The 46,568-nt window shown below is 55.5% G+C and carries 29 protein-coding genes (1 of these 29 only partly in view); 15 read left to right on the top strand and 14 right to left on the bottom strand.

The genetic code is table 11. The features are described 5' to 3' along the window. Positions 1-184: 184 nt before the first annotated feature. Genes AB8996_RS02180 through AB8996_RS02170 form a run of 3 tightly spaced genes read right to left on the bottom strand, consistent with a single transcriptional unit; the run spans position 185 to position 1,382 of the window. Positions 185-592: a hypothetical protein gene (locus tag AB8996_RS02180; RefSeq protein ID WP_369297336.1), complete on the bottom strand. Its 408-nt coding sequence runs from the start codon at positions 590-592 to the stop codon at positions 185-187. 20 nt (positions 593-612) lie between these two features. Continuing rightward, on the bottom strand, positions 613-1,095 hold the full coding sequence (locus AB8996_RS02175) for a hypothetical protein (RefSeq protein WP_369297335.1): 483 nt from the start codon (positions 1,093-1,095) through the stop codon (positions 613-615). A 35-nt stretch (positions 1,096-1,130) separates the two neighbouring features. Further along, entirely contained in the window at positions 1,131-1,382 is a 252-nt protein-coding gene (locus tag AB8996_RS02170; protein ID WP_369297334.1) for a hypothetical protein, read from the bottom strand. A gap of 91 nt (positions 1,383-1,473) precedes the next feature. On the opposite strand from AB8996_RS02170, the gene AB8996_RS02165 reads away from it, so the two are divergent. From AB8996_RS02165 to AB8996_RS02150, 4 genes are all read left to right on the top strand, one after another. After that, a complete protein-coding gene (locus tag AB8996_RS02165) occupies positions 1,474-1,953 on the top strand; it encodes a metallophosphoesterase (protein ID WP_369297333.1) in 480 nt (159 codons plus the stop codon). Between the two features lie 405 nt (positions 1,954-2,358). Beyond that, positions 2,359-4,053 (top strand): phospho-sugar mutase, encoded by a 1,695-nt coding sequence (locus AB8996_RS02160; RefSeq protein WP_369297332.1) that lies wholly within the window; start codon positions 2,359-2,361, stop codon positions 4,051-4,053. Between the two features lie 403 nt (positions 4,054-4,456). Next, positions 4,457-4,942 carry an RNA polymerase sigma factor gene (locus AB8996_RS02155; protein ID WP_369297331.1) on the top strand — a complete coding sequence of 162 codons (486 nt, stop codon included), beginning with the start codon at positions 4,457-4,459 and terminating at the stop codon, positions 4,940-4,942. After that, positions 4,939-5,667, top strand: a complete 729-nt coding sequence (locus AB8996_RS02150; RefSeq protein ID WP_369297330.1) for a hypothetical protein — start codon at positions 4,939-4,941, stop codon at positions 5,665-5,667. The genes AB8996_RS02155 and AB8996_RS02150 overlap by 4 nt, the downstream gene beginning before the upstream one ends. 185 nt (positions 5,668-5,852) lie before the next feature. Here the strand turns inward: AB8996_RS02150 and AB8996_RS02145 are convergent, their stop codons facing one another. Beyond that, the gene (locus AB8996_RS02145) at positions 5,853-6,080 is read right to left on the bottom strand and encodes a hypothetical protein (protein ID WP_369297329.1); all 228 of its coding nucleotides are present in this window, start codon (positions 6,078-6,080) and stop codon (positions 5,853-5,855) included. Between the two features lie 267 nt (positions 6,081-6,347). Here AB8996_RS02145 and AB8996_RS02140 point away from each other — a divergent pair, with 267 nt between their 5' ends. Then, the gene (locus tag AB8996_RS02140) at positions 6,348-7,178 is read left to right on the top strand and encodes a hypothetical protein (RefSeq protein WP_369297328.1); all 831 of its coding nucleotides are present in this window, start codon (positions 6,348-6,350) and stop codon (positions 7,176-7,178) included. Positions 7,179-7,223: 45 nt separating this feature from the next. Here AB8996_RS02140 and AB8996_RS02135 read toward each other — a convergent pair whose 3' ends face one another. The 4 genes from AB8996_RS02135 to AB8996_RS02120 all read right to left on the bottom strand — a co-directional run bounded on the left by AB8996_RS02135 (position 7,224) and on the right by AB8996_RS02120 (position 13,557). Then, positions 7,224-7,907 (bottom strand): YitT family protein, encoded by a 684-nt coding sequence (locus AB8996_RS02135; RefSeq protein WP_369297327.1) that lies wholly within the window; start codon positions 7,905-7,907, stop codon positions 7,224-7,226. Positions 7,908-7,943: 36 nt separating this feature from the next. Further along, the gene (locus tag AB8996_RS02130; protein WP_369297326.1) at positions 7,944-8,804 is read right to left on the bottom strand and encodes a DegV family protein; all 861 of its coding nucleotides are present in this window, start codon (positions 8,802-8,804) and stop codon (positions 7,944-7,946) included. A 58-nt stretch (positions 8,805-8,862) separates the two neighbouring features. Next, on the bottom strand, positions 8,863-10,161 hold the full coding sequence (locus AB8996_RS02125; RefSeq protein WP_369297325.1) for a 2-hydroxyglutaryl-CoA dehydratase: 1,299 nt from the start codon (positions 10,159-10,161) through the stop codon (positions 8,863-8,865). Positions 10,162-10,650: 489 nt separating this feature from the next. Next, positions 10,651-13,557: an acyl-CoA dehydratase activase-related protein gene (locus AB8996_RS02120; protein ID WP_369297324.1), complete on the bottom strand. Its 2,907-nt coding sequence runs from the start codon at positions 13,555-13,557 to the stop codon at positions 10,651-10,653. Positions 13,558-13,879: 322 nt separating this feature from the next. Between AB8996_RS02120 and AB8996_RS02115 the strand changes: the two genes are divergently transcribed. The 8 genes from AB8996_RS02115 (at position 13,880) to AB8996_RS02080 (ending at position 22,080) form a co-directional block, all read left to right on the top strand. Continuing rightward, a complete protein-coding gene (locus AB8996_RS02115) occupies positions 13,880-14,296 on the top strand; it encodes an acyl-CoA thioesterase (protein WP_369297323.1) in 417 nt (138 codons plus the stop codon). Between the two features lie 119 nt (positions 14,297-14,415). Next, a complete protein-coding gene (locus AB8996_RS02110; RefSeq protein ID WP_369297322.1) occupies positions 14,416-14,847 on the top strand; it encodes an NUDIX domain-containing protein in 432 nt (143 codons plus the stop codon). 39 nt (positions 14,848-14,886) lie between these two features. Next, positions 14,887-16,419, top strand: a complete 1,533-nt coding sequence (locus AB8996_RS02105) for a hypothetical protein (RefSeq protein ID WP_369297321.1) — start codon at positions 14,887-14,889, stop codon at positions 16,417-16,419. Positions 16,420-16,464: 45 nt separating this feature from the next. Further along, positions 16,465-17,349, top strand: coding sequence for a diacylglycerol kinase family protein (locus AB8996_RS02100; protein ID WP_369297320.1), 885 nt, complete (start codon positions 16,465-16,467; stop codon positions 17,347-17,349). Positions 17,350-17,425: 76 nt separating this feature from the next. Beyond that, positions 17,426-17,662 carry a hypothetical protein gene (locus AB8996_RS02095; RefSeq protein ID WP_369297319.1) on the top strand — a complete coding sequence of 79 codons (237 nt, stop codon included), beginning with the start codon at positions 17,426-17,428 and terminating at the stop codon, positions 17,660-17,662. A 297-nt stretch (positions 17,663-17,959) separates the two neighbouring features. Beyond that, positions 17,960-18,655 (top strand): response regulator transcription factor, encoded by a 696-nt coding sequence (locus AB8996_RS02090; protein WP_369297318.1) that lies wholly within the window; start codon positions 17,960-17,962, stop codon positions 18,653-18,655. Positions 18,656-18,703: 48 nt separating this feature from the next. Beyond that, positions 18,704-20,230, top strand: a complete 1,527-nt coding sequence (locus tag AB8996_RS02085) for an ATP-binding protein (protein WP_369297317.1) — start codon at positions 18,704-18,706, stop codon at positions 20,228-20,230. Beyond that, positions 20,227-22,080, top strand: a complete 1,854-nt coding sequence (locus AB8996_RS02080) for a trypsin-like peptidase domain-containing protein (protein WP_369297316.1) — start codon at positions 20,227-20,229, stop codon at positions 22,078-22,080. Before AB8996_RS02085 ends, AB8996_RS02080 begins: the two co-directional genes overlap by 4 nt. A gap of 90 nt (positions 22,081-22,170) precedes the next feature. On the opposite strand, the gene AB8996_RS02075 is transcribed toward AB8996_RS02080, so the two are convergent. The 6 genes from AB8996_RS02075 to AB8996_RS02050 form a co-directional block, all read right to left on the bottom strand. Next, positions 22,171-23,694, bottom strand: a complete 1,524-nt coding sequence (locus tag AB8996_RS02075; RefSeq protein ID WP_369297315.1) for a hypothetical protein — start codon at positions 23,692-23,694, stop codon at positions 22,171-22,173. A gap of 267 nt (positions 23,695-23,961) precedes the next feature. Next, positions 23,962-24,603: a flavin reductase family protein gene (locus tag AB8996_RS02070; protein WP_369297314.1), complete on the bottom strand. Its 642-nt coding sequence runs from the start codon at positions 24,601-24,603 to the stop codon at positions 23,962-23,964. Between the two features lie 5 nt (positions 24,604-24,608). Continuing rightward, on the bottom strand, positions 24,609-24,935 hold the full coding sequence (locus tag AB8996_RS02065; protein WP_369297313.1) for a DUF3795 domain-containing protein: 327 nt from the start codon (positions 24,933-24,935) through the stop codon (positions 24,609-24,611). A gap of 69 nt (positions 24,936-25,004) precedes the next feature. Further along, positions 25,005-25,910 carry a helix-turn-helix transcriptional regulator gene (locus AB8996_RS02060; protein WP_369297312.1) on the bottom strand — a complete coding sequence of 302 codons (906 nt, stop codon included), beginning with the start codon at positions 25,908-25,910 and terminating at the stop codon, positions 25,005-25,007. Between the two features lie 61 nt (positions 25,911-25,971). Continuing rightward, entirely contained in the window at positions 25,972-27,369 is a 1,398-nt protein-coding gene (locus tag AB8996_RS02055; RefSeq protein ID WP_369297311.1) for a glycine--tRNA ligase, read from the bottom strand. A 205-nt stretch (positions 27,370-27,574) separates the two neighbouring features. After that, positions 27,575-29,449 (bottom strand): S-layer homology domain-containing protein, encoded by a 1,875-nt coding sequence (locus AB8996_RS02050; RefSeq protein ID WP_369297310.1) that lies wholly within the window; start codon positions 29,447-29,449, stop codon positions 27,575-27,577. 564 nt (positions 29,450-30,013) lie between these two features. Here AB8996_RS02050 and AB8996_RS02045 point away from each other — a divergent pair. Together AB8996_RS02045 and AB8996_RS02040 are read left to right on the top strand one after the other, a co-directional pair. Next, complete coding sequence (locus AB8996_RS02045) at positions 30,014-37,156, top strand: S-layer homology domain-containing protein (protein WP_369297309.1); 7,143 nt, start codon at positions 30,014-30,016, stop codon at positions 37,154-37,156. A gap of 112 nt (positions 37,157-37,268) precedes the next feature. Further along, on the top strand, positions 37,269-46,568 hold the 5' portion of the coding sequence (locus AB8996_RS02040; RefSeq protein WP_369297308.1) for a dockerin type I domain-containing protein. It continues 4,491 nt past the right edge of the window; only the first 9,300 of its 13,791 coding nucleotides appear in the window; the start codon lies at positions 37,269-37,271; the stop codon falls past the right edge of the window.

The raw sequence follows: 46,568 nt of genomic DNA, 5'->3' as shown, positions 1-46,568 counted from the left end.
CCGCTTTTTTCATAGTCTCTGGGGTACGCCGATCTATAGATTATAGTGTTCTAAAATTCAGAAAATGGGCGGAAAAATATTCCACCGTCTTTTTGTTGCCTTGCTCATTGCTAATTTCTAATTTCTAATTCCTAATTCCCTCGTTCTCTTCTCTTTCTAACAACTAACTGCTAACAGCTAACAACTACATGAGCAGGAACATCAGGGCGAACATCAAATCGTGATGGCTGTCGTCCTCGCTGAGCAGGATCAGCAGCGCCAAAATCACCGTGCGCTCCTTGTCCTGAAACAGGGATTCCAGCAATCCGGGGGATTGCATTTGCCCCTGGGACCGTTCCTCTATGGGCTGGCGGGTTTCGGGGGGCTGTGTATGTTCTCTCGGGGATTCTGTATGTTCTGCCGGGGGCTCCGGCGGGTGTCTCTGGGCAGGCTGGGACGGGGAAGAGCTCCGCTGGGCGGGACTGCGCTGCTGGGAGCCGCGCCGCTGCTGAGGAGCTTCCTGTCTGGGCGGAAGATGGGCGCGGGACTGCATTTCCCTTGCCCGGCGCACAGCGTCCTCCCGCATTTGATCCATGTCGTATTCGTTTGGCATATGCGCTCCTTTCTCCGGCGTTACAGCAGCCCGGAGAGCAGCCCGGAAAATAGACCGCTGTCCTTGAGCAGGGGCATCAGCCGCATCATTTGCAGGATTTTTATGGCTTCGTCCAGCTTTTTCCGGCGCTTTTCACTGAGCAGCGGGCGCAGGGCGTGCAGCAGCCGGGTGGAATCGTCCTCCCGGTTGACCTGACTGAGCAGCGGCGCCAGCCGCGTGACGGTTTGCAGCAGCTCCGGCGTTACGCCGCCCAGTGGGTTTTGGGGCGGCGGGGCAGAGGCGCTGCTGCCAGAGCCTCCCCCCAAAGCGCTGAGCATTCCTGCCAGCGCGGAGGGGTCAAAGCCCGGCTCTGCCGGGGGAGGTTCCGGTGGCGGAGCCGCAGGGGAGGTGCTGCCGGAGGACGTGTTGTTCCCCAGCCCAAGGGCGCTCATCATGCCCTGGATCTGCTGCATGCTTTGGGGGTCGGACAAAATCTGGTTCAGCTGTTGGCTCAGGTCGTCCATGGCGCGCCTCCTCACGGAAAAAATTCAAAATCCGCTTATTTCTTCCCCTTTTGCAGCATTTGGAACAGCCGCTGCGCCTGGGGCGAGGACAATAATTTTTTAGCGGCTTCCGGGTCGCTGAGCACTTTTTTCATGGCATTGGATTCGTTTTGTCCCATCATATGGGAAAGGTCGCCGTTCTGCGCCGCCTGCTTCAGCGCCTCCGGGGTAGTCCCAAGACGCTGGGAAGTCAGCTTCAGCAGCGCTTCCAGCTGAGATTCGTTCAAATTTGGCTCGTTCTGGCTCATAAAACACATTCCTCCATTTATTTTCCCTTATACCTTTATGGTATGCAGGAGGGGCGGGAATGATGAAAAGATTCCAAAAAGGAGAGGTCGTATGCGTATTCTGGTAGTTTCCGATACCCACAGGAATGTGGGGAACCTGCGCGCCGCCCTGCTTGCCCAGCCCCAGGCGGAGCTTGTGATCCACCTGGGAGACGGGGAAGACGATGTGGCGCTGTTAAAGCCCAGCTTCCCGGAAAAAACATTTTTGCAGGTGCGGGGCAATTGCGATTGGGGCTCCAACCTGCCCTATACCGGCGTGTACACAGTGGAGGGGGTAACGATTTTTTACACCCACGGGCATTTGTACAATGTGAAAAGCGGCTTGTACCAGGCTGAGTGCGCCGCCAGGGAGCAGAAAGCGCAGGTGCTGCTGTTTGGGCACACCCACCACGCCCTGACCGATTATGATGACGGGCTGTACCTGATGAACCCCGGCTCCGCAGGGCATTATGCCCCGTCGGAACCGCCCAGCTACGGCACCCTGGATATCACCCCCCAGGGCATTGTGACCAATATTATTTCGATTCAGTAGACCGTTGAAAAGCGACTTTTGCGGAGGGTGTGTAGGGGACGGTGCCCACATCGTCCCGCTTTCTCTCGTTCATTTGTAGGAAACACCATCTCACCGCCGATTGGGAGAAAATCGTCCTTATGGCAGTGCACCTGTGAGGCAGTGAAAAAAGGCGGTTTTGCTCCGCAAAAGAAAGGCTATGCCTTTCTTCTTGGGAATTGCGGTATTTCATACCGCAAAGCATTTTTTCCGCCCATTGATGGCGGTGTACCTGAGAGACTATGAAAAAGAATGTTCGGCGCTTTTTGTCGAACATTCTTTTTCCGTCCATTGTTGACACAGCGCACAAAAAATGGTAATCTAAAAGCAGAAAATTCAGGGAAATACCGAACGCCGGCGATCTCTGAGGAAGAAAGGGCGATAAGCATGACTGAGTATGAAAGATGGCTACAGCAGGAATTAGACGATAAGGATCTGACCGAGGAGCTTCTCTCGGTGAAGGATCAGCCGGAGGAAATCAACGACCGTTTCTATCGGGACCTGGAGTTCGGCACCGGCGGCCTGCGCGGTGTGATCGGCGCGGGCACCAACCGCATGAACGTGTACACGGTGCGGAAAGCCACCCAGGGGCTTGCCAATTATCTGTTAAAGCACGGGGACGGAAAGCCCCAGTCTGTGGCAATTGCCCACGACAGCCGGAATAAGGGCGTGCTGTTCTCCCAGCAGTCCGCGGCGGTGCTTGCCGCCAACGGCATCAAGGCGTACCTCTATCCCCAGCTGATGCCCACCCCGTCCCTGTCCTACGCGGTGCGGCATTTACAGTGCAACGCCGGTATCTGTGTCACCGCCAGCCACAACCCTGCCAAGTATAACGGCTATAAAGCATATGGCAGCGACGGCTGCCAGGTCACTGCCGACATGGCGGACGGTATCATGAACGAGATCAATTCCCTGGATATTTTCTCCGATGTGAAAAAGATGGATTTTGAAGAAGGGGTCAAGTCCGGCATGATCGAATATATCGGCGAGGAGACCGTCAGCGCTTTCCTGGACGACGTATATCAGGAGAGCCTGATCGGCGACGCCAGCAATTTGAAGCTGGTATACACCCCCTTAAACGGCAGCGGCAAAATGTGCGTCACCAGGATTTTGGACCGTATCGGCGTCAAGGACATCACCATCGTGCCGGAGCAGAGCGAGCCGGACGGCAATTTCCCCACCTGCCCCTATCCGAACCCGGAAATCCGGGAAGCGCTGCAAAAGGGCCTGGAGCTTTGTGAAAAGGTGAAGCCCGACCTGCTGCTTGCCACCGACCCGGACTGTGACCGTGTGGGCATTGCCGTGAACCAGAACGACGCCTATGTGCTGATGACCGGCAACGAAGTGGGCGTTCTCCTGATGGACTTTATTGCCAGGGTGAAAAAGGAGCAGGGCAGGCTGCCCGCCCGCCCGGTTGCCGTGACCACCATCGTCAGCACCGACATGGTGGACCCCGTGGCAAAGGATTACGGTGTGGAGCTGCGCCGCTGCCTTACCGGCTTTAAGTATATCGGCGACATTATTGCCGAGCTGGAGGAAAAAGGCGAGGAAGACCGTTACCTGCTGGGCTTTGAGGAGAGCTACGGCTACCTCTCCGGCGGCTATGTCCGGGATAAGGACGCCGTGGACGGCAGTATGCTCATCTGCGAAATGGCTTCCTATTACAAGAAAAAGGGCATGACCCTGGTGGACGCCATGAACGCCCTGTATGAGAAATACGGGTACTATGTCAACGACGTGTGCAGCTACGGCTTTGAGGGCGAGGACGGCATGAAGACCATGAACGGCATTATGGACACCCTGCGGAAAAATCCGCCCGCCGAGATCGCCGGGGCAAAGGTCACCGGGCGCAGCGATTATCTGGAGTCCGTGTCCTATGGCGATAAAGAGGGGAAAATCGACCTGCCCAAGTCCAACGTGCTGGAGTACCGCATGGAGACGGGCTGCAAGCTGATCGTCCGCCCCTCCGGCACCGAGCCGAAGATCAAGATTTACCTGTCCGGCAAGGGCGCTACCAGAGCGGAAAGCGAAGCCGTCGTTGCCAAGATGAAGGAGGCTGTTCCCGCCCTGCTGGGAATTTAGCGGTTAGTTATTAGTTATTAGAAAAGGACCCAGCCGTTCGGCTGGGTCTCAGACTGTCGATAAGCTCTCTAACTGTAAGAAACGGAAAGGGGAAGAAGTGTGGAGAAGCTGCTTCGCAGCTTCAGGGAACCGTTAGGGGCGCTGGTCTCCGGTGGAGACCGTTCAGCGCTGACCGAGCCGACAGGCAAGACCCCTCTCTCGCGTTTCAATCACAACAGGTTGAGGAAATCGTAGGTTTCCTCAACCTGTTTACGCGTGTCGAAAAAATTTTTTCCGACACGCGTAAACCCAGCCGTATGGCTGGGTCTGTTTTTTGCGGCTGCGGCGGTTCTGAAAAAAATTTCAGGGAAAATGAAAAAATAGGGGAAGCTGAAACGTGTTAAGGGTGAAGGGAGATGAAAAGATGGTTTCGTCAGGTACCGATGAAATGATCGAGAGGATCGTTGCGGAATACAGCCCCATGCTTCTGCGCCTTGCCTGTACCCGCCTGCGTTCCGCCGCAGACGCGGAGGACGCGGTGCAGGAGGTATTTTTGAAGCTGCTGTCCTCGCCTGTCAGGTTTCGGGACGCCGAACATGAAAAGGCGTGGCTGATCCGCGCCACCCTTCACCGCGCCGGCGACATACGCCGCCGGGCGGAGCGGAAAAACCTTTCTTTAGAGGAGGCGGACGGTCTGCAGTCTGCCGGTTGGAGTGGGACGGACTACATTTTGGACGCGGTGCGGGCACTGCCGAAAAAATATGGAGCGGTCCTGTACCTCCATTACTATGAAGGGTATTCCGCGAAAGAAATCGGAAAGCTGCTGGGGCTGCCCGCCGCCACGGTGGGGACCCGGCTGGCACGTGGTCGGGAACGGCTGCGCAAAAGCCTGAAGGAGGATTCTTTATGAACTGGAACAACTATCGGAAGGCCATAGACAGCATAACCTTTTCTCCTGATTTTCAGGAGCGCACGCTGGCTCTGCTGCGGCAGACCCGCCACGAAACGCAAAAAAAGGAGATGCATACGATGAAGCACAAGAAAATATGGAAAGCGGCAGTGGCTGTGGCGTGTACCCTGCTGCTCAGCATTTCGGCATATGCTGCCGTACAGTGGCTCAGCCCGTCCCAGGTGGCGGATATCATGCAGGAGCCGAAAATCGCCCAGGCATTTGCCGGGGAGGAAGCGGTGCCTATGAACGAAACCCAGGAAACGGGAGACTACCTGATCCATCTGGCAGGCACTACATCGGGGAAAGGGCTTTCCGTGCTGAACCCCGACGTGGAGCAGTCCCACACCTATGCGGTGCTGCTTGCGGAGCGCAAGGACGGCGCCCCCATTGGCGCGGAGGACTTCAATGCCTCCAGTTTCCACCCCCTGCCGCTGGTAAAGGGGCACGACCCCCTGAAGGAAGACGGTCTGTTCAGCGGGACCAGCACCTTCAGCTTTGTGCAGGACGGTATAGCCTATTGGCTGGTGGACATGGAAGATCTGGAGCAGTATGCCGGGGAGACCGTCTATCTGGCGGTGTATGACGGCATTGCCCCTACCATGTTCCAAATGGCGGAGGACGGAAGCTTTTCTTTCCGGGAAGATTACACAAAGCTCGGCGCCCTGTTTCCCCTCTCTGAGTAAACTCAATTCCCCTAATTTCCCTGAAAACCCAAAAGGAAGAGCATGGATCATTCCATGCTCTTTCCGCGTTTTCCAGAGAAAACGACCCGGCGAATGGACGGAACTGTTTCGCTTATAACGACAGCCCCCTCGGAGCTCCAAGGGGGCTGAAAATAAGGACGATAGTAGAAAATGCGTTCAATCCGTCAGCGCACGCCGGTCCTGCCGCCGCCACCGCCGCCGGTGTTCTGGTGACCTTTCATAAAAGCCATGGGGCGAAGAACGCGGTCGAGAGAATCCTCTCCGCCCTTCTTGTTCCGCCCGGAAACAAGCCAGAGGACCAGCATTGCCACGGCGACCACCACGATCAGGACAAGAGCACCCTTGATCCAGGGCCAGGCTGCTGTGAAAAACGCGCCGATATTGAATGACATACGCTTCGCTCCTTTCGGGAAATTTTGTTAATATATTGACGAGCTTTGTGGTAATTTCAGTCTAGCTTGAAACATGGGCTTTGTCAAGTGACAGTTCCTACAAACATCTCCCATTTGAATTAGATATTTTCACGGGAATCATGGGAAATATCTGCATTTTTTGTGTAAATGCACAAAACTGTTTTTGCCCCACTATTGACAACCGGGTAGATGGAGAGGAAAATAGAAAGTAGAAATTTCAACGCTGTTTTGCAGAAGGAAGAAAAAATGATTCAAATTACCGACACTTATGAGGAAATCAAGCGGCTTTTTGAAAAGGGAAGCTTTCAGAGAGAAGCCTATCAAGCCTATGCCGCGGGGATTTCCAAAGCCCTGCCGGAAATGCTGTGGGAGGATATCCGGGAATATGACTTTGAAAGGGACGTGCTCCCCGTATTGGAAAGCCTGTTTGCCCATCGGCACGAGGCGGAGGCTGCCCATGAATCTTTTTTGAAAGCAGCCCGTGCAATTGAGGAAAAATGCGCTGCCCTGCCCTGTGGAAAAATAGACAGCAGCGTGGTCTTTTATCTGGGGCTGTGCAATGGGGCGGGCTGGGCAACGGAGCTTGACGGGAGACCCGCCGTCCTTTTGGGGCTGGAAAAAATCGTGGAGCTGGGGTGGACCGGCGAGCGGGATATGATAGGGCTGCTCTATCACGAATTAGGGCACCAGTGGCATTTCCAAAACAGAATGGCGGAAAGCAGGGAGGAAACGGCTGAGGAAAAAGCTATGTGGCAGCTCTATACGGAGGGGGTCGCCATGCGTTTTGAGCAAATGATGTGCGGTGACCCCCGCTTTTACCACCAGGATACGAACGGCTGGCTGGATTGGTGTGAGGAAAACCGGGGGCGGCTTGCCCTGGAATACTTGAAAAGAGTGGAAAACGGCGAAAGTATCCAGGGCTTTTTCGGCGACTGGTGCGCCTTTGAGGGACATTCGGACGTGGGCTACTATCTGGGGGCGGAAGCGATCCGGCTTGCGCAGGAGGAAAACGATTTGCAGGAAGTGCTGGATTTTTCCCCAAAACAGGTGCTGAACTATCTGAAGCGGCTTTCATGAGCCGTGCTTTCAAAAAAGGAGCTGGCCGATTGGTCAGCTCCTTTTTTACGAAAGCGTTTCATTCTTCTTGATTTCCGAAATTTTCAGCACCGGCGCGGCAAGGTATTTGTTGCACAGCGGCAATAGGGGTCCTGTGCCGAACGCCATGATGAGCGTGCCCACCCCTACCGGCGCGCCGCAGAAAAAGCCGATGACCACGCAGGTCACGTCGCAGAGGATACGCCACCAGCGGAAGGGGATTTTCGTCTTGTTGGGCACAATGAAGGAAAGGCAGTCATAGGGCGCCATGCCCAAATTAGAGGTGACGTAAAAGGAGCAGGCGACCAGCATCAGCGCCACACCCACCAGCGTAAGCAGCAGCCGCGCCCACAGGGACAGCGCCTGGGCGTCCACCAGCCTGTTCCAGATGGGGCTGAAAAAGTCGGCGGAAAAGCCCACCAGGAACATATTGCCCAGGGTGCCCAGCCCCAGCATGGAACGGTCCAGAAAGAGAATGACGATCAGCAGCAGGATATTCAAAATAGCCTGCCATGTGCCGAAGCTCATTCCGATCCGGGAGGAGATCCCCTGATTCAAGGTGGAAAAGGGATCGCAGCCCATGGAAGCCAGCATGAAAAGGGATACCCCCAGCCCCATGACCGTAACAGCCACCAGCATGGCAATGATCCGCCGGGGCAAATGCTGCCCGGCATATTTCCCCGTATAGGGTTTTAATTGAAATTTGCCCATTTTCTCAGCCCCTCACGGCAAAGCTCCGCAAAATAATCAGGAAAGGGTCTCAAATAAAATACCCAGCGTGTTGGGACCGCAGTGGGACGCGATGGTGCAGCTGGCGTGGGTGGCATGGATCTCCTTGAAATCCATGGTTTCCTGAATGGTCTTGCGCACCAGCTCCTCCAGCTCCGGCGCAATGGAGGAATAGGTGATGAAAATATGGTCCCTTTTGATGTCCGGGTACTGGGCAAGCTTTTCCTTCACGTACTGCACCAGCACCTTTTCCAGGGAGCCGCGGTACTTTTTGCCCACGTGCATACTGCCGTCGGAATTGTCCACCTCAATGCAGGGCTTCAGGCTCAAAAGGTTCGCCCCCACCGCCGCCACGGTGGAGCACCGCCCGCCTGCCCGCATGAAGTCCAGCGTGTCCAGAATAAAGCTGGCGTGGGTCTTTGCCCGCAGGGCGCTGACCTCCTCGGCGATCTGCCGGGCAGGCATTCCCGCCCGGATACGTTCCCCTGCTTCAATGACCTGCAGGGAAATGCCCGTGGACAGGCTGAAGCTGTCGATGGGGAACACGTGCCCGCCCAGCTCCTGCGCCGCCAGGACGCAGTTTTTGTGGGCGCTGGAAATTGCCCCGCCCAAATTCAGGTGAATGACGTCATATCCCTCGTCCACCCACGGCTTGAAGTATTCCACATACTCCTCCATGTTGATGGCGGCGGTCCGGGGCAGGGCTTTCCGGGCATAGTACGCCTCAAAAATCTCCTTTACCGTGATGTCCACATTGTCCTGATAATCCTTCTCCTCCAAAATGATGTGGAAGGGATAATAATGCACATCGTACCGGGCTTTCAGCTCATCGCCCAGGTCACAGGTGCTGTCCGCGCTGAGAATGATCTTGTTTGCCATAAATAGGACCACTTTCCTTTCCTTGCTCTGGTCATTTCCTGCAAAAAAGCCTTGCCTGTTAAGCTTCGCCGGCGGCAGGCACAGCGGGGGAAGCGGCGGGGGTGCTGTTTTCCTGCTCTCTTGCCACTGCCAGCATCAGCTTGATGCGGTTTTCCTGATTGACCTTGGTGGCGCTGGGGTCATAGTCGATAGGCACGATATTTGCTTCGGGATAAACGCTTTTTACCTTGCGGATCATGCCCTTGCCCACGATGTGGTTAGGCAGGCAGCCAAAGGGCTGGGTGCATACCACATTGCCGTAGCCGCTTTCGATCAGCTCCATGACCTCTGCGGTCAAAAGCCAGCCCTCGCCCATCTTGCAGCCGTAGCCGATCACCTGCCCCGCCAGCTTTTTCAAATGGGAATAGGGGGCGGGGGGCGTGAATTGGGGGAATTTCTTCACAGCGTCGATCAGGTCCGTTTCATATTTGGTAAAATACCATTTCAGCATAGTGCAAAGCTGCTTTTTGGCAGGATTCCCGCCGTACAGGGCAATGTCCTCCAGGCGGTTGTCCACCTTGAAGATCATAAAGCCCAGAATGCCGGGCACCATGACCTCGCACCCCTGCTCGAAAAGGAAATCCTCCAGATGGTTGTTGGCAAGGGGCGAATATTTGACATAGATCTCGCCCACCACGCCGACCCTGGTCTTCTTCACGTCCCGGCGCTCGATATCCGCAAAGGATTTTGTAATGCTGTCGAAATACTGGTGCATTTCCCGCTGGGAAAAGGCCTTCCCCTGCTCAAAGAGCTTGGTCAGCGTCAGCGTCCAATGCTCTACCAGCGCGTCGCTTGCGCCCTCCAAGACCTCATAGGGCTTGGTCTGGTTCTTTAAGAGCATCAGCAGGTCGCCGTAGGTCAGGGCGGCGATCGCCCGGCGCAGCAGGGGCAGGGTGATCTGGAACCCGGAATTGGATTCCAGCCCGGAAAGGTTCAGGGAGATCACGGGGATATAGTCCAGCCCGTCCTTTTTCAGCGCCTTTCTCAGCAGATGAATGTAGTTTGACGCCCGGCAGCCGCCGCCTGTCTGGGTCATGATGAGCGCTACCTTGTGCAGGTCGTACTTGCCGCTGTGCAGGGCGTGCATCATCTGCCCAATGGAAAGCAGCGCGGGGTAGCAGGTGTCGTTATGTACATACTTCAAGCCCTCGTCCACGATCTCCCTGCCAGTGGTCCGCAGCAGGTCAATGTGGTAGCCAAAGCTTTCCAGCACGTTTTTGATCAGCTCGAAGTGGATCGGCGCCATATTGGGCGTGATAATGGTGTAATCCTTCTTCATTTCCCTGGTAAATTCAACTCTTGCGGTTTCGTCAGCCATATTTTTATCACCTACTTAATTTGTTGTCAGTTGTGAGTTTTCGGTTGTTAGAAAAGGACTTTCGCGGGGTGCCCCCGCGGGCAAGTCGGGAAGATAGCGGGTACTGCTTTCAAGCGCGTCTCCCGACCGAAAATTGTGTAGATAAATTGGAGTTTAGCAGTTGTCGGAAAACCGTTTTCCAAAGCCTCTGCTTTCGCACATTTAGGTTCCTGCCTTTTCGATCATGCTGCCGTGTGCGATTTTTTCTTTCTTCGGCGGGGGGCTTCGCCCCCCGCCTACCCCCTGATAAAAGGCAGATAGCTTGCGGTTTTCCCAATGGGAGTGAATAAAACTTTTTTCTCCCCCGTTATTTAGATTTCACGAGATAGAGGAACGAGAGTTCTGCAATAATTGCTCGTTGCTCATTTCTCATTTCATGCGTGCTAAACTATCATTTACCCGCTTTGCCCTTGTTCTTTTTCTAACAACTAATTACTAAATATCTAACGACTAGAACCCCAGCGCGGCAAACAGGCTCCGTAGCCGGATCTTCACAGCGCCCAGGTTAGTGATCTCGTCAATTTTGATCTGGGTGTAGATCCTGCCGCCGTCCTCCAGAATGGAGCGCACCTCGTCGCCGGTGATGGCGTCCACGCCGCAGCCGAAGGATACCAGCTGCACCAGATTGACGCGCTTGTCGCCGCTGTCCGCCACATATTTGGCGGCGCAGTACAGGCGGGAGTGGTAAGTCCACTGGTTCAGGACCCTGGTGGGGAATTTCTCCACCATGTCGCTGACGGAATCCTCCGTTACCACCACCGCGCCGCACTCGCAGATCAGCTTGTCGATGCCATGGTTGATTTCGTTGTCCAGATGGTAGGGGCGCCCGGACAGGATAATGACGGGCAGGTTCTGGTCCTTTGCCAAAGCCAGGTATTCCTTTCCCTTTTTGCGAATGCGCGCCATATGGGCTTCGTATTCGGCATAGGCGGCGTCGGAGGCTTCCTTTACCTCGCGCTCGGAAATGCCGGGAAAATATTTTTCCAGGATATGGAACATTTTGCCCGGAAAATCCTTCCGCCGGTGAAGCCCCACATAGTCGTAAATAAATTTCGTGTGTTCCAGCGCCTCGATATTGGCGTCCAGCACCTCGGGGTAATAGGCGACAACCGGGCAGTTATAGTGGTTGTCGCCCTTGTGCTCGTCCAGATTATAGCTCATGCAGGGGTAGAAGATGGCGTCGGGGTGAGCTTCCAGCAGCGCCTCGATGTGCCCGTGAATCAGCTTTGCCGGATAGCACACGGTATCGGAGGGAATGGTGTGCTGTCCCCGGAAGTACAGCTCCCGGTCGGAATCCGGGGAATGGATCACTCCAAAGCCCAGCTTCGTAAAGAAGGCGTACCAGAAGGGGTACAGCTCAAACATATTCAGCCCCATGGGAATGCCGATGGTCCCCCGCTTCCCGGTGCAGGGCGCATAGGAAGCAAGCAGCTCCCGCTTATAGTCGTACAGGTTGTACTGGGAGGTGCGGCTGTGCTTTTGTAGAGGTCTGTCGCAGCGGTTGCCCGCGATGTAGCGGGAGCCGTTCTGGAAGGTGTTCACCGTCAGGCGGCAGTGGTTCTGGCAGCCGTTGCAGGTGATGGAGCGCACCTCGTGGGTAAAGTTTTTCAAAGCTTCCGGCGTAAGAATAGTGCTTTTTTCCGCTTCCTGGTGCTGCTTTGCGTACAGCGCCGCGCCGTAAGCGCCCATCAGCCCGGAAACGGAGGGGCGGGTCACGTTCTTGCCGATCTCCTTTTCAAACGCCCGGAGCACGGCGTCGTTTAGGAACGTGCCGCCCTGCACCACGATGTGGTCGCCCAGGCTTTTGGCGTCGGTCACGCGAATGACCTTGTACAGCGCGTTTTTCACCACGCTCATGGAAAGCCCGGCGGAAATATTTTCAATGGAAGCGCCGTCCTTCTGCGCCTGCTTTACGGAGGAATTCATGAACACCGTGCAGCGGGAGCCCAGGTCCACCGGGCTGTCGGCAAAGAGACCGCATTTCGCGAAGTCGCTCATTTGATAGCCCAGCGCCCCGGCGAAGGTCTGCAAAAAGGAGCCGCAGCCGGAGGAGCAGGCTTCGTTCAGGAAGATATTGTCGATGGTGCCGTTCTTGATTTTGAAGCACTTGATGTCCTGCCCGCCGATGTCGATAATGAAGTCCACCTCAGGCTCGAACTTCCGGGCGGCGGTGAAGTGGGCAATGGTTTCCACCACGCCCATGTCCAGGGAAAAGGCGTTTTTGATGATCTCCTCGCCGTACCCGGTGGAAGCGGCGGAGCGGATCACAATGCCGGGGAATTTTTCGTACAGCGCCTGCAAAAATTCCTTTACCAGCGGCACGGGATTGCCGGAATTGGGCAGGTACTGGGAGAAAATGATCTCCTCCTGCTCATTGATCGCCGTTGCCTTCAGCGTGGTGGAGCCGGCGTCAATGCCCACATAGGCGATATTTCCCGGCAGCAGGGGCGCGTCGGTGCGAATGCTGTCTTTGGCGTGGCGGGCGGCAAACTCGTGGTATTCCGCCTGGCTCTGGAACAGCGCCTCGCTGCTCTGGTACTGGTGGCTGGAGCTGTAGGTGCGAATGCGCTCCGTCACCTCAGAGAGGTCAAATTCCTCGCTGGTCTCGGACATGGCGGCGCCGGCAGCCACATAGTAAAGGGAATTTTCCGGGCAGGTGCCCTTGACGCCCAAGATCCTGTCAAAAGCAGCCCGCAGCTGGGAAAGGAAGGTGAGCGGACCGCCCAGATAGATGACGTTCCCCCGGATCTCCCGCCCCTGCGCCAGCCCGGCGATGGTCTGGTTCACCACGGCGTTCAGAATGCTCAGGGCAATGTCGTTTTTCTGGGCGCCCTGATTGAGCAGCGCCTGGATATCCGATTTGGCGAACACGCCGCAGCGGGAAGCGATGCTGTAGGTGCGTTCGCTGGTTTTTGCGATCTCGTTCAGCTCGTCCGGGGTGATGTTCAGCAGGGTCGCCATCTGGTCGATGAACGCCCCGGTGCCCCCGGCGCAGGAGCCGTTCATGCGCACCTCCATAGAGCCGGTCAGGAACAGGATCTTCGCGTCCTCGCCGCCCAGCTCGATCACCACGTCGGCTTGGGGCAGATATGCTTTTGTTGCCGTGCGGGTGGCATATACCTCCTGCACGAAGGGTATCTTCAAATCCTCTGCAAGCCCCATGCCTGCGGAGCCGGAAATGCAAAGCCCGGCCCGGGTGGCTTCGGGAAACTGTTCCCGAATGCGGGAAAGCATACCCGACGCCTTTTCCGCGATCTGGGAAAAGTGCCGTTCATATTCCCGGAACACAGGCGCTCCGCTGTCGTCAAATACCACGCATTTTAAGGTGGTAGAGCCTACATCCATGCCAATTTTCATGCTTACAACGCAGTCCTTTCTTCTTCGGCGCGGCGCGCCGGACGGTCCTTGGGTAAAAGCCGGGAACAGCGCCGCAAAACCGCAGGTTTCGCAGGTTTTCCACAGGCTGCCCGAAAAAATCGGAATATACTACATCTTATCATTTTTCGACGGGAAAATCAACAGCCCGACTATGAACAAATCGCAAACAATCCCTGTCAGTTCAGGAAGAAATTCCCTGTGTTTCATGCTTATGTCCCCACCCTGTCCGGCTATGTCAACACTTGAAAAACCCTGCGGGTTATACTATACTTTAAGAAAAATACCAGGTGGGGGAGAGCCTATGAAAACGGCGGTTTACCAGCGGCAGGTCTATTATTACGAGACGGACAGAATGGACTGCGTGCACCATTCCAATTATATCCGCTGGTTCGAGGAAGCCCGCATTCATTTTATGCGGGTGTGGGGCTTCAGCTATGAGGAGCTGGAAGCCGGGGGGATCGTCAGCCCGGTGCTCCGCGCGGAAGCGGAGTATAAAACCATGACGCGCTTTGGGGACACGGTGCTGATCGAAGCCGGGGTGGAAAGCTATACCGGCACGCGGATCGCCTTTTGCTATACCGTGCGGGACAAGGCGACGGGGGAAGTCCGCTGTCAGGGGAAAACCTCCCATTGCTTCTTAAAGGAAAGCCGCCCTGTTTCCCTGAAAAAAGCCAACCCCGCCTACGACGGCGCCGTCCGCCGGGTGATGGAGGACTGACGCTTTTGCGGGAACGCCTTTGTGAACAGCCTGTAAATTTCCGGGCTGGGCGGTTGACGGCGAACAAAACCGGGTACTAAAATGATTTTCGGAAGCATTTGCAGGGAAGGGGAAAGAATATGGCAGGGAAAAACAGCAGCCTTTGCAGAACATTTGACATGGAGGAACACAAAACCTATCAATATGTGGTGATATTCTCCAAATTCCAGGGGAAGCTCATGCTCAGCCGCCACAAATCTCGGGACACCTGGGAGACCCAGGGCGGGCACATCGAGCCGGGAGAGACCCCGGAGCAGGCTGCCCGGCGGGAGCTTTGGGAGGAATCCGGCGCGGAGGAATTTACCCTGACGCCGGTTTGCGGTTATCTTGCCGCGGACGAAAGCAGCGAAGCTGCCGGCGCGGTATTTTTTGCCGAAATCTCCAAAATGAGCAACTTGCCGGAAAGCGAAATGGCTGAAACCCGGCTGTTTCCCACCCTGCCGGAAAACGTGACCTATCCCGGCATCACCCCGCTGCTGTTCCGGCGGGTGGAGGACTATTTTCAGGAATAAGAGCGGTTGTTCAGAACAGAGTGGAAGGAGGGAACCGCCGTGAAGCTGTGGGAAAAACGGAAAAGCTCCATGGGAGCGCTGCTGCTTATCTGCCTGCTGCTGCTCGGTCAGGCTGCGTGCGCCCTGACCCTGCCCCACCTTTTGAGCGATATTGTGGGAAACGGGTTCCGCCGGGGCGGCATGGAGGAAGGCGTGCCCGAGGCAATGAGCCTGCAGGGCATGACGCTGCTGCAATGCTTTATGACGGAGGAGGACCGTGAGCAGATCGCGGAAACCTATTTGACCTTTGAGCCGGAAAGCAGCGAAGCCCAGCGGCTTTCCGCCCGGTATCCCTATGCCAGGGAAGAAAGCATCTGCGCCCTGCGGGAGGGGCTGCCGGAGGACCGGCTGACCGCCGCCAATACGGTGTATGAGCGCGCCTGCGCCGCCTTGCTGCGCTATTTGCGACAAAACGAAAAAACCGGGGAGCTGGAGGAAATTTCCCAGATATTCTCCGACGCGCAGAAACAGCAGAAAGAAATCGGGAAATTCGGGGACAACCTCCGGGATTTGACCGGGCAGGAAAGCTCGCTGCCGGAGGGCGTGCTGGGCTCCATGCCGGAGGGGGCTTTATTCACCTTGCCGGAGCCTGCCGCGCCGGAATCCTCCAATTCGGAAGGGAGTTCTTCCGGGGAAGCTTCCGCTGCGGACGACGGTGTAGTCATGCGGGATTCCCCGCAAAAAACCTTTGGAGAGGACAAAACGGAAAGCACGCCCGCCGGCAGCGCCCCGGAAAGCGGCGCGGAGACGGACGGTTCCCCAACCGAAGAAAAGCAGGATTTTACGCTGGAGGATCTCACAAGAACGGACATAGAGGTGCTTTATTCCCTGCTGCCGCTGCTGGCAAGAGTGCCAAAGGACAGCATTTCCGAGATTATTTCCGCCGCGGAAGCCGCCCCCGCTATTGAAAAGAATCAGGCGGGCGGCGCGCTGAAAAGGCTGCTGTACCGGGAAGTGGGCATTGACGTGGAGAAAATCCAGTCCGATTATGTGCTGCACGGCAGCCTGCTGCTGTTGGGCGTTGCCCTGCTGGGGCTGGCAGCCGCCGTGGGGGCGGTGCTGCTGGCGGTAAAGCAGAGGGTATCTCCCGGCTTTTGCACCTTGTGCACCTTGCCCGTTTTGCTGGTGGGCGGCACAGCGCTGGCACTGGTGCAGCCCGTTTCCATTGCAGGGCGCATAGTATTCGCCCTGATTCTCCTGCTGGGTCTGCTCATGCCGGCATACAAAAGGCTCCCGGCGCTGCAAAAGCTTTCGGGGCAGTGGGAAAAGCCCTTTGCCCAGGCGGCGGGGCTGGTTTCCCGGAACGGGATATTCAGATGGCTGTTCCCGTTCACAGTGACGATTCTCACGTGGGTGATGGTCCTGCTCTGTGCCTTAGTGCTGGCGCTGGGCGGGGCAGCCGGAGAAACGGGAGCCGCCATGGCGTGCACGCTGTACGCTGTCCAGGCGATTTCCGCGCTGGGACAGATGGGCGTTTTGCGGGCGGGACAGGAAAGAAAAATTACATTTCCTGGAAGCGCCGGCACATACTAACGGGGAAAAGAAAGGCAAACGGATACGAAAAAGCGGAGTGAGAATATGAAAACGGTTATTTTGGTCAACCCCCACGCCGGGCGGCAAAATATCCTCAAGGAAATAGACGGGGTAAAGGCAGTGCTGGAGGAAAGCGGCAGGGAGGTTGCAGTGGTTCAGACGGAAAGCGCCGAACAGGCGGCGGAGGCGATTGCCTCTTTCCTGAAAGAACCCCTGGAAACGCTGATCTGCTGCGGCGGCGACGGTACCCTGAGCCAGACGGTCAGCGAGGTGCTGAAACATGGAGGAGCTGTGCCGCTGGGGTATATTCCCGCAGGCTCCACCAACGATTTTGCCAGCTCCCTCGGGATCGCGAAAGAACCTGTAAAAGCGGCAAGGCAAATCGCGGAGGGCAGCCCCAAGGCGCTGGACGTGGGCAGCTTTGGGGAAAGAAATTTCATCTATGTGGCGTCTTTCGGCGCTTTTACCCAGACCTCTTATACCACCACCCAGAGCCTGAAAAACTCCCTGGGACACCTCGCCTATGTGCTGGAAGGGATCAAGGAGCTGCCCGCCATCAAGTCCTATCCTGTCCGGGCGGAAACGGCAGAGGGCGGCGTATATGAGGGGAGCTACATTTTCGGCTCTTTGAGCAACTCCACCTCCTTTGGCGGCATTGTCAAGCTGGACCCCGGAAAAGTGGACCTGTCCGATGGAAAATTCGAGCTGACCCTTGTGAAAACACCCCGGAACCTGCTGGAGTTGAACCGTATCATCTTCTCCCTGCTGGGCGGGAAATACGATGAGGAGCTGATCACCTTTGTCCATACCGCAGGGGCGAAATTCACCTGCGCGGAGCCCATGCCGTGGTCGCTGGACGGCGAATATGCTTCCGGCGGTTTTGAGGTGGAAACAGCGGTACTGCCCCAGGCGGTGCGGCTGCATTACTAGATGTTAGTTGTTAGAAAAGGGCGGGGAATGAGGGAATGAGAAATTAGGAATTAGCAATTAGCAATGTAACAAAAAGATGGTGGAATATGGTTTTGACCAGCAAAAGAACTCTGGCTGCGGTGCAGCCGGAGTTCTTTTGCTTTCTAAAATGCAGGGAAGAGCTTTTTCTGACCTTTTTGTAAAGTTTAGAATGCCAGCGTCCAGAAGAAAGTGTACCCCCAGCGCAGTGGAAAAATATGGTTTTGCGAAGCAAAAGAAAGGCTGCGCCTTTCTTCCTGGAAAAGGCTTCGTCTGCACCGCAGCCGATTTTTGAAACAAAAACCGCCTTTTCTACTTTCCAAATATGCCGGGAAGACTTTTTCCCGCCCCTTCTATGAACGATAGAACACCATAATCAATAGAACAGTGTACCTGTGAGGCAGTGAAAAAAGACGGTTCTCCGCAGGAGAATTGTGGTATTTCATACCACAAAGTCTTTTTTCCGCCCATTCCCTTCACAAAAAATTCATGTTCTTTTCTTGATTTTGCCACATAGAGCAGGTAGAATGAACTTATTCTGGGAGAAAATGGGTCTCAGAGGAAAGAAATCTTTGGAGAAGGAGCGAAAAGGATGGCTTCTGAAAAAATACTGATCGTAGACGATGATACCAATATCTGTGAATTGCTGCGCTTATATATCGAAAAAGAGGGCTTTACGGCATTTCTTGCCCACGATGGCGAAGCGGCGCTGAAAATGTTCGATTCCGTCAACCCGGATCTGATTTTGCTGGACATCATGCTGCCCGGTCTGGACGGCTGGCAGGTCTGCCGGGAGATCCGGAAAAAATCAGACTGCCCCATTATCATGCTGACCGCCAAGGGCGAGGTCTTCGACCGTGTGCTGGGGCTTGATCTGGGCGCGGACGATTACGTGGTAAAGCCCTTTGAGACAAAAGAGGTGGTTGCCCGGATCAAGGCGGTCCTGCGCCGCAGCGCCCAAAGCGAGGACAAGCAAAGCGAAAAGAAAGAGGTCAGCTATGAAAATCTGACCATCAACCTGACAAACTATGAATTAAAGGTAAAGGGCGTCCAGGTGGACACGCCCCCCAAGGAAATGGAGCTGATCTACCATCTGGCGTCCAATCCCAACCGCGTGTTCACCAGAGATCAGCTGCTGGACGAGGTCTGGGGCTTTGACTATTATGGGGACAGCCGCACGGTGGACGTGCACGTAAAGCGCCTGCGGGAAAAGCTGGAGGGCGTTTCCGATAAGTGGGCGCTGAAAACCGTGTGGGGCGTGGGCTACAAATTTGAAGTAAAAGAATAGTTTCTCTACAGGCGGCGCAATTTTCATACAGGGGGCACGCGGACAGGAATGCAGAAAAGTATTTTCAAGCGGTATCTCAGCATTACCATGGTGATCATCACGCTCAGCTTTGCCATGCTGGGCAGCATGATGATGCTGTTCTTTTCCCAATACTGGCGGGGGGAGAAAAAAGAGCTTCTCACCCAGAACGCCGCTTCTGTTGCCGGGCTGACAGGCAGGCTTTTGGACGCGGAAAACAGCCGCCAGCTGCCCCAGGAGATGGTAAACGGGTTCCTTTCCAGCTTTTCCACCAGTATCGACGCCGATATTTTCATCACCGATCTGGATGGGAAAATTTTGGCGGGGCAGTATTCCAACAGCAAGCTGGAAGCTCCCACTCAGGTGCCCATGCAGGCGGTGCAGGCTGCGGCAAAGGGCTTGTACGAGGGCAATAATACCATGGAGGGCTTTTATCGCAGCCGCCATTATATCATCGGCGTCCCGGTGTATTCCGGGCAGGAGGGCGCTTGTGTGGGGGCGGTGTTTGCCGCGACCAGCGTGGCGTCCGTCAATGTGTTCCGGGGAGAGTTGATTAAAATTTTCCTGGTTGCAGCGCTGGTAGCGCTGGCAGTGACCTTCTGTGTGGTCGGGGCGTTTGCCTATCGGCTGGTAAAGCCCCTGCGGCAGATGTCGGCGGCGGCGCACAGCTTCGGCGCGGGCGATTTTTCCGTCCGCGTGCCCGTTACCAGCGAGGACGAGATCGGTCAGCTGGCGGCGTCCTTTAACAATATGGCAAATTCCCTTTCCATTTCCGAGGGGACCCGCCGGAGCTTTATCGCCAATGTTTCCCATGAGCTGAAGACCCCGATGACCACCATTGCCGGGTTTATCGACGGCATTTTGGACGGCACCATCCCCAGAGAGGAGCAGGACAAATACCTCCAGATCGTGTCCAGCGAGGTAAAGCGGCTGTCCCGCCTGGTGCGCTCCATGCTGGACCTGTCCCGGATCGACAACGGCGAAATGAAGATGAACCCGGCAAATTTCAATATTACCCGCACGATCGTGGACACGCTGCTGACCTTTGAGCAGCGGATCGACGAAAAGCAGATCGAAATTCGCGGTTTGGAGGACGCCAGACCGCAAACCGTTTACGGCGACCAGGACCTGCTGCATCAGGTGGTGTACAACCTGATAGAAAACGCGGTAAAATTTACCAATACCGGCGGCTATATTGCCGTGCAGGTCATTGACGGCATCGACCGCACCACCGTGGTGATAGAAAACAGCGGGCAGGGCATTGCCGCCGAGGAGCTGCCCCGGATTTTCGAGAGGTTCTATAAAACGGACCGCTCCCGCAGCCAGGATAAAAACGGCATGGGGCTGGGATTGTACATTGTAAAAACGGTGCTGAAGCTTCACGGGGGCGATATCGCCGTCAGCTCCAGGGCAGGGGAATACTGCCGGTTCGAGTTTTATATCCCCAAGCCCCCGGAAACGCCCAAGCTAAAGGAAAATAACACCCCAAAGCTGAAAGAACCAAAAGCCAAAGGGAAAGATAATAAGAGCGATGCGGAAAGGAGCAGGAAATCATGATCGACAATCAGGAAAACAACATGCAGCCGGAGGGTGTCCCCACCGGGGAAGCCCCCGCAGAAAGCAGACCTGCGGAGGAGACAGCGCCCTTGGCGGAAAGTGCTTTGCAAACCGAAGCGGAGGAGCAGGCGGCTTCCGAAAATGCGGTCCCGGAGACGGCAGTAGAGGACGGCTTCAGCCAGCCAGCCCCCAGCGTTTCCCCGGAACCGGCTGAGCCGGAGGTCCCCACCGTGGAGGAGGTGCCCTATCAAGCGCAGGAAGCCCCTGTCATGCCGGAGGTGCCGTCTGAACAACAGGCTCCCGTGCAGGAGACCGTACCGCAAGGAGTTCCCACACAGGAAATTCCCCCGGTGCAGGCGGCGTATGGGACGCCGCAGCAGCCTGGATATGCCCAGCCCGTGCAGCAGCCCTTTTACGGCTGGCAGCCCGCTGCGCCCCAGCAGCCCTACTATGGGCAGCCGGTCCCGCCCCAGCAGCCTGTGCCGCAGCCCGGCTACTACGGCGGCTATTACGGGCAGCAGCCGGTGGCACAGCCCCCTGTTCCGCCCGTTGTCCAGCCCGGGTATCCCGTGTACCAGGAGCCGCCCCGTCCCCCGAAAAAGAAGATGTCCACCGGGTTAAAGGTTTTCATCTGGATCGCGTCCCTGCTGGCAGGGGCGGCTATTCTCGGCTCTGTCGGCTACCTGACCTACACCGCTGTGAACGCCCCGAAAACGAACTTCCCCTTCGGCGGAGGTCTTCCCTACAGCACCCCTGCGCCCCAGTTCCCCTTTGGCGGCGGTGACGAGGACGATGATATCCCCGATTTTGACGACGGCGTAGTGCCCCCGGACGCGGATAAGGACGACCATGCCCCCGATGTGGACGTGACCCCCAATACGGAGGGGATCATGATCCACAAACAGCCCGGCGGCGCGGAAAAAACCGCACAGGAGGTCTACCAGAAGGTGGTCAAGTCCACTGTCACCGTGGCGTCCACCTACAATCAGAACGGCAGCGAGAGAAACAGTACGGGCACAGGGATCATTGCCACCTCGGACGGCTATATCATTACCAACTCCCATGTGGTGATGAATTCCAAAAGCAGCGTGGTGGAGATCACCACCTATGACGGCAACAAGTACGAAGCCGTTGTGGTAGGTGTGGACCGCACCACCGACCTGGCAATTTTGAAGACCAACGACCACGATTTTACCCCCGCGGAGTTCGGCGACGCGGAGGAGCTGGAAATCGGCGATTCCGTGGTGGCGATCGGCAACCCCGGCGGCGCGGCTTTCTCCGGCTCCATGACCGGCGGGTATATTTCCGGTTTGAACCGTTCCGTTGGGCGTTACAGCGAAAACGGCATGACTTATATCCAGACCGACGCAGCCATCAATCCCGGCAATTCCGGCGGACCGCTGGTGAATATGTACGGGCAGGTCGTGGGGATCAATTCCTCCAAGATCATCACGGACGGCTACGAGGGCATGGGCTTTGCCATTCCCGTCAGCAAGGCGCAGTCCATTATCAATGAGCTGCTTTCCGGCGGCTATGTTAAAGGGCGCACCCGGCTGGGCATTGTAGGCTCCGACGTGACCAGCTCCATGGCAATGCTGTACAATGTCCCCCAGGGCTTTGTGATCTCCGAAATCGCGGAGGAAAGCGCCTTTACCGGCACGGAAGCACGGGCGGGAGATATCATCATCGCCATTGACGGGGAAGCTGTCTCCGGGTTGACCGACATTTCCAACCTGCTGCTGAAATACGCCCCCGGCGACCAGCCCACCATTACGCTGTACCGCCAGAACGGCACGGAGCTGGACGTGACCGTCACCCTGCTGGAGGACAAGGGCGAGACCCAAAAATAAGCTGAGATAAGCGTGAAAATTATACAGGAAGCCCCTGCCGAATCCAATCGGCAGGGGCTTTTTGCGGCTGTTTTACAAAGAAAGGGACCGTTATAAAAAGCTGATCTGTCCAGGCAGCTGATCGCCGGAGGAGGAATCCTTTTCCGGCTTCTTTTCTGCCGCCGCTTCGGGCTGCGCTTCTTTCTCAGGTTGCTGGAAGGTCAATTGCTCCGGCGGCTCCTCCGATATCTTTGTGTTTGCCGGGACTTTATCCGCAGGCGGTTCCGCCTTCTGCTCTGCCGGCTTCTGTTCCGGCTCTGAAGGAGCATGTGTTACAGGGAGCTGCTGCACAGGCTGTTCCTGTGCTTTCTCCGGCACTTGCGGTGCTGCTGGCGGCTCTATGGGGCGCTCCTCTTTTGCAGGCTCAGGCTGCGCAGGCTCCCGGTTCAATCGCTCTGCCAGCGGCTTGCCGATGGGGCGAAGCTCCGGGCGGGAAGCTGCGTCCAGATGGTCGTTTTGCACGACCCGGGCAGCCCGCTGCGCCCGCAGGCGGGAAGCCAAAGAGGGAACGGCAGCGGCAGGGGCAGCCGGGGGGCTGCCTGCGGCACTGGCATTTTGTTCCTCCTCCAGAGAAAATTCCTCCGTGTAGTAAGAAGCGTGCACGGGAACGATAGGCGCGGCTGCCCCCGTCCGGGGACGATGGGAGGGCAGGTCGCCATGAGAAAGAGTCTCTCCGTGAGAATGGGACGGAACAGGACCCTCTTCGCCATGGGAGGGCGGACGGGAGGGGTGCGTCTGTGGGGCGGTCTGGCGTGCTGCCGGCGTTTGATGGGGGTGGGCATAAGGCTGTGCGGGGTGGGGTGGTCGAGAAGCGTGCCCCGAAGAAGCCCCCGGAGGGGAAGTCATCAGCTCCGGCGTGCTGCTGGGAATCCTGACAGGGTGCTGGCGGTTTTCCGCTTCTTCAATTTCCTGGAAGATCGCGGCTTTTTCGTCTTTCCGGCGATTTTTTAAGGCACGCACCAACAGGAAAACAAGCCCCGCGCCACCCAAAACAGCACAGGCAAGCCCGCCGTAAAACAGAGCCACTGCCAGGGAATTGTTTTTTACATTCAGCTGGGCAAAGGTCACGTAATTCGTGCCATCGTCAGGCGCTGTGGTCTGAGAAGGGTCCGTCGGGATTTGGGGCTTCGGCGTGACCTTTGGGCGGTTCACGGAAGGCTGCTCTGTCGGAACAGGACGGTTGGAGGGGTGGGGCGTAGGCGCGGGAGTGACTGTGCCAGCCCCGTTGGGTCTGGGCGTGGCGTAGTTATTGTTATCGCCGCCATGATTGTTGTTATTATTGTTATCGTTATTGTTATTGTCGTCCGGGTTATCGTCGGGAGTGTCCGTAGGAGAAGAGGTAGGGGTCGGCGTCGGCGTGGGAGGCGGAGTGGGCTCCGGCGTAGGGGTGGGAGTAGGCTCCGGGGTGGGGGTAGGCGGAGCGACAGGAGTGGGAAAAAAGATGGGACCGTCGCCATTTTGGGAATAGGGAACCAGCCCGCTGTCCTCCTCGGCGAGGGCGGGAACGGTTATGATAGATGCTGCGAGAAGCAGCGAGCCCAGCAGCACAGCAAAGCGTCGCCGTTTTGGGGCCATGATGATCCCTCCTGCCAAAAGAGCACACGTCTACTTATACTGTTTCATTCTACCACATATAGTGCCGCGATTCAATATTTTTTCTAAGTAAAGTCACAAAATTTAGGGGGATTTTTCGATTTTTGTCGAAAAATCCCCCTAAATATAGTTTTTTCAGGCTTTTCTCAGAATTTCTGCCCGCTTCTATTTGTTGATACTGCCCGGAAGGTGCTCAGAAAAATATTTGCCAGGGTCTGGACATATCTCATCTGGGGCAGTGCCTGTATTTCAATAGGGCGGCAGGGCATGGAGGAACCCCAAAGCAGCTCCCTGTCTGGCGCCGGTTTCGGGGTCCATGGGAGAACGGATATTGTAAAGATAGCCGTCTTCTCCATACCGATTGGTGCCGGAGGGCGCATAATGGTCCTTATCCATGGAAAAACCCAGCACTTTCGCGCAGAAAACCATAAAATTGCCGTCAGAAGAAAGCTCTTTCTCCCAGAGAAGCTCACATTCCAGATTGAGAAAGCATTCCCTGATCTGCGGGGCGTTTACAGTGACCGCCGGTTCGGCGGTCAGGCCGGACGCAGCGATCTCATCGGTATCGTCCCCTTTGTTTTGAATCGAGCTCATACAGGCGGCAAAGCAGCCCTGTGAAGGGAAATTTACTACCATGCAGCCTGTTTCCTTCACAGAAGCGTACATATGCTGGTGCCGGTTCACCGCCCCAAATAGCGCATAAAATCCACTTGAATCGCTGGTAAAGGTACACCAGGACTGCATTGCTACATTGGGCTTCCCATTGCTTTTGTAGCTGGTTAAAGCTACCAGCGGAGAGGGGATCGCAGTGGCGTATTCCATCCAGGAAAAGCCATATAAAGAGGACGGATCAACAGCTTCCGGGCAGGAAAAAAAGTGCTTCTTTATCACGGGGCTTATTTTCCCTCCTTGTCCAGGGCTTCTCTTATATGCCGGCAGCGCTCAATTCGCGCGCCTTTGGGCTTATCGCCGTACTCCGGGTCATTGGAAAAGCTTTGGAGCAGCCCGCAGGGAAATTCCCCGCAGTCGCCGCAGAATACTACTCCCTTTTCCATGGCGCATTTTGCCACAGCGCAGGCTTCCTGCTCCGCAGACACGTGAAAAGGGCGCCCCTTTGTGGCAATGCAGCCACCGCAATGGCAGCTTTCCACAAATTCGCAGCCGTTGCATTCCAGCCCGCAATAGCAGGTGATCTCTTCCCTTGTTTTTGGCAGTTGATTCATTTCTTACCACTCCTTTTTTGCGGAGATATTTCTCCGTCTGACAAAAGGATACAAGAAAAAACAGGACAGCTAACTGTCCTGTTTTCCGTAACGCTCTAAAAATTCTTCCCCCTGGCGGCGCAGGTCTTCCCGCAATTCCTGAGGGGAAAGCACGGTGACGCCGCTGCCGAAGGAAAGGACCCAGGAACGCATGGTTTCGTAAAAGGTAAAATCACAGGAGAACAGCAAGCTCCCGTCCTCTTGTACAGTGAAGCAATTTGGACCGTACTCCTCTACCAGCCGATACTTTACGCTGGGTTCAAACAGGGCGGTAAGCCGGTAATTTTCCTTCCACACCGCGTTGCTGTTCAGCTTTTCCTGAGGGATATCCCGCGGCGAAAACGTTTCCGCCGTTTGGGAAAGCTCCCAAAGCCGGGACAATTTGAAGGTACGGAACTCCTGCTTCTCCGTGCACCGGGCAAGCAGGTACCAGTCGTTCCACTGGAAGGTCACTACATAGGGTTCCACGCGCCGCAGGGATTCCCCTTTGGGAGAGTAGTAAGTAAATTTCACAATATTGTGCTGCTCGATCGCGCCCCGCAGCAGGGAGATTTTTTCCGTCAGGCTGCCTTTGTAATGGGAAGCCAGGTCAATGGCAAAGGGAGAGGAAAAATCCGCCGGCAGCGGCAGCTTTTCCTGCAGTGCCGCCATGGGGACAGGGGAGGATACACTGCCGACCCCCTGCAAGCCGGAAAGAATGATCTGCAGCTCCCCCTGGGTGAACAGCTGCTTATCCATGGTGTAGCCCGGGGCGATGGAAATGCCGCCGCCCCGTCCCTGTTCGGTGACAATGGGAATGCCCGCCATGCACAGAGCCTCGATATCCCGGCTGATGGTACGGCGGGACACTTCAAACTTTTCCGCCAGAAAGGGAGCAGTCACCTTTTCCCGGCGGAGCAGTGTTGCCAGCACGCCGAGCAATCTGTCTATTTTCAAGGTCTGTTCCCCTTTCCGGGCAGAAATTTTTCACGGTAAAATGACGTCAGGAAAATCCGGCTCAAAACCCCAGCTTTTCGCTGATGTAACTCTCCAGCTTGTCAATGGGCAGGCGCACCTGCTCCATGGTGTCGCGGTCGCGGACGGTGACGCAGTTGTCGGCGGGGGAGTTTTCGTCGCCCACGGTCTGGAAATCCACCGTGACGCAGAACGGCGTGCCGATCTCGTCCTCCCGGCGGTAGCGCTTGCCGATGGAGCCGGTCTCGTCGTAATCGGTCATAAAGTGCCTGGAAAGGATATCCCGCACCTCCATCGCCTTGCCGCCCAGCTTCTTGGACAGGGGCAGCACCGCCGCCTTATAGGGGGCGATGGCAGGATTCAGGTGCAGCACCACGCGCATATCGTTCTTTTCCTCGTCCAGCATTTCCTCATCGTAAGCCTCGCACAGCAGCGCCAGCACGGTCCTGTCCAGCCCATAGGTGGACTCGATGATGAACGGGATAAATTTCTCGTTGGTTTCCGGGTCAAGATATTCCTGCTTCTGCCCGCTGTATTCCTGGTGGCGGGAAAGGTCAAAATTGGTGCGGTTATGGGTGCCGTTGATCTCTCCCCAGCCGAAGGGGAACAGGAACTCGATATCGCAGGCTGCCTTGGCATAGTGCGCCAGCTTTTCGTGGTCGTGGAAGCGCAGGCGCTCTGCGGGCAGACCCAAGTCCTCAAAATACTGTTTGCCGTAATTTTTGAAATACTCATACAGCTCTTCGTCGGAACCCTCCCTGCAGAAGGTCTGGAACTCCATCTGCTCAAATTCGATGGTTCGGAAAGTGAAATTCCCGGGAGTGATCTCGTTGCGGAAGGCTTTGCCGATCTGCCCGATGGAGAAGGGCAGCTTCGCCCGCATGGTGCGCTGGACATTCAGGAAATTTACATACTCGCCCTGGGCGTTTTCCGGGCGCAGGTAAATGATGCTTTTGCTGTCGTTTGTCACGCCGCGGTAGGTCTGGAACATCAGGTTGAATTCCCGGATATCCGTGAAATTGTGCTTGCCGCAGTTGGGGCAGGGAATGTGGTGGTCCTTGATATACTGGAACATTTCCTCTTTCGTCATGCCGTCCGCGTGGGCGTCCGGGTCAAAATCGTCGATCAGGTTATCCGCCCGGTGGCGCATTTTGCATTCCTTGCAGTCCAGCAGGGGATCGGAGAAGGACGCCACATGACCGCTGGCCTCCCATACTCTGGGGTGCATGAGGATATCCGCGTCCACCTCAAAGCTGTTGTGGCGTTCCTGAATGAAGCGTTTCCGCCAGGTGTCTTTCACGTTATTTTTCAGCCTTGCGCCCAAAGGACCGTAGTCCCATGTGTTGGCAAGCCCGCCGTAAATGTCGCTGCCGGGAAAAATGAAGCCCCTGGTTTTGCAGAGGTTCACGATTTTTTCCATGGTCTTTTCCGATTGGTTCATCTGTTTTCGCTCCTTCGCTTTCGGGAAGAAAAACAACCTGCCGCTTTTTTGCCCGAAATTATCTGTGTTCCAGTATAGCATTTTCTGCCGCACAATGCAACGGCGGCGGGAAAATCTCTTGGTTTCCGGGAAATCTTCTGAAAAAAGCCCCGCGGCATCTGGCAAGATGCCGCGGGGCTCATTTATCTTATCTCACGAAATTTTTTTATTCTTCTGTTTCAGGCATATCCACATACCCCACGCTGCGGAGAATGTAGACATAGCTCCAATCCTTGCTGGAAACGTCCCGGAAGGGGCTCTGGGAGAACTGACCGGCCAGTTCCCTGGCCAGCGTATCGTCCGGCTTAAATCCAGCGGCGGAGGAGATCATCTTGACCGCCTCGCTTCTGGACAGGCGGGCGGTGGGACGGAAATGCCCCTTGCCATCGCCGTTCAAAACCCCTTCATTAGCCAGGGCATTGATGAAATCGGTTTCCCAGCTGTTCTGAGCTACGTCCTCAAAATTGGCGGAAGGAGCATTCTCCACGTCCAGACCCATGGCAACGGCAGTCATCTTGCTGGCTTCCGCACGGGAAATACTATCGTTGGGGTGGAACGTGCCGTCCTGATAACCGGTGACGATACCGCGCTGCTCGGCATAGGCAACGTAATTTTCATACCAGCCGCCCAGGTGGACGTCGGAGAAGGAACAGGTGCCGTAATTCTTTTCGGGGTCAAAGTCTTCGCCCAAAGCAGCCACCAGCATTTTTACAAATTCCGCCCTGCTCACGCTCCTGTCAGGCTGGAAGGTGCCGTCGGTGTATCCGTTGACAAACGGCGTGCAGACGATAACAGGCTCGTCGGTCACGGGCTCGTCGGAAACGTCCGGCGTGGTCACAGGAGGTACGTCTGCGCCGTGGTGGTGGTCGTCATTGTCCACGGGTTCGTCTGTATAGACCCAGGTCATGTTCTGATCCAGGATCCGAACGGGCAGATTAGAGTCGGACCCGTTTGACTTGCCCAGGCGGTAGTTGGTGTTGTCGCCAAAGGAATAAATGTCGCCGTTGGTGTCAATGCCAAAGGTGTTGTCGTTACAGGCAAAGACCTGCACATACGGGAAAGAAGTGACTGTGGGGGCCGCGATCTGCTCGTCCCCGCCGTTGCCCAGCTGCCCGGAAATGCCGTAGCCCCAGGCATATACAGTGCCGTCAGTGGACACAGCGAAGTTATGATAGGAGCCGGCAGATACGCTGCGCACCCCGGTCATGACCTGTGTCAGGGGATCCTGCAGGGTATCGCCTGTGCCGGTCTGGCTCAGGGAATTGTCGCCGCAGGTCCACAGGGAACCGTTCTTTTTCAGCAGGCAGCTGTGAAACGCGCCCGCACTGATATCCTTTACGTCTTCGGCGATCTTTACCGGGGCGCTCACAACGCTCACGTCCTTATCGCTGTCGGAATAGCCCAGCTGCAGCCTGTTGTTGTTGCCCCAGCCGTACACAGAGCCGTCCTCCATCAGCGCCAGACCAAAGGAAGCGCCCAGGCTCACCTTTTTCACGCCGCTTTCCAAAATCTGCACCGGCTCGCTGGAAGCCTCGGCAGAACCGTTGCCCAATTGAGAGAACTCGTTTTTCCCCCAGGTATACAGCGCCCCGGACTTTGTGACGTAAGCGGCAAAGGAATCACTGGCGGCTACCAGCGCGGCGTCTTTTGCTACGACCCTGCCGTTCTTTGGCTCGTGGAGATCCGTAGCAGGCTCGACCCCATAAGAGCGCAACTCTCCCCTGGTGGAAACCGTAAGGGTACGGTTAGCAGAAACAGCGGCGTCGGCGATCCCGCTCTGTACCTGAATGGGTTCGGGAGAATAAGAGAGAGAAGAACCGGGGAATTGACCGTCGCTGTTGACGCCCCAAACATACAGGCTGTCGCCGGAAAGAGCCGCAGTATGGGACGACGAGCTCCACACGGAGACGTCATACTGCATTGATTTGACCGTTGCGGCGGTGCTGTTCAAGGCGATCCCGGCGGCCAGTACAGCAGTCAGCCCCATGCAAAACAGAGCACGAAACTTTCCGCCGGACGGATGATTGGTTTTCTGTTTCAAATCAGATTCCCTCCTTATAAAATTTTCAGCATTCCTGCGGGAAAAGTCTTCCCCCAGGCTGAAAGCAATTCCGAAAATCATACTGTAAAAAGAAGATACTTACAGCATTATCCAAGGTTATTATAGGAGATAAAATTTCGGCTGTCAATGGAGGAATCCCCAAAAAGAGCAAATTTTTTTGAAAAAATACCGCTTGTATAACGCTTTTTTCGGGGAAAACGAGGTGTGTCAAACACAGCCCGCAGGGGTGTCAAAAGCCAAAATATCTACATTTTGTATAATTTCAAAAAAGTGGCAGGAAAAACAGCGAAATTTCTTTGGTTTTCTCAGAAGTTTCCGAATTTTTTCACAAAGAAAAATCGGGCAAATTCGTGGAAAAACCTTGACATTTTGTACGTTTTGGATAGAATAATAGTATATAGTATTATAGATGATGGGGGTAGTGCCCCCCTTTGGGGAAACGAGATCGGAATTTCTTGTGAATTTGAAGCGAAAATTTACTACATGTTGATTTCTAAGCGGAGGAATTTTTGCATGAGGAAATCTTTGGAAGGCGGGAATACGATGAAACAGTGGGAAAGAGTGATCGCATTCATCCTGACATTGCTTCTGACAGTTTACGGACTGCCGGTGGTTCCTGCTGCGCATGCAGCAAGCACAATAGCGGAAGGAGGCGCTCTGCAGTCCGACACGGACGAACCGATGGAGCTGTCCATGCCGGATTCCAGAATGCGGCTGGTACAGACGGGCTTTGACGAGGATACCGGGATACTTACCATGACCCTCCAGGTAAAGCCTGACCCGATAGAGCACCCCAGTGTGGAAATCATTGATGGAAATATCGTCAACACCACCACCACGGAAACGGTGCGCGAGGGCGTGTTCGTATTTCAGACCGATGCCCAGCGCATCACGCCTATTACCAACCCCAGCGCCGACCCCCAGCCCCCGTACAACACGGAGGAACGCAGGAACATTCGGGCGTACAACAGGAAAATTGCTACCGTATCTTCTACCGGCGTCACAATGCCGGCGGCATTCCAGGATTTTCTGGCACACGATGAAAAATGCCAGCTGATTTCCGATACCGGCTCTTTTGAGCGGGCAATGAGCTCTCAGAACCTGTTCTCACGGTATACCGGGTATCTGGTTTCCGGCGCGCGGGCAGACAATGAAAGCACAGGCCTGCTGGATTGTTACGTGCAGTTCTATTTTAATGATAACTACTTCCCGGAGCCGAACGAAGAGGGATATGTCGATGTTATAAACCTGGACTTCCGCTGCTATGGCACGGGAGAGCGCCTTACCGCAGAGAATGTGCTGTTTGCCGGTTCTATCCGGGTTCCCGAAAATGCGCAGGAAGCACAGGAGATCGTAGATCAGTTCCGCTACACCAATTCTGACGGCGAGGATACCGCCGTCGCGATGGGCGGCGCGGGATTTATTCAGAAATACAGGGACGAGACTTATACGGTCCGCGAGGGCGGCGCATATTACTACTTTGACGAGCCTGTCCTTTCCCCGTGGAGGAAGAACGGCAGCTCCCGCGTTTCCTGGAGCTCCTCTCCCGCTTCGCCAATTATGGGAGAAATCAGCCCCGGGCTCTGGTATGAAAATATGCACAGCCTGTATCTGGTACAGAACCTTTCCCTGCGGTCCGCAAACAGCATGACAGGAGACATGATGCCCGACCCGAACAATCCCGGGGAGGAGATACCCATTCCCGATTCGGAGCTGGATTTCAAGGTGCCCGCCAGCGCTTCCGGCGCGCCTTTGGAAACCGGGCTGTACCCCCGGTACAGTGTTCCGACCTACAAGCAGTCTCTGGAAAATGAAAAGCAGGGGAACTGGATCCCCGAGTCCTATTTGGGAGAAGGAAAGCGTCCTGCGCTGAAATACTATATCACTACCGACGTTTCCAGCTCGTCCTTGTCCTCCCCCGAGCATGAGAACGTGGAGCAGTTTGTAAGCGACCTGAAGTGGGAATTCCTGCTGGGAACCACCACATCGCTGGTAAGTCTGGAAGAATATGATATTACCGAGGACGAGGGGGAAGGAAAGCTGATCCCCACCTCTTATGGAGAGCAGTACCGTGTCAAGGAGGCGACCTTGACAGACGCTGCCTTCACAGGGACAAAGCTGGAGGGGACAAAGCTGTGGGTCGTATATAAAGCCCCCGTTCCCGAAGACCCCAGCCAGGACGAGTATTTTATGAGAACGCCCGTAGGCGTAACGCTGGACATGGTGGAAAGCGAGGTAAACTACCGGGATACCTTCCTGGAGGAGCCAACCATACTCACTCGCAACGATATCCCGGCGCCCCAGCTTCACGTGACCTATGAAGCCGCGCGCCCGGACAGCTTCATCTGGAAAACCAGCGATGCCGGTCCCGTGCTGAACGGCACGAAGACGTTGATCTCCCTCCATGCGGTATATGACCCGGAAGGGAAAGAACTCGCCAGCAACTATCTGGATATCGGTCTGTACCAGGACACTCTGGTGCCGAAAGAGACTGATGTCAGAACGGAAGGCACGGTAAGCACGGTAAAGAATTCTGCCGGGGAATCGGTAGAGGGCTTTTGCGTTGGCAATGCGGCATTGGACGGCTCCGGCGAGGAAGTGATCGATGACGCCGTCACCGGGAAAAAGGCAAAGGTACGTTCCTCCCTGTACGACCAGTACCATATGCCTTACACCGACAGGCTGACCGAGCTGGAGCTTGTTCCCACGGAGGAGACCCAGAAGGCTTATGACGCGGCTGGAAAAAGCTGCCCCTTCCAGGTGACCTATCAGAGCGGAGATTCGTATACTATTATATATAAGGCTGGAACGACCGTGAATGATGTGGTGGAAGGCGAGCATATCCTGCGGGCGACCTATGCCCAGTTCAACAAGCCCAGCATCACCGCGAAGCAGACGGTGTACGTGAGCAAGCCCAAGGATAGGCTGAGCTATCTCCGCACCACCCTGAATACCAGCGCCCAGCTTTTGAACACGGAGGAAGTGGAACGGGACGGCGTGCCCGGAACCGTACTGACCGTGAGCTACAATGTTCCTGCCCGCGGCACGGACAACAAGCTGGTCACCGCCTCTGAGCAGGTTTCCATTGCTGAGATTGCCAACCAATGGAGAGATAAGAACCTGACCATAGAAGACCCTTCTCAGTACGATCTGGTTCCCGGCATTCGCAATGCCAGCGGCAGTGCGATCGATCTGGAAAAGGCGCGGGAAAAGGGATACCGTATCTCTTATGAGCTGTCCTATCCCGACGGCGCGGTCCCGCAGGGCTTGTCTTTGCAGAATATCAGCAGCGGACGCTTTACCTATAACAGCTATGTGCTGGACGGCGCCCGGTTCAATCTGAAAATTACCGCGACCTATGAGGGCGTGTCCCGGTTTGTGGAGTACCAGTTCCAGTTTGTCAGACAGCCGCGCAGCTTGCAGCAGATCGGCATTTATGCCCCGCCTAACCAGACCAGCTATACCATTACAGTGCCGCTGCGGGCGGTCGGGTCCGTAGAGCAGATGCTGGACGTGGTGCCGATCGACCAGTATGGCAGCCAGTGGGACTGGATTGCTGTGGAAGAGGCTTATGCGCCCGGCGGCAGACTGAACCAGGAAAACATCGCCTATGACCCGTGGTCCGTATATGTGGACGGCGAGCTGCCCGAAGGCGTTTCTCTGGGTGGAAAGGGCAATCTTTATGTCACTGTGACAACAGAGGCGAAGACCTCGCAGTTTAAGATATACGCCAGGTTCGCTTCCTGCCGCTCCAACACGATGACGGTGAATATCGTGCGGGAGCCCAGCAAGCCCACGGTGATGCGGAACTTCTATTATAATGGAAACAACATTATCGTTTCCCCGAACAAGAACAGTGCAGACGCAGTGGTCGTTCCGTCAGTGCAGGTCTATGACCAGTACGATGAGCTGATGACGGAGTATACCACCAGATGGCGGTACACAGTTTCCCCGTCTTCTGCTGCCGGCTATGTGACCATGGATACCACTACCGGCACTCTGACAGTAAAAAGCTGTGCGCCGGATTGTTCCGTGTCAGTCACAGCGATCGCAGCAAAGAACGGGACCAGCCGTTCCCTTACGGTCCCGGTGGAAATCAGGCGGGAATCCCCTCGCCCGGATTCTGTGGATATTCTGGAAACAAGCGTTCCGTTCCCGTCCAGCGCGGATACCGACACGGTCCAGCGGAACCTGACCGCCGTGGGGACTACCCAATACGGCGAAGATCAGGAATTCCGTACCGGCGACGTTTCCTGGCGGCTGGAGGCTGTCAAATTCCCCGATGGCACCCTGTATCGGACCAGAAAGGAATCCAGCCCCGATGGAAGCGGGACCATGATAGATCAGGAAACGGGGGATATTCCCTTCAATCCCGGCACCAACACCTACAGCGCCAGGGGAACGGTCTATCTCACTGCCGGAGGCGGTCTGCGGTTTGCCGCCACAACACTGGCAAACAACATTCCCCAGGAGATCACGGTGACTGCTGTCTGCTTGAACGGCGTCAGGACACAGAAGACCATCACCGTTACCAAAGAAGCTTCCGTGCCGGATGTGCTTTATTTCCCGCAGGATAAAGACGAATATGTCAATGGGGTGCAGATCCCTGAAAGCGGGAGCACTGTTACCGTGCCGCTGATCGTTTATGTGCGCGACCAGTACGGCGTGGTGCTTGACGACGCTCCAATCAAATGGTCGTACACCACACCGCTGCCCAAGGGCGTTACCGTGAACACCACAGCGAAGACGGTCACCATCGACCATACCGCCACGGCAGGCTCGATCCCCATAACGGCAAGCTGCGGCACGCTGCAGAACACGCTGTATCTTGCGCTGCAGCAGAACGAAAAGCTGGTGCCCAAGTCCATTGATTTTACCGGGTATCGGAAAAGTTCAGGCGCGACCCAGCCCATTCCCGCCAGCGGAGAGATCACTCTGCCCCTGCCCGCGGAGACCGGAGCAGGATACGAGACCTATACCATGGCGTGGGTGGTCAGGGACCAGTTTACGAACCCCATTTCCAAAAGTGTGGAATGGGCAGTGGAAAATATCAGCCCGGGCGTACTGGTGCAGATATATGATAAGAATTCCGGCATGGTGCGGCTGCGCTATTCGGACGAAGCCCTTCAGGATATGCGGGCAGGTCGGGACGTAGGATTTACCCTGCGGGTCACTGCCATGGAGGATAGCACGGTTACCAACACCATTCGGGTCAGGCTGGATCTGGACGACGCCAAGCCCGCCTACGCGGTGCCGGTGATGACAGACGCCGGAGAAGGCGCAGTGCCGGAGGGCGGCGTACTCAAGCCCGTTGTTCCCGCTAAGGGACAGCCGGCAAAGGAAGTCACCGTTGAAGCTACGGTGTACGACCAGTACGGAAGAGAAATGCCCGGTGAAATGGCGGATCTGAAGCTGGCTACGGTGAGCTCCGGGCTGCGGTTCAGCCAGTCTCCCAACACCAACCGCGGCACGCTGTATATTGATTCAACCGTACCGGGTCTGCTGGTGACCATGCAGGCAGTGCCTCATGGAAAGCCCGAAGACCTTCGCCCCGAAAGCTCTCAGATAATTATTTTGAGCAAGGGCACAGCATATGCTTATGAGTTGAAGCTGGCAGACGCCAACAATTATCAATTTGACATTCCCTATTGGGGCAGTACGCAGACGGCAAACGCGCCCGATCCCGATTATGCGGATCAGCTCTCCCTGAGAGCAGAGGTCGTTGACCAGTATGACGCGTGGATGCGTTCCGACTCCGCCCTGTACCACCCTGTTTGGGAATTTGTGGGGGACCACACCGGCGTAGAGTTTGCGGCGGTCAGTGATGGAGACGGCGATGGAACTGCCGAAGGCGAGGATATCGTATTGGATATCACCAACCGTGCCGTGCCTGCCGGGCAGCTGACCCACACGGTAACGCTGCGGCTGCATACCAGCAATCAGCCGGAAGACAGCTATTTTACCAAAACCATTACGCTGAAGCTGGACCGGGAAGAGCCGGAGGATACGTACCTGTATATCACAGGCGCAAATGCCGGCGGCGTTCAGACGCCCCCGCTGCAAAGACCCTATGCCAAGGATAAAAAGCTGGTCTATCAGTTTGACCCGGTGGTTTATGACCAATACGGCGCGCCCATAGAGGACGCGGAAATCGAAATCAACATGGATAAATCCGTGTTGGAGGGACAGGACGGCATCCTGGTAGACGAAACCTACAAGGGCGGCGAAAGCGAAGAAAAGGGCAATCTGCCCATTTCCTACAAAATTTATCGTGTAGTCTATCGTGACGAGGAAGATGAAAAGGGCGTTCGGACGCTGCTGGCGGAGTTTAACCGTCTGACAGGGGAACTAACCGTCTATACTGCCTGCGATTGTATCGAAAAGCTGGCGTTTACGGCAAAATATGAGCCATTAGGCGAAGTGGGGTATAAGACCCTGTCGGTGCCTATCGTTCAGGAGGACCTTCGCCCCTATTCCATACAGCTTACCCGCACGCACAGAGACTTCGTGATGACCGGCAGCAAGGAGCCTATCGAGGATTACGTCTATCCCACAGTGTATGACCAGTACGGTAACGTGTACACCGGCGGCATAGCGATCCAGTGGAACCTGGTGCTGCCCCAGAAGGACGAAAGCGGACACTATCTCCCCTATGACAGCGAGCTGGACAGCGAGGGCAACGAGAGACCGCCCAGCCAGTTCCTGGTCCTGAAGACAGATGGCAGCGATAACAGCACCACGGTTACCGTGCAGCCGGAAAGCTTTTATACGAATAAGCTGGTTCTGCTGGAATGCCTGGTGATCGACACCCGCTATACCATGGACCCGACCCGCTGGGTGTACGAATACGCGCAGGTCAATGTCCACCGCCCCTACAATACCGGGGTGACGGTGTATTTTGACGCCGGCGAGTACGGCAAGCTGGTGGGAGAAAGCGCAATTCCCATCGTGTCCGGCAGTGCGCCGGAGAATCCCCCCGGCGTCAAGACAGTGGAAGGATACGGCTTTGTGGGCTGGACTTCCGACGGCGTGATGGTGGTAGACGCTTCTAAGATCGCTGTGTTCAGTGACGTTACCTACACGGCGGTGTATAAGGATATTACGGACACCAGGTTCCTGGAGGGTTACGGAGACAAGACGGTCCGCCCCAACCAGAATGTGACCAGAGCAGAGTTTGTTTCCATGGTGGTCCGGGCGCTGGGCGGCTTTGATGCCAATAAGAACTACGGCAGATCCTTTGCCGATGTGCCTGGGAACCAGTGGTACAGCAATACCATCGCTTATGCAAAGCAGCTTAAGATCGTAAATGGCTATCCCGATGGCAGCTTCCGCCCCAATAGACCCATCACCAGAGCGGAAGCGGCAAAAATACTGGCGGAAGCGACCCATCTCCGCGCAACCAAGTGGGACACTTTCCGGGACGTGAAGTCAGGCACCTGGTATGCCGGCTATGTAGAAGCACTGGCGGAAGCAGGCGTAGTCAATGGCTATCCTGACGGGACCTTCCGTCCCGGCAGGAACATTTCCAGAGCCGAAGCGATCAAGCTGATCGTAATGATCACCAAAAACGCTTTGAATGAGCTGGAACGCACCAACATTCAGAAGTATGCCTACTGTCCTTTTGCGGATATCAAGAAAGAACATTGGGCTTATGCATATATCCTGCGTGCAGCAGGCGTCGCGTAAGCGGCAAACGGAACGAAAAGGAGGTATAGTTTTCATGGGTAAGATGAAAGCTAAATTCAGGAAAGGAAGCCGTCGAAGCAGGACCATTATCATTTCACTGTTACTGGCAATTTTGTTTGCAACAGTTGGCAGCGTTACCGCATTTGCTGCCAGTGCAAGATTTTCCATAAAGGTTGCCGGGAAGGATCAGCGGAACGGTATGGTGACCGCTTCACTGTCTGAAACCATAAACTTCCAGTCAGACAAGGTGTTTGTGGGTGGAAATGATATGTCCCAGGTCTATGCGCTGATCATTTCCTCTACAAATATTGGCAGTGAACAGGGAGACTCACCCGTTCAACTGCTTTTGAATGATCCTGACCCCAAGCGCTGGAGATGGCTTGAGGATACGGGCAGCAGCCTGAGATTGAAGTACACAGTTCCTACAGGCACTCCTCTGGATGCGTCGACCTTTAACAGCATTATGTCTTCGCTGAGTGCAGTGTACAACCCCAATAAGAATCAGTCTTACGCGGAAGGCACCATTACGATCGAGGCATATACCCGGTCATACTGGGGATGGCAGGAAACTCTGATTACGAAGCCTTACAAAAATTACAGCTGTAAGCTGCTGTTCTATAACTATGCCGAAGGCAGGACTGATGAAGACAGCGCTGTCATGGACTACAAGTCCGACTACGCTGCCAGCTATGACAGCAAATATGAAGACGATGTGCCGGACGACACTGAGGCGGCCGGTCTTCTGGTCGAGTCTCCCGATACGGCGAACGGCAAGGCGGAGTTTGACCTGTACCTGACCCAAAAGGCCACTACGCTGGATCCCAAGGATGACAAAAATTATGCCAATATCGGCAAGCAGGTCGATGTGGGCTATCAGGTCAAGGAGAGCACCGAGGTGTGGACCTCCTCTGTCGCCACAACTTATACGAACCATTATGAGCTGGCGGACGTGGACATCTCCCAGCCCATACATATGACCATTGATGAGCTGAAATCCGGCGTGACCTATAACGTTCGCGGCGTTATAGCAACGGACGGTAAGAAAAGCACGCCCAAATACACCTCCGAATTGACCTTTACCTATCGGAAGCCGATCATAAACTCATTCAATATCGGCGGCGTGACAAAGGTCTATCAGGGCGGCAAGGATAAGATGAATCTGTCCATGCGGTCGACCTTCAACGATGCCAATGCTGTAGGAGAGACCTATACTGGCATTGACGGAATGGAATATACAGGTCCCGCTATGAAAGCGGAGATTTACTTCACAAACAACCGCGTGTTCCAGGAGGTTCAGCCTGCCAATAGCGAGGAGGTCGTGTTGGAGGATCACTCCAAGTGGTACCGTATCCAGAAAAACAGCGATGGCACCAACGCCTCCATTACAAAGACGATGACGAATCAGGAAACGGGCGAGGTTTCCAACGCGTTCACCAATAACTGGCTGAACTTTACGGTGCCCAGCTCGTTGCATGATATCAACGATTATGCCAGCACCAATGAAATCAACAGCACGACCTGCGCGTTCAAGCTGGTGATAACCGACCTTTACACAGGATACACCTCTGTGATGTATTCCGACTGCTTTACCATTGACGCCGGCGCGCCCTCTGCCCCTACAGTCAAGGCGACCAGCGGCGGTGTGGAAAAGAATCTGGATCTGGGGTCCGCCACTGTGGTTGGCGGCACCTCCGATGACGGCAGCGCACAGGTAAAGATCGAGATCGGCGGTTCCGATGACCATGGCGGTTCCGGCATCAAACAGTACAGCTACAGCATGTACTACCTGCCCACCGACAAGGTTCCCAATACGATGCATACCACCGCAGAAGTGCTGAATATGCTGCAGGGCTACACGCCCGAGACTCACGGATTCTGCGATTACAAGTCCTGGGCGCCGCTGTCCGCGAAGCTGAATGAGGACGGCAGTGAGGTGGAGAACGTCAGCGAGCTGGTAGTGTCCAAGGACGGCTACTACCGCATTATTGCCCGCGCCGAGGACGAGGCTGGTTTCACCTCTGAAACGGTAGAGGGTTACTTCCGTGTGGACTTGACGCCTCCCACCACGCCTGTGGTCCGCCTGGCAAAGAAAGAGGGCGGTACCTACAAGCCTTACGATAACAGGACCTATACCGACAGCAATGTGTGGCTGTTTGCGTGGTCCGAGCCTCAAACGGGTAAATCCCTCAGCACCTTCAAATATTCCACCGACGGCGGTCTGACCTGGAAGGACGTGCGGGATATTACCAACACTGCCAACAAAATTGTCGTACTGGGCAACACCAGTTCGGCTGTCTCCACTTACCCTGAAGGCAGCTATACCGGCTCTCAGAACTTTGTGTACCAGGTAGGCATCGGTTTGAGCAGCGAGGGCTTGAATGACTATGTCTCCGTTCTGGTAAAAGCAGTGGATAATCTGGGCAACGAATCCATGGTGTCAAACCCCGTGGTTATGCGTACCATTGCCGATGCTCCCAAGGCAACCTCCGTTTTGGAGCACGAAGGAATTGAAGTGGCGCTTGCCCTGGGCAACACGGAAATGATCACCTCCAGGCTGACCCAGGATCTGAAGAACCAGGCGGCTTATAAGATCAATGAAAAATATTACGGTACCAGCGGCAGCGCCACAGTGGGCGCCGCGAACTTCAACCCCTGGAAATATCTGCTCACCCTGAGCCACGGCAGCGGTCGGGCGGGCTGGAAGTGCACCTGGGGCACGGATTCCTCCTGTACGGGAGCCTGCCACAGCGGCACAAACTGCCCCTATGCCAAGCTGCAGGCAATGGGCTATGAAATGTTCACCCCAGAGGTAGTGAACGTGCAGGGTATGTCCGGCGCAAACGCCAACAATAACAGCCTGTTCCAGTGGGTACGGTACGACCACACCATGCACGCGGAATATGCCACTGCGGGCTACACCTCCTCCACCGTAAACAGGCAGGCTGTTACCGCGGCAAAGCCCACCAACATGGAGGGCAACGCCAAGAACCCCAAGGACGGTCTGTATATCTCCTCCAAGGATCGCGTTATTGCAATAAACCAAATCGGGCCAGCTACCGGGTCAAAGAGCGCGGGAACGCTGAGCTTTGCCTCAAAAGAGGATAACAACGGCGGAACAGACAGCTATACGGATATTTACAATAGATACGGTGGCTATCCCGGAAGGATTTTTGCCTGGGGCAGCGCCGGCGGATATTCTGATGATAAGGCAAACTATCCCAGCGTGACCAGTATCTGGGCGGCCGGAAACCAGATCCGCCGTATCTATCACGTAATGGATCTGTCTTATCCTTCCAGTACTCCTGCCAGCGGTTATAAAACTTACAACCAGAGCTCGTCCATCAGCAATCCTCTTACCACCATCGGAAACGCGGGCTACACCACCAGCGCTTTTAGAGACTGGCTGTTCCTGTATAACGACCAGCCCGCCAGAAAAACCATTTTCTTCACGGTGGACGACAGCACCCTGGTGCCTCACGCCAGCGACGGCTACGGTTTCCTGTTCAATACCACCATCCGGCAAAGCAAGTCCGGCAGAGGCAGCGCCACCACCGGTGTTTCCGACGGTTCCTGGAGAATCTCCGGCTACCTGTTCTATATCGGCAACCAGTATATTGACCGGTATACTGCCGAAGCGGCCGGAACAGGCTCCCAGCACACAGAGGGCGGCGCGGGACTTTCCGGCTACCGTTGGTATGTGATGAAGATCGACGATGTGAACCTGGAGCATTTTGCCGATGGTTCTGTCCGCGGCGCGGCGCTCGACGGTACTTCCGGTTATGGCAAAAAGAATGCCAAAGAGGGCAGCCCCCGTTGGGCGGAAACTCCACTGGGCCAGCTGGCCACAGACGGCAGCAGCCATTTTGACGGTTTGGTGCGCTGGCTGATGTATGGCGGCGACAAGACAGAGGGCTTAAACGGCAACTACTGGATCAGCTCCAACCAGGCCCAGGGCAGCAAGCTTTCCTATTCGGGAAGCAACGCCCCCGGCATCAATTACGGTATCACCCAGCTTGCCATGTCCACAGGCGATGTGAACACAAGCTCCTATGTGCGCAACTTCGTCATTCAAACCGAGGGCAAGCAGGCCAAGTTCTATGTGTACAACAGCGGCCAGTGCGGCACCGCGGGCAGCAAAAAGACCTCCGCGCAGCTGATCAATCTCTTTGAATCTCAGGTCACGGAGGAAAACCCCACCGGCGCTTCCAGCTATTCCGCGGGCTACCGCTTGATCAACTGGAACACCCAGGACAGCAGCACCTATGTGACGGATGAGGAAACCGGGGCCAGGCAGGTAGGCGTGTTCTACACCCCCCGCCCCAATGTGGACGGCATTCAGATCGGCAAGAAGGACGCAAAGCTCAGCGGCGTTCACGCCGATACCAACTGCTACGGCTTCGGCCCCCTGTTCGGCGCCCGCGGCTGGAGCCACTGGTGCTACGCTGATACCCGCGTGGAAATGAGCAACATCGTCATGCAGGTAAATGTGGCCAGAAAGCTTTCCGAAGTGGTGAACGAGCCCCAGTGGGGCACCGGCAAGGCCAAGTTCATCGCCAATATTTCCGACGACTCCACCGACGATTTCCAGGACCCGGTGCTTTCCGCCCAGGTGCAGTGGCGTCTCTTTACCGATAAGGCCAAGTTCATGGGCTGGGGCGAGTACGATAACCGCAAGGCTACCCTGGACTTTATCAGCCGTGTGGAGGGAGACGGCACCTACATCTCCTCTGAAACCTCGTCCTATGATGAAATCACCTATACCAATCAGGTAGCGGCGGCGGCGGAGTATATCACCAGAGAATACTTCGATGCCTTCGGCTTTGACGCCAACAGCTCCAAGCCCATTACCCAGCAGGTTTCCGAAAAGGTCGTGGGCAAGGGCGCCGTATATTCCCTGGACGATATCGGCAATATCAATTTCTCCGTATCCCCGGAAAAATATAACACAAGCTCCGCAAACCCGGACTATCCTTCCGGGCGCTGGTACATCGTGCACGATACCACGGGCTATCCCGCCGCAGGCAGCATCGGACGAAGCGAGACCTACTCCGACGCTCTGGAGTTGAAGATCACAGAGCCGGGACGCTATACCATTTACTTTGCGCCCGATGCCAGCAAGGTAAAGAACAACACCCTGGACGCCAACGATCCCACCTGTGTGTTTGACTTTATCGTCAACACGCCCCCGGTGGCCCTGTTCAGCGGCTTTGTGGATAATGCGGGCAATATCACCATTGAGAACAGCGCCTATGACCCCGATGTTGGGCTGAATTCGTCAGATTCCGCTTCGGCGCCCAACGGTTCTCAAAACACCTATACTTATACAGATCAGAACGGCGTCAAGCAGACCAAGAGCTACAATAACATTCAGCTCACCGGTTTGACAAAGACAGAGTGGCGCTGGGAAATTTTGGATAAAAAGGACGGAAAGATGTATACCGTTGCGTCCAACGGGTGGTCTACCACGAACCCCGGCGGAACGCTGGCGAATTTGACAACCGGACACATCACTCCGGCAGGAAAGACTTTGTACGGCAGTGGTACGATCCGCTTGAATACGCTTCCCTCTGGAGCGGTGCTGACAGTGTACCAGCGTGTGACGGATACCTCTACCCATCGGGTTGCCAAGTACAGCGGCGGCAATTTTGTAGGATACGAGTACCAGGCGGCAGGTGGAATGGTCAGCAAGGTCAACCAGCAGAACCTGACCAGTGGTACCACTGTGACCTATGCGCCTTTGTCGGCATTCTCCATGTCCTCGCCGATCATCTATGATACGGCTATTGATGGCACGCAGAACAGCCAGATCACCATTACGAGAAAGAGTAAGCAGACCCAGAAAAAGAATAGCTATAACGTAAGCTGGGCGATCGACCTGGGCAGCGGATACCAGAACCTGCTCAAGAGCGGGAATAACTATTATCTTGGCTCCATTTCAACAGCGAATCTGGCTTTGAGATGCACGAAAGCGCCCGTGGTAAATGACAGCGGCGAAGCTTCCGGCGAATGGATTTTGAATAAGAAGTTCCTGTCCGGGAAGATAGCGAGCGGAAAGAGCCTGACACTGCAGATCACGGAAACCATTAAGGGTCTGACCCAGGAAGACGTCCTGCAGGGCGTGACAACGGAACACAATATTTCCGATTCCTCCGCCCGTGCTATCTACTATTCGGCGGATAAAAAAGCGCCTTCTCCGCAGGCTGTTACTTCCAACACGGTCAGCAAAGTGGGCAGCGAAGAGGTGGTCAGCGAGTATCAGGCAAGCAACTACCTTGACGTCACAGGGAACGATAAATTTATCCAGCTGACGATTGGCGGTTCCGTTGACAGCGAGGGTGAAGTGGCAGGGTACGGTTTCTACTTCTACGATAGGGACAACAGTGGAACGGAAACTGCCTATTACAAGCTGAGCAATATCAATGGCAGCGGCACGCTGCAAACGGCGGCCAATGCCAAGAACGCGCTCTATCGCTTGGGGAAGAACGGCGGCACAGTACGCATCGGCAAGAACGCCATGAAGAAAACGCCGAACGATTCGCTGAACATTGCTATTTTTGCCTACGATAATCAGACAGGCGTTACTACTGGACCCAGCACCCTGGTTCAGAATTTGACCGGGGCAAATGAAACGGCGCGTACTAAGATTGAAGGTATCAAGCTTTCTGTTTCTAAGCCTATGCCTCCTGCAGTTTCCGTTACCAACATGCTGAACCAGAATGTTGTCCGCATCGGCAACGATAACGGATACTTTGACAGCACGGGAGCGGATACCCAGAATTCTGACCTGAGTTACTACTCCGCCACCAACGTCACGGTGAGCTTTGCCCCCAGAAAGGCAAAGTATTCTCCCAGCGCTACCGGCACCGGCGAGTTGGTTCTGGACGAAGCAAGAGGTCAGGAGTATTATCAGGATTACTACAAACAGGCGGACCTGACAGGTGTTGCCAATGTCCGCTACAGCGTCAAATACAAGGAGACCGAAAGCGAAAGCTGGTGGACAAAGGAACAGCTGGAACAGGCTGCTATGAGCGAGATCGTTACCGATAAGGTGATCCCCTCCGCTCAAACGCTTACGTTCACTAGAGATGGCGTGTACGAAATCACAGCTTCTATTGTAAACGGCTCCGGCAATGTCAGTGCCACAAGAACAGTGAAGTTTACCATTGATAAAACTGCACCTGCAGGGCTGCAGGTAAGCTTCGCCAATATAAACGGTGGTACGGATTATCTGTCTAACTCCTGGTCTCAAGGCGTCAAGATCGTGGCGTCCGGCGCAACGGACACCAACGCCATCACCGCTAAATATCAGTATACCACTGATGGCGGCAAGACCTGGATCGACATGGGTATGCTGACCAATCCCAGCACTTCAGTGGACATCACAAAGAGCGGCAAGTATACCGTGCAGGTAAGAGCGATCGACCTTGCCGGAAACGAGACCGTGTTCCCGCAGACGGTGATCGTGTGCGTAGATACTACCGCGCCTGTTACCAACGGGCCCACATTGACCGCAAGCTCTACCATGCGTGATATTTACGATTCTTATGTGATCAGCCTGAAGTATGACGACGCCGACGGCAAAGTGTATTCCATTCTGGACGGCGGTGAAGTCAATATGCTGGACAAGGAAGTGGCAGTGCCCATTGACCAGGAAAACAGCACCGCTACCGAAACGGTCTATGGCGACGTTGTCTTTGAACTCCATCCTGCCGAGGGACATATCATCGGTCAGGTGGTGTACAAAGGCGAGGATATCACCGATCAGGTGCAGCAGGGCGCGAACCAGGACGTGTACTATCTGAGCATTGATCGGGTATCGGAAGACGCGGTCCTGTCTGTCACCTTCCCTGAGACAGAGCTTGAGCCCGAGGTATATCGTTCCGTCAGCCGCGCGACGTTCGCAATGAGCTCTGCTACGGCGGTGACCTTTAACAGCCTGAAGCCCGACCAGGGGATCTCAACAGCGGCAGACGAGGGAGAAGGCTCTGAGCCCGATGGAGGCGAGAGCGGTGAAACGCCCGAGCCCGGTCCCGGTGTGGAGATGTATACAGTCACGGCAAATTCGGCATCGCCTCGCGGCAAGGTCGCACTGTCCGCGGAAGAAGTCCTGGCCGGTGGAAAGGTAACGCTTACCATGACGCCCAACAAGGGCTGCCGTGTCAAGTCTGTGGAAGTCAACGGAAGCATGATCGACCTGAAGGATATCCAGAAGCAGGACGGCGCCAATGTGTACACCTATGAGCTGACTGTGCTGCAGGATACCGCCATCTGGGTTGATTTTGAAACGATCCCCACCCGTCTGGTCAGAGTCCAGTATAATACGGATTGTGGTGAGTTTGTAACACTGCTCAGCGACAATGACAGCGTTATGGATCAGGGCAACAATACCTACCGCGTACCCGTGAACGAGGAAATCTATATCCATATGGGTGCGAAGCAGGGATATGGCACGAAGAGCCTGCTGGTAAACGGCGAAGCCCCGGCAGATTTTGCGCAGGGCGCTTCGACCTGCCCGTACACCGCGCCCGAATGGACCGAGGAGGGTACGGATCCCGGTATTGATATCAAAGTAGAATTTGACGTCATCACCACGCTGAAACGAACCTATCAGGTAAGTGTGGGAGCGTCGGCTGAAGACGGTAATCCGCATGGCACGATCGTTGCCGCGGGCGACGACGTCAGAATCCCCGTGAATGGCGCCAGAACCTTCATTATCACTCCCGAGCTTGGCTATAAGGTGGAGCATCTGTACCATTCCTATACCAGCGCCGATAATGGACCGGAGACTGTGGATCTGGCGGAAGGGCTGCAGCCCATGCCCGGCACGAGCATTCGGCAGTATATGTATACGCTGACGAACCCTGTCAGCGATGGCTCGCTGGAGGTCATCTTTGAACGGCAGACCTACACGCTGAAAACAAGTTCCAATAAGGGAGGCATGGTCGGTATCACGCCGGTTGGCGGAGTCAGCATGACGCTCGACAGGATCCCCGAAGGAGCCAGCGTTGTCATTACGCCCACTCCCCAGGACGGATATCGGGTTCAGGACCTGATCATTACCGAACTCATCAACAATAACCGGGTCGGCCGTTCCGTAGGCGCGGTAACGTCCTACACGCTGAGCAATATCCACGCGAACATTGAGGTGGAAGTAAAATTCGTGCGGAGAGAGATTTCCAGAACGGAAACCACCCATATGATCACCGCAGTGGCAAACGGCATTAAGGATGCGGACGACGCGCTGGCATCTAAGCCGTACCGCTTCTGCATTGCAGACGGACCGAGGGAAAACAGCCAGTCCCATGTCAGTGCATGGAGCGAATGGAGTGAATCCAATACCTGCTCCTATACTGAGATCAGGGATCAAAAGACAGGCACGGTATATCCTCTGGAACCGAACCAGCGGTATTAT

The sequence above is a fragment of the uncultured Neglectibacter sp. genome (assembly GCA_937958185.1).
Lineage (GTDB): Bacteria > Bacillota > Clostridia > Oscillospirales > Acutalibacteraceae > Acutalibacter.
This window is presented reverse-complemented; position numbering and strand designations above follow the sequence as displayed.

What these genes read in the sequence shown, in the direction of transcription:
- AB8996_RS02130 (WP_369297326.1), bottom strand. Translation starts at nt 8,804, where the DNA reads ATGGCAAACAAGATCATTCTCAGCGCGGACAGCACCTGTGACCTGGGC.
- AB8996_RS02135 (WP_369297327.1), bottom strand. Translation starts at nt 7,907, where the DNA reads ATGGGCAAATTTCAATTAAAACCCTATACGGGGAAATATGCCGGGCAG.
- AB8996_RS02175 (WP_369297335.1), bottom strand. Translation starts at nt 1,095, where the DNA reads ATGGACGACCTGAGCCAACAGCTGAACCAGATTTTGTCCGACCCCCAA.
- AB8996_RS02150 (WP_369297330.1), top strand. Translation starts at nt 4,939, where the DNA reads ATGAACTGGAACAACTATCGGAAGGCCATAGACAGCATAACCTTTTCT.
- AB8996_RS02115 (WP_369297323.1), top strand. Translation starts at nt 13,880, where the DNA reads ATGAAAACGGCGGTTTACCAGCGGCAGGTCTATTATTACGAGACGGAC.
- AB8996_RS02120 (WP_369297324.1), bottom strand. Translation starts at nt 13,557, where the DNA reads ATGAAAATTGGCATGGATGTAGGCTCTACCACCTTAAAATGCGTGGTA.
- AB8996_RS02140 (WP_369297328.1), top strand. Translation starts at nt 6,348, where the DNA reads ATGATTCAAATTACCGACACTTATGAGGAAATCAAGCGGCTTTTTGAA.
- AB8996_RS02165 (WP_369297333.1), top strand. Translation starts at nt 1,474, where the DNA reads ATGCGTATTCTGGTAGTTTCCGATACCCACAGGAATGTGGGGAACCTG.
- AB8996_RS02100 (WP_369297320.1), top strand. Translation starts at nt 16,465, where the DNA reads ATGAAAACGGTTATTTTGGTCAACCCCCACGCCGGGCGGCAAAATATC.
- AB8996_RS02160 (WP_369297332.1), top strand. Translation starts at nt 2,359, where the DNA reads ATGACTGAGTATGAAAGATGGCTACAGCAGGAATTAGACGATAAGGAT.
- AB8996_RS02065 (WP_369297313.1), bottom strand. Translation starts at nt 24,935, where the DNA reads ATGAATCAACTGCCAAAAACAAGGGAAGAGATCACCTGCTATTGCGGG.
- AB8996_RS02080 (WP_369297316.1), top strand. Translation starts at nt 20,227, where the DNA reads ATGATCGACAATCAGGAAAACAACATGCAGCCGGAGGGTGTCCCCACC.
- AB8996_RS02170 (WP_369297334.1), bottom strand. Translation starts at nt 1,382, where the DNA reads ATGAGCCAGAACGAGCCAAATTTGAACGAATCTCAGCTGGAAGCGCTG.
- AB8996_RS02085 (WP_369297317.1), top strand. Translation starts at nt 18,704, where the DNA reads ATGCAGAAAAGTATTTTCAAGCGGTATCTCAGCATTACCATGGTGATC.
- AB8996_RS02075 (WP_369297315.1), bottom strand. Translation starts at nt 23,694, where the DNA reads ATGGCCCCAAAACGGCGACGCTTTGCTGTGCTGCTGGGCTCGCTGCTT.
- AB8996_RS02155 (WP_369297331.1), top strand. Translation starts at nt 4,457, where the DNA reads ATGGTTTCGTCAGGTACCGATGAAATGATCGAGAGGATCGTTGCGGAA.
- AB8996_RS02180 (WP_369297336.1), bottom strand. Translation starts at nt 592, where the DNA reads ATGCCAAACGAATACGACATGGATCAAATGCGGGAGGACGCTGTGCGC.
- AB8996_RS02125 (WP_369297325.1), bottom strand. Translation starts at nt 10,161, where the DNA reads ATGGCTGACGAAACCGCAAGAGTTGAATTTACCAGGGAAATGAAGAAG.
- AB8996_RS02095 (WP_369297319.1), top strand. Translation starts at nt 17,426, where the DNA reads ATGGTGGAATATGGTTTTGACCAGCAAAAGAACTCTGGCTGCGGTGCA.
- AB8996_RS02055 (WP_369297311.1), bottom strand. Translation starts at nt 27,369, where the DNA reads ATGAACCAATCGGAAAAGACCATGGAAAAAATCGTGAACCTCTGCAAA.
- AB8996_RS02090 (WP_369297318.1), top strand. Translation starts at nt 17,960, where the DNA reads ATGGCTTCTGAAAAAATACTGATCGTAGACGATGATACCAATATCTGT.
- AB8996_RS02045 (WP_369297309.1), top strand. Translation starts at nt 30,014, where the DNA reads ATGAAACAGTGGGAAAGAGTGATCGCATTCATCCTGACATTGCTTCTG.
- AB8996_RS02145 (WP_369297329.1), bottom strand. Translation starts at nt 6,080, where the DNA reads ATGTCATTCAATATCGGCGCGTTTTTCACAGCAGCCTGGCCCTGGATC.
- AB8996_RS02110 (WP_369297322.1), top strand. Translation starts at nt 14,416, where the DNA reads ATGGCAGGGAAAAACAGCAGCCTTTGCAGAACATTTGACATGGAGGAA.